This is a genomic window from Mycetocola saprophilus (assembly GCF_000718085.1).
Lineage (GTDB): Bacteria > Actinomycetota > Actinomycetes > Actinomycetales > Microbacteriaceae > Mycetocola > Mycetocola saprophilus.
In genome coordinates, this window is sequence record NZ_JOEC01000003.1 from 56,021 (window position 1) to 113,389 (window position 57,369).

51 protein-coding genes (2 of these 51 only partly in view) are annotated in these 57,369 nt (G+C 66.3%); 29 read left to right on the plus strand and 22 right to left on the minus strand.

Going from position 1 to position 57,369, the window contains the following annotated elements:
• Positions 1–177 carry the 3' portion of a bifunctional o-acetylhomoserine/o-acetylserine sulfhydrylase gene (locus tag IE92_RS0112770; protein WP_030148891.1) on the plus strand. It extends 1,152 nt beyond the left edge of the window, so the window shows 177 of its 1,329 coding nt (coding positions 1,153–1,329); the start codon falls outside the window, past its left edge; it ends in the stop codon at positions 175–177.
• A gap of 111 nt (positions 178–288) precedes the next feature.
• Here the strand turns inward: IE92_RS0112770 and IE92_RS0112775 are convergent, their stop codons facing one another.
• Complete coding sequence (locus IE92_RS0112775; RefSeq protein WP_030149852.1) at positions 289–1,158, minus strand: hypothetical protein; 870 nt, start codon at positions 1,156–1,158, stop codon at positions 289–291.
• Between the two features lie 173 nt (positions 1,159–1,331).
• Between IE92_RS0112775 and metX the strand changes: the two genes are divergently transcribed.
• From metX to IE92_RS0112795, 4 genes are all read left to right on the plus strand, one after another.
• Positions 1,332–2,543, plus strand: a complete 1,212-nt coding sequence (metX, locus tag IE92_RS0112780) for a homoserine O-acetyltransferase MetX (protein ID WP_030148893.1) — start codon at positions 1,332–1,334, stop codon at positions 2,541–2,543.
• A gap of 10 nt (positions 2,544–2,553) precedes the next feature.
• Positions 2,554–3,819 carry a sensor histidine kinase gene (locus IE92_RS0112785; protein ID WP_051701932.1) on the plus strand — a complete coding sequence of 422 codons (1,266 nt, stop codon included), beginning with the start codon at positions 2,554–2,556 and terminating at the stop codon, positions 3,817–3,819.
• A 64-nt stretch (positions 3,820–3,883) separates the two neighbouring features.
• Entirely contained in the window at positions 3,884–5,062 is a 1,179-nt protein-coding gene (locus IE92_RS0112790; protein WP_030148895.1) for a hypothetical protein, read from the plus strand.
• Positions 5,052–5,702: a response regulator transcription factor gene (locus tag IE92_RS0112795; RefSeq protein ID WP_030148896.1), complete on the plus strand. Its 651-nt coding sequence runs from the start codon at positions 5,052–5,054 to the stop codon at positions 5,700–5,702. Before IE92_RS0112790 ends, IE92_RS0112795 begins: the two co-directional genes overlap by 11 nt.
• A gap of 145 nt (positions 5,703–5,847) precedes the next feature.
• Here IE92_RS0112795 and IE92_RS0112800 read toward each other — a convergent pair whose 3' ends face one another.
• Both IE92_RS0112800 and IE92_RS17425 read right to left on the minus strand, forming a co-directional pair.
• Positions 5,848–7,083 carry an MFS transporter gene (locus IE92_RS0112800; RefSeq protein WP_030148897.1) on the minus strand — a complete coding sequence of 412 codons (1,236 nt, stop codon included), beginning with the start codon at positions 7,081–7,083 and terminating at the stop codon, positions 5,848–5,850.
• A gap of 210 nt (positions 7,084–7,293) precedes the next feature.
• Positions 7,294–7,899: a hypothetical protein gene (locus IE92_RS17425; RefSeq protein ID WP_030148898.1), complete on the minus strand. Its 606-nt coding sequence runs from the start codon at positions 7,897–7,899 to the stop codon at positions 7,294–7,296.
• 296 nt (positions 7,900–8,195) lie between these two features.
• Here IE92_RS17425 and IE92_RS17430 point away from each other — a divergent pair, with 296 nt between their 5' ends.
• The gene (locus IE92_RS17430) at positions 8,196–8,714 is read left to right on the plus strand and encodes a GNAT family N-acetyltransferase (RefSeq protein ID WP_030148899.1); all 519 of its coding nucleotides are present in this window, start codon (positions 8,196–8,198) and stop codon (positions 8,712–8,714) included.
• 79 nt (positions 8,715–8,793) lie between these two features.
• Here IE92_RS17430 and IE92_RS0112815 read toward each other — a convergent pair whose 3' ends face one another.
• Positions 8,794–9,096, minus strand: coding sequence for a thiamine-binding protein (locus IE92_RS0112815; protein ID WP_030148900.1), 303 nt, complete (start codon positions 9,094–9,096; stop codon positions 8,794–8,796).
• Position 9,097: 1 nt separating this feature from the next.
• Positions 9,098–10,351: a glycosyltransferase family 87 protein gene (locus tag IE92_RS0112820; protein WP_051701933.1), complete on the minus strand. Its 1,254-nt coding sequence runs from the start codon at positions 10,349–10,351 to the stop codon at positions 9,098–9,100.
• Positions 10,352–10,434: 83 nt separating this feature from the next.
• On the opposite strand from IE92_RS0112820, the gene IE92_RS0112825 reads away from it, so the two are divergent.
• The 4 genes from IE92_RS0112825 to IE92_RS18420 all read left to right on the plus strand — a co-directional run bounded on the left by IE92_RS0112825 (position 10,435) and on the right by IE92_RS18420 (position 14,222).
• Positions 10,435–11,049 carry an HAD family hydrolase gene (locus IE92_RS0112825; RefSeq protein ID WP_030148902.1) on the plus strand — a complete coding sequence of 205 codons (615 nt, stop codon included), beginning with the start codon at positions 10,435–10,437 and terminating at the stop codon, positions 11,047–11,049.
• Positions 11,050–11,072: 23 nt separating this feature from the next.
• On the plus strand, positions 11,073–12,155 hold the full coding sequence (locus IE92_RS0112830; RefSeq protein WP_030148903.1) for an NADH:flavin oxidoreductase/NADH oxidase: 1,083 nt from the start codon (positions 11,073–11,075) through the stop codon (positions 12,153–12,155).
• A gap of 224 nt (positions 12,156–12,379) precedes the next feature.
• The gene (locus tag IE92_RS17925; protein WP_081864122.1) at positions 12,380–13,546 is read left to right on the plus strand and encodes a DUF262 domain-containing protein; all 1,167 of its coding nucleotides are present in this window, start codon (positions 12,380–12,382) and stop codon (positions 13,544–13,546) included.
• Positions 13,536–14,222: an MAE_28990/MAE_18760 family HEPN-like nuclease gene (locus IE92_RS18420; protein ID WP_156027551.1), complete on the plus strand. Its 687-nt coding sequence runs from the start codon at positions 13,536–13,538 to the stop codon at positions 14,220–14,222. Before IE92_RS17925 ends, IE92_RS18420 begins: the two co-directional genes overlap by 11 nt.
• A gap of 73 nt (positions 14,223–14,295) precedes the next feature.
• Here the strand turns inward: IE92_RS18420 and IE92_RS0112835 are convergent, their stop codons facing one another.
• Together IE92_RS0112835 and IE92_RS0112840 are read right to left on the minus strand one after the other, a co-directional pair.
• A complete protein-coding gene (locus IE92_RS0112835) occupies positions 14,296–15,360 on the minus strand; it encodes a hemolysin family protein (RefSeq protein WP_030148904.1) in 1,065 nt (354 codons plus the stop codon).
• A complete protein-coding gene (locus IE92_RS0112840; protein ID WP_081864123.1) occupies positions 15,357–16,805 on the minus strand; it encodes a hemolysin family protein in 1,449 nt (482 codons plus the stop codon). Before IE92_RS0112840 ends, IE92_RS0112835 begins: the two co-directional genes overlap by 4 nt.
• A 283-nt stretch (positions 16,806–17,088) precedes the next feature.
• Here IE92_RS0112840 and IE92_RS0112845 point away from each other — a divergent pair, with 283 nt between their 5' ends.
• From IE92_RS0112845 to IE92_RS0112855, 3 genes are all read left to right on the plus strand, one after another.
• The gene (locus tag IE92_RS0112845) at positions 17,089–20,838 is read left to right on the plus strand and encodes a multifunctional oxoglutarate decarboxylase/oxoglutarate dehydrogenase thiamine pyrophosphate-binding subunit/dihydrolipoyllysine-residue succinyltransferase subunit (RefSeq protein WP_030148906.1); all 3,750 of its coding nucleotides are present in this window, start codon (positions 17,089–17,091) and stop codon (positions 20,836–20,838) included.
• Between the two features lie 214 nt (positions 20,839–21,052).
• The gene (locus IE92_RS0112850) at positions 21,053–21,838 is read left to right on the plus strand and encodes an alpha/beta fold hydrolase (protein WP_030148907.1); all 786 of its coding nucleotides are present in this window, start codon (positions 21,053–21,055) and stop codon (positions 21,836–21,838) included.
• A 180-nt stretch (positions 21,839–22,018) separates the two neighbouring features.
• A complete protein-coding gene (locus tag IE92_RS0112855; protein WP_030148908.1) occupies positions 22,019–22,387 on the plus strand; it encodes a hypothetical protein in 369 nt (122 codons plus the stop codon).
• 72 nt (positions 22,388–22,459) lie between these two features.
• Here the strand turns inward: IE92_RS0112855 and IE92_RS0112860 are convergent, their stop codons facing one another.
• The 8 genes from IE92_RS0112860 to IE92_RS0112895 all read right to left on the minus strand — a co-directional run bounded on the left by IE92_RS0112860 (position 22,460) and on the right by IE92_RS0112895 (position 32,891).
• A complete protein-coding gene (locus IE92_RS0112860) occupies positions 22,460–23,440 on the minus strand; it encodes an ROK family protein (RefSeq protein WP_211250795.1) in 981 nt (326 codons plus the stop codon).
• A complete protein-coding gene (locus IE92_RS19060) occupies positions 23,437–25,284 on the minus strand; it encodes a dipeptide ABC transporter ATP-binding protein (protein ID WP_030148910.1) in 1,848 nt (615 codons plus the stop codon). Before IE92_RS19060 ends, IE92_RS0112860 begins: the two co-directional genes overlap by 4 nt.
• The gene (locus IE92_RS0112870; RefSeq protein WP_030148911.1) at positions 25,281–26,183 is read right to left on the minus strand and encodes an ABC transporter permease; all 903 of its coding nucleotides are present in this window, start codon (positions 26,181–26,183) and stop codon (positions 25,281–25,283) included. Before IE92_RS0112870 ends, IE92_RS19060 begins: the two co-directional genes overlap by 4 nt.
• Positions 26,180–27,175, minus strand: coding sequence for an ABC transporter permease (locus tag IE92_RS0112875; RefSeq protein ID WP_051701935.1), 996 nt, complete (start codon positions 27,173–27,175; stop codon positions 26,180–26,182). Before IE92_RS0112875 ends, IE92_RS0112870 begins: the two co-directional genes overlap by 4 nt.
• Positions 27,176–27,204: 29 nt before the next feature.
• Positions 27,205–29,016 (minus strand): peptide ABC transporter substrate-binding protein, encoded by a 1,812-nt coding sequence (locus IE92_RS0112880; protein WP_030148913.1) that lies wholly within the window; start codon positions 29,014–29,016, stop codon positions 27,205–27,207.
• Positions 29,017–29,149: 133 nt separating this feature from the next.
• Positions 29,150–29,911: a copper homeostasis protein CutC gene (locus IE92_RS0112885; protein ID WP_051701937.1), complete on the minus strand. Its 762-nt coding sequence runs from the start codon at positions 29,909–29,911 to the stop codon at positions 29,150–29,152.
• 100 nt (positions 29,912–30,011) lie between these two features.
• The gene (locus tag IE92_RS0112890; RefSeq protein ID WP_030148915.1) at positions 30,012–31,502 is read right to left on the minus strand and encodes a M81 family metallopeptidase; all 1,491 of its coding nucleotides are present in this window, start codon (positions 31,500–31,502) and stop codon (positions 30,012–30,014) included.
• Between the two features lie 117 nt (positions 31,503–31,619).
• Positions 31,620–32,891, minus strand: coding sequence for an ROK family transcriptional regulator (locus IE92_RS0112895; RefSeq protein ID WP_245601292.1), 1,272 nt, complete (start codon positions 32,889–32,891; stop codon positions 31,620–31,622).
• 159 nt (positions 32,892–33,050) lie between these two features.
• Here IE92_RS0112895 and IE92_RS0112900 point away from each other — a divergent pair, with 159 nt between their 5' ends.
• From IE92_RS0112900 to IE92_RS0112910, 3 genes are read left to right on the plus strand one after another with little or no spacing between them, the layout of a single operon-like run.
• A complete protein-coding gene (locus IE92_RS0112900) occupies positions 33,051–34,520 on the plus strand; it encodes a 3' terminal RNA ribose 2'-O-methyltransferase Hen1 (RefSeq protein WP_030148917.1) in 1,470 nt (489 codons plus the stop codon).
• Positions 34,521–34,557: 37 nt separating this feature from the next.
• Entirely contained in the window at positions 34,558–37,326 is a 2,769-nt protein-coding gene (locus IE92_RS18990; protein ID WP_030148918.1) for an AAA family ATPase, read from the plus strand.
• A 59-nt stretch (positions 37,327–37,385) separates the two neighbouring features.
• Complete coding sequence (locus IE92_RS0112910) at positions 37,386–39,110, plus strand: cation:proton antiporter (RefSeq protein WP_030148919.1); 1,725 nt, start codon at positions 37,386–37,388, stop codon at positions 39,108–39,110.
• 80 nt (positions 39,111–39,190) lie between these two features.
• Here IE92_RS0112910 and rsrA read toward each other — a convergent pair whose 3' ends face one another.
• Positions 39,191–39,439 carry a mycothiol system anti-sigma-R factor gene (rsrA, locus tag IE92_RS0112915; RefSeq protein ID WP_030148920.1) on the minus strand — a complete coding sequence of 83 codons (249 nt, stop codon included), beginning with the start codon at positions 39,437–39,439 and terminating at the stop codon, positions 39,191–39,193.
• The gene (locus tag IE92_RS0112920; RefSeq protein WP_051701974.1) at positions 39,436–40,053 is read right to left on the minus strand and encodes a sigma-70 family RNA polymerase sigma factor; all 618 of its coding nucleotides are present in this window, start codon (positions 40,051–40,053) and stop codon (positions 39,436–39,438) included. The genes rsrA and IE92_RS0112920 overlap by 4 nt, the downstream gene beginning before the upstream one ends.
• Before the next feature lie 136 nt (positions 40,054–40,189).
• Here IE92_RS0112920 and aroA point away from each other — a divergent pair, with 136 nt between their 5' ends.
• The 3 genes from aroA to bcp all read left to right on the plus strand — a co-directional run bounded on the left by aroA (position 40,190) and on the right by bcp (position 43,258).
• Positions 40,190–41,578, plus strand: coding sequence for a 3-phosphoshikimate 1-carboxyvinyltransferase (gene aroA / locus IE92_RS0112925; RefSeq protein ID WP_051701938.1), 1,389 nt, complete (start codon positions 40,190–40,192; stop codon positions 41,576–41,578).
• A gap of 31 nt (positions 41,579–41,609) precedes the next feature.
• On the plus strand, positions 41,610–42,674 hold the full coding sequence (rsgA, locus tag IE92_RS0112930; protein WP_030148923.1) for a ribosome small subunit-dependent GTPase A: 1,065 nt from the start codon (positions 41,610–41,612) through the stop codon (positions 42,672–42,674).
• 104 nt (positions 42,675–42,778) lie between these two features.
• Positions 42,779–43,258 (plus strand): thioredoxin-dependent thiol peroxidase, encoded by a 480-nt coding sequence (gene bcp, locus IE92_RS0112935; RefSeq protein ID WP_030148924.1) that lies wholly within the window; start codon positions 42,779–42,781, stop codon positions 43,256–43,258.
• 150 nt (positions 43,259–43,408) lie between these two features.
• Here the strand turns inward: bcp and IE92_RS0112940 are convergent, their stop codons facing one another.
• Positions 43,409–43,948: a MarR family winged helix-turn-helix transcriptional regulator gene (locus IE92_RS0112940; RefSeq protein ID WP_030148925.1), complete on the minus strand. Its 540-nt coding sequence runs from the start codon at positions 43,946–43,948 to the stop codon at positions 43,409–43,411.
• 59 nt (positions 43,949–44,007) lie between these two features.
• Here IE92_RS0112940 and IE92_RS0112945 point away from each other — a divergent pair, with 59 nt between their 5' ends.
• Positions 44,008–44,913, plus strand: coding sequence for a DMT family transporter (locus IE92_RS0112945; protein ID WP_051701939.1), 906 nt, complete (start codon positions 44,008–44,010; stop codon positions 44,911–44,913).
• Positions 44,914–45,015: 102 nt separating this feature from the next.
• Here the strand turns inward: IE92_RS0112945 and IE92_RS17435 are convergent, their stop codons facing one another.
• A complete protein-coding gene (locus tag IE92_RS17435) occupies positions 45,016–45,480 on the minus strand; it encodes a hypothetical protein (protein ID WP_051701940.1) in 465 nt (154 codons plus the stop codon).
• Between the two features lie 185 nt (positions 45,481–45,665).
• Here IE92_RS17435 and IE92_RS0112955 point away from each other — a divergent pair, with 185 nt between their 5' ends.
• Both IE92_RS0112955 and IE92_RS0112960 read left to right on the plus strand, forming a co-directional pair.
• On the plus strand, positions 45,666–45,914 hold the full coding sequence (locus IE92_RS0112955; protein WP_030148928.1) for a WhiB family transcriptional regulator: 249 nt from the start codon (positions 45,666–45,668) through the stop codon (positions 45,912–45,914).
• 193 nt (positions 45,915–46,107) lie between these two features.
• Complete coding sequence (locus IE92_RS0112960) at positions 46,108–47,139, plus strand: NAD(P)-dependent alcohol dehydrogenase (RefSeq protein ID WP_030148929.1); 1,032 nt, start codon at positions 46,108–46,110, stop codon at positions 47,137–47,139.
• A 73-nt stretch (positions 47,140–47,212) separates the two neighbouring features.
• On the opposite strand, the gene IE92_RS0112965 is transcribed toward IE92_RS0112960, so the two are convergent.
• Positions 47,213–48,232 carry a LacI family DNA-binding transcriptional regulator gene (locus IE92_RS0112965; protein ID WP_030148930.1) on the minus strand — a complete coding sequence of 340 codons (1,020 nt, stop codon included), beginning with the start codon at positions 48,230–48,232 and terminating at the stop codon, positions 47,213–47,215.
• 296 nt (positions 48,233–48,528) lie between these two features.
• On the opposite strand from IE92_RS0112965, the gene IE92_RS0112970 reads away from it, so the two are divergent.
• The 6 genes from IE92_RS0112970 to IE92_RS0112995 are packed head-to-tail and all read left to right on the plus strand — an operon-like array spanning position 48,529 to position 54,647.
• Positions 48,529–49,833: an ABC transporter substrate-binding protein gene (locus tag IE92_RS0112970; RefSeq protein ID WP_030148931.1), complete on the plus strand. Its 1,305-nt coding sequence runs from the start codon at positions 48,529–48,531 to the stop codon at positions 49,831–49,833.
• 5 nt (positions 49,834–49,838) lie between these two features.
• Positions 49,839–50,744 carry a carbohydrate ABC transporter permease gene (locus tag IE92_RS0112975; RefSeq protein WP_030148932.1) on the plus strand — a complete coding sequence of 302 codons (906 nt, stop codon included), beginning with the start codon at positions 49,839–49,841 and terminating at the stop codon, positions 50,742–50,744.
• Positions 50,744–51,658, plus strand: coding sequence for a carbohydrate ABC transporter permease (locus tag IE92_RS0112980; RefSeq protein ID WP_030148933.1), 915 nt, complete (start codon positions 50,744–50,746; stop codon positions 51,656–51,658). The genes IE92_RS0112975 and IE92_RS0112980 overlap by 1 nt, the downstream gene beginning before the upstream one ends.
• Before the next feature lie 11 nt (positions 51,659–51,669).
• Positions 51,670–52,857, plus strand: coding sequence for a Gfo/Idh/MocA family protein (locus IE92_RS0112985; protein ID WP_030148934.1), 1,188 nt, complete (start codon positions 51,670–51,672; stop codon positions 52,855–52,857).
• Between the two features lie 21 nt (positions 52,858–52,878).
• Entirely contained in the window at positions 52,879–53,568 is a 690-nt protein-coding gene (locus IE92_RS0112990) for a ThuA domain-containing protein (RefSeq protein ID WP_030148935.1), read from the plus strand.
• Complete coding sequence (locus IE92_RS0112995) at positions 53,553–54,647, plus strand: Gfo/Idh/MocA family protein (protein ID WP_030148936.1); 1,095 nt, start codon at positions 53,553–53,555, stop codon at positions 54,645–54,647. Before IE92_RS0112990 ends, IE92_RS0112995 begins: the two co-directional genes overlap by 16 nt.
• 74 nt (positions 54,648–54,721) lie before the next feature.
• Here the strand turns inward: IE92_RS0112995 and IE92_RS0113000 are convergent, their stop codons facing one another.
• Complete coding sequence (locus tag IE92_RS0113000; protein ID WP_030148937.1) at positions 54,722–56,212, minus strand: sensor histidine kinase; 1,491 nt, start codon at positions 56,210–56,212, stop codon at positions 54,722–54,724.
• Positions 56,213–56,739: 527 nt separating this feature from the next.
• Here IE92_RS0113000 and IE92_RS0113005 point away from each other — a divergent pair.
• Entirely contained in the window at positions 56,740–57,084 is a 345-nt protein-coding gene (locus IE92_RS0113005; RefSeq protein WP_051701941.1) for an Rv3235 family protein, read from the plus strand.
• Positions 57,085–57,173: 89 nt separating this feature from the next.
• On the opposite strand, the gene secA is transcribed toward IE92_RS0113005, so the two are convergent.
• Positions 57,174–57,369, minus strand: the 3' portion of a protein-coding gene (gene secA, locus IE92_RS0113010; protein ID WP_030148939.1) for a preprotein translocase subunit SecA. It continues 2,588 nt past the right edge of the window; only the last 196 of its 2,784 coding nucleotides appear in the window; its start codon lies off the right edge, out of view — the gene reads right to left on this strand; its stop codon occupies positions 57,174–57,176.

Below are 57,369 nucleotides of genomic sequence, written 5' to 3' on the forward strand. Positions count from 1 at the left end.
GTGATCCACCCGGCCTCGACCACCCACGCCCAGCTGAGCCCCGAGGCTCAGCTCGCCGCCGGGGTGACCCCGGGTCTCGTGCGTCTCTCGCTCGGCCTGGAAAACATCGAGGACATCAAGGCCGACCTCGAGGTGGGTCTGGCCGCGGCTCGCGCGCTGGTGCTCTCGCGCGCCTAGTCCGCACACACGAAACCGGCCGGATGCTGATGCATCCGGCCGGTTTTGTCTTGCGGGAAACTGGGCGCGGCTCGGTCCCGGGACCGGCTGGGTTTCGAAGACTCGTGCGGGCTAGGCGTGGCTCGGTGCTGGGGTCAGCGGCGCCGGTGCGGGCTCGGCCGAGTCCAGCACGAAGGAGATGTCGGCACGGGCGGGCCACTCGGGCTCACCCAGCATCGGCTCCTCGTGCATGCCGTTGGGGTCATCGATCAGCTCGGTGACCAGGCGGCGCATGCGGCCGTCCTCGATCTCCAGGCTCGCCTCCACCGGGATCCCGAAGGAGCGGAAGCGCGCCTTGACCGGGAACACGAAGGTGTGCGGGACCGCGCGCGGGGCGCTCTCGTCCACGCTCAGGATGACGGTGTCCCCGCCATCCACGCCGAGCAGCGGGATGGTTTCGCGGGCCACGGTGAGCTGGGAACGCAGGGACTTGGAGGAGTGGTCGGCGGTGAACTCCAGCATGCCGGCGATCACATCGTAGGCACCGGCCTCAAGTTCCACCGTGTGTTCGGGGTGCTCGTCGTGCGCGGTGATGGTCATGGTGTCGCGCATGTCCACGGCGCTGGCCGCGAGCGAGAGGGCACCGGTGGCACCCGCCAGCAGGAGGCGCGGATTGCGCACCCGACGGGTCACCAGCGTGCGCATGAGCGCGGCGTCCATTCTTTCGCCGACCTCGGCGAAGGCCATGGTGGCGCCGGCGGCACCGACGGAGACGCCGAGCCGGGCCAGCGGGTTACGGGCGAGGCCGTCTTCACGGCCGAGGCTCACCCAGGTGAGCACACCGGTGGTGACGCCGAGTCCGGCGCGAAGGGCAAGTCGGCCTGCTGGGGAGCGCTTGGCCGGGTCGATCAGGGTCAGGGCACCAAGAATTCCGGCCGCCGCGAGCGCGTGCTGGGGCGAGGTGGGATCCATCAGTCGACGAAGGAATCGGGGCTGCTGCATGCGCTTAGTCTAGCCCCGGTTGCACAATCGGTCGTGCGCGCGGAGGGAACGCCCAGTTCTGACCGCTGGTCGGTGCGTCATATCCCCCGGGCACGTCCGGTTATTTTCTCAGTTCCGCCGGGATGCGTCGTCACAATGTCGCATTGAGTGGGGGAAGCGGCCACAATGGGGGCATGGACTGGCAGACACCCGAAGAATCCGTGCCCTCGAGTATGATCACCGAGGATCTGGCACGGGCGCTCATGGGGAAGCCCCCGGCAACGGGGGCGTGGCGTGACGGGGATAAGCCCGGCAACCGTCAGTTCGCGGGCCTCGGAGCCTTCGAGCCCGAGCGCGGCGGACGGCTGCCGTTTGTGCGCATCGCCTACGAAACCTTTGGGGAGCTCTCCCCCGAGCGCGATAACGCGATCCTGATTATCCACGCCTTCACCGGCGACAGCCACGTGCGCGGCGAGGCCGGCCCCGGCCACTACACCGCCGGCTGGTGGTCGGAGCTGGTGGGTCCGGGCCTCGCCATCGACACCGACCGCTATCACGTGGTGGTGCCCAATATCCTCGGCGGCTGCCAGGGGTCCACCGGTCCCGCCTCCTTCGCCCCCGACGGACGCGAGTGGGGCGAGCGCTTCCCCTATCTGACCGTGCGCGATCAGGTGCGCGCGCAGGCGCTGCTCGCCGACCACCTGGGCATCGATCGCTGGAACGCGGTGATCGGTGGTTCGATGGGCGGGATGCACGCGATCGAGTGGGGTGTCACCCATCCCGAACGCGTGGCCCGACTCGCAGTGCTCGCGGCGCCCGCGGCGATCAGCGCCGACCAGATCGGCTCAAACCTCACCCAGCTGCAGGCGATCACGATGGATCCGGGCTGGGCGCAGGGCCGCTACTACGATGCCGATGATGGCGAGGGTCCGCACGCGGGCCTCGCGCTGGCCCGGCGCATCGCGATGCTCAGCTATCGCGCCCCGGACGAGCTCAACGCGCGCTTCGACCGCATCTGGCAGTCCTCGATCAGCCCGCTGGGCGATGGCGGCCGCTTCGCACTGGAGTCCTACCTGGATTTCCACGGCAATAAATTCACCCGCCGATTCGACGCCAACTCCTACCTGACCCTGCTCCAGGCGATGAACTCCCACGACGTGGGCCGGGACCGCGGCGGCGTGGAGGCGGCGCTGGCGCGAGTCACCGCGCCCACGCTGGTTCTGGGCATCGACTCGGACCGGCTGTTCCCGGTGGAAACCCAGCACCGGATTGCCGCCGGGGTACCGCGGGCGCTGGATGGGGATACCGCCACGGTGATCAACTCGATCTACGGCCACGACGGCTTCCTGATCGAGTTTCCCGCGGTGGGCGCGGCCATCACACGTCTGTTATCCACGGAGCCCTAAACTGCCAGGTATGGACCCCGAGGACGCGACCACCCCCGAGCTGCCCGGTCGGCATCTGGGACGGGCACCGCGCCGCTCCCCCGCCCTGGGGCTGAGCGAGGCGGACCACTCACGCTTCCTCTGGCAGCGAGCCCGCCTGCTCTCGGGCACCACCCTGTCCTTCGCGATCGCCGCCGAGCTCACCGTGCTGCTCGCGGTGTTTGCCCCCGGCGCGATGACCACCACCGGGCTCGGGATCACCCTGTCGCTGATCCTGATGCACCTCGCCGCGCACGTCATGCTCGCCGGGCGTCCCAGCATGTTCCGGGTGCTCACCGCCTATGGGCTGGGGCAGGCGGTGATGCTCGTGCTGTGGAATGATCCGGCGGGAAAATCCGCGGTGGCAACCATCACCGCGGTGATCGCCATTGCCGGATGGGGGCTGGGGTCGGTGGCCACGATCCTGGTATCCACCCGCGGGGAAACCCTGATCCTCGCCGGACTGTTCGCCGGAACGCTGGTCCACCTGATGATCGCCCTGCACGCGATGCAAACCAGCGTGTTTGCGCCGCTCGTGCTGGTCCTGGGATCCTGGGCGGTATCGCTAGCCTTCGGCATCTGGCTCAATCAGACCTTCCCACGCATCATGCGCCGCATCTCGGGCATCGGCGGGGCCTACCTGGCCGAGCGTCAGGGCAGCGAGCGGGAGGCCCAGCGTCACCGCGATGCCCGGCTGTTGCACGACACGGTCCTGGCCACGCTCACCCTGCTCGCGCACTCGGGACGCGGCGTGGATGAAAACGCCCTGCGTGCCCAGGCGGCCTCGGACGGCAAGCTGCTGGAGAGGCTGCGCACCGGCGAGGAGGTGCACCCGCAGGCCTCGGGCGACTATCTGCTGACCACCACCGAAACCTCCGTCCCCGACTATGAACTCAAGCTGATGCGCGAACGCTTCGAGCGCGCCGGGCTCACCGTGGCCATCCACGGCAGCGCGAGCATCTCCGCCTACACCCACAGCGGCCAGGCGATCCTGCTGGCGCTGGCCGAGGCACTGGAAAACGTGCGCCGTCATGCGGGGGTGTCCGCCGCCGATGTGACCCTGAGCGAGACCGATACCGTGGTGCGGGCGGTGGTCACCGACAGCGGCGTCGGATTTGACCCCAACGCCGAGCGGGATCCGAACCGGCTGGGCATGTCCGAATCGATCATCGGTCGAGTGGGCGAGGTGGGTGGGACGGCCCGCGTGTTCAGCGCACCGGGAGCTGGCACCACCATCATGCTGGAGGTCCCGCGATGAAACTGTGCCACCAGCGCAGCCGCCACAACACGCACGGCAACACCACCACGCCGGGGGTTTCGCGATGAATCAGCGTGAGAATCACCCCCGCGCGCCGCGCTCAACCGCGCGCCTCAGCACCGTGCACCTGGGGACCGGCCTGGCCCTTGCCGGGACGATCGTGGTCGCGGTTTCCTACCTCCGTCTGATCGAATACTGGTCGCGGTATATGGTGTCCCTGCCCACCCGCTTCGCCTGGATCCTGCTGGGCTGCGTGGTGGTGGGCACCGTGCTACACCTGCGCAAAACCTCGGCCCGGTTGGGGCCGGTGGCCTTCCGCGTCATCGTCACGCTGCTGCTAACCGCGGCCACCCTGGACTTCGCCGGGGTGTGGGACATCGCCGAAAACCCCGTCTACCCCACCGCAGCGGTGGCCGTGGGTGGGGTGCTGGTGGCGATGACCACGCTGCGTCCCACCGGCGAGATGATTCTGCCCGGGGCGCTACTCACCGCGGGATTCGCGTTTTTGCTGATCGTCCAAACCGCCTATGAACCCCACCGCAGCCCACCCGAGGGCGTGATGATGGTGTTTGCGCTGGTCCCACTGGCCATCGCCATCACCATCGTGGGGACGTATCGCCGGATGGTGACCCAGGCCCTGGACCGGGTGCTCCTGCAGGCCACGATCGAGCTGCCCACCTACGGCCCCGGCTCGGGTACCTCGGCCGGGCTGACCGCGCTGGACCGCGAGGTCGAGGAGATGTTTGCGCGGATCGCCGATGGCACGCTGACCCTCCCGCTTGATCCCGAACATGCCAAGCGCGCGGGAGAATTGGCCACCGAGCTGCGGGCCCACCTCATCGCCGGACACCAGCAAACCTGGCTCGCCCATGCGATCTCCGAGTCGGCAGTTCTGGCCGGTCGCCTAAACGTTATCGATCCGCAACGTTTGGCCGCCAAGCTCAATCGAGAACAGCGCGACGGGCTGCTGTCGGCGCTCTGGTTGCTGGCCGTGACCGATGGTGACACCGATCCACGGGCCACGATCGAGTTCCGCGACGGGGCACCCGACGAGCCGCAGATCACGTTTGTAATCATTATTGTTGTGGATGGATTGACACGTTTGGAAATTGAACCGGCGACGTGGCCCGGTTTGGACCGTGTCGGACGCTATGGTGTTAGCAATACCGTTACGGGAGTCCAGATATCCGTGCGGGTGGCACACCCTGTCTTGGGGACGACGAGAGGAAGCTATGAGCCGTGAAGACGCTCACATTCGGTTGGCGATCATTGACGATCACCGGATGCTCTTATCGGCCCTGACCGAGTGGATTCGCGCCGCCGCCGAAGACATCGTCCCGGTGGCCGCCGTGGCCACCTGGCCCGACCTGCTGGGTCACCCCGAATTCCCGGTTGACGTGGTCCTGCTGGACCTGGACCTCAAGGACAACATCCCGATCTCGCTGAAGATCGCGACCCTCAACACCACCGGTGTCCGCACCGTGCTGATGAGCACCTACTCGGAGCCCGCCGTGGTGCGCGAGGCCCTCGCCGCCGGTGCCATGGGTTACCTGGCCAAGAGCGAGGACGCGACGATGATCGTCGAGGCGATCCGCGCGGCCAACCGCGGCGAAAACTTCGTGTCCGCCGAGCTCGAGGGTGCCCTGAACAACACCGCCCAGGGTGGTGCCCCCAAGCTCAGCGCACAGGAGCGCCGCGTGATGGCGCTGTACGCCTCCGGCGAGCCGGTTAAGTCCGTCGCCTTCGAGCTGAGCATCTCCGAGGAGACCGCCAAGAGCTACCTCAAGCGCATCCGCGAGAAGTACCGCGGTGCCGGCCACGATGTGGGCACGAAGGTGGCGCTGCGCAAGCGCGCAATCATCGACGGCATCATCGTCGACTAGGACACAAAAATGGCCCCGTCCGTGGACGGGGCCATTTTGCTGCCTCACGAGTGTGAGACGTGCGCATGCGAGGCATCAGAGCGCCGCCTAACGGGCGTGAGGCTTACTCCGGCAGAAGCCGACTCACTCGGCTGCCTAACGAGCGTTAGAGGCGCTCGTGCGGGGCCAGATGCCGCTGGGCTCGGTAGGAGGCCATCACGATCAGAATGCCGGCGATGGTGAGCGCGAGGCCCACCCAGATCGGGGCGCGGTAGCCCAGCTGGGCGCCGATGACCAGGCCGCCGAGGAAGGCACCCACGGCGTTACCTACGTTCATGGCCGAGTGGTTCAGGGCCGCGGCGATGGACTGGGCGTCGCCGGCCACATCCATCAGGCGGGTCTGCACGGCCGGGCCGATCCCGCTGGAGGCAAAGCCCACCAGGAAGATGAAGATAAACAGGCTCGGTGCCCATCCGGCGGCGAAGTAGAGCCCGATCAGGACCACCACCATCATCAGGAAGTAGCCGTAGAGGGTGCGGCGCACGCTGCGGTCCACAAAGTGTCCGGCGGCGAGGGTACCGATGGTCATGCCCAGACCCATCGTGGCCAACAGCCAGGGGATGTGGGCGGGATCGATGCCGGCCACGTCTGTGCCGAGTGGTGCCAGATAGGAGTAGACGGCGAAGAATCCGCCGAATCCGATGGCCCCGATCCCGATCGCGAACCACACCTGCGGACGCTTGAACACGGTCAGCTCACGGCGCAGGGTCTGCTCGGCGTTGCCCTTGACCCGCGGGATCACCAGGGCCACGGCCACCGCGGTGAGGGCAAAGATGCCGGCCACCAGGAGGAAGGCCGCACGCCAGCCCATGCTCTGACCGATCGAGGTGGCCAGGGGCACCCCGATCACGTTGGAGACGGTGAGGCCGGTCATCACCAGGGTAATGCCGCGGCCGCGCTTCTCGGGGCCCATCAGGCGCGCGGCCACCAGGGCGGCGATCCCGAAGTAGGCACCGTGCGGGAGGCCGGCGAGGAAACGGGCGGCGAGGATCCAGCCGAAGCTCGGCAGGACCGCGGTCGCCAGGGTTCCCACGGTGAACGCCACGGCGAGCCAGAACAGCACGGTTTTCCGGGAGAACCGGGCGACACCGGCGGCGATGGTGGGCGCGCCGATCACCACGCCCAGGGCGTAGAGGGTGATCATCCAGCCCGCATGGGAGTTGGCCAGCTCGGGATTGGTCGCGTACACGTCGGGCAGCAGATCGCGGGCGATATCGGGCAGCAGGCCCATCGCGACGAACTCGGTGGTACCGATGCCGAAGGCCCCGATGGCCAGGGCGAAGAGGGAGAGACGGACCCGGGCCGGAGTGATACTCGCCGGGTCGACATAGGTGCGGGACATTACACCCATTTTACGGCATTACTCAAATCGATTCGACCGTATTACCAAAGGTTCATTGAGCCGGCTTGATGCGGCGTTCACGCTGATGTGACCCTTCCGACGGGTCCCAACGGTCACCACCGTGCCGAGCCGCCCCGCGAGCCGAAATACCGGACCGCGTCCGAGTGACGGGCGTCGTCACGGCGCAGCCCACGGGACCACCAAATCGCCCTAGAGAATATCCAGTTCCGTATGGACCAGTGTGCGATAGACCTCGGGGTTGTTTTTGTGTTTCGCCGCGGCGGCCCCGGAGTAGTGGGTCACCCGGCGCAGAGAATCCTTGGTGACGCCTTCCAACTCCGCCAGCTCAGACAGGTTCTTCAGGATGGTGTCGTAGGTTTTCGACCCCAGACAGATGATGACTTCCACACCGCCGAGCAGCTTTGCCTGTTCAACCAATAACCGAACGCCCGCTTTGGCCACATCGTCCGCGGCACGCACCTTGCCCGAATCAGATTCCCTGATCTCGGGATAGAGGTCGGCCATATAGGCGCCCCAGTACGGCGTACCTTCGAATGCGCGTGCCAGGAAATGATCGTTATGTTTGCGCGCAGTATGAAAGTTTCCCCACTTATTCTGGGACGCGGCATCCTGCGGGGAAATCTCCGATTCCCGAGCCGGATTCAACGCCACAATCATTACCCTCGGGTTGAGCTGGTGGGACGAAACCGTTACGGGAAAGTCCAGTTTATCGATAACACCACCCTCCGGTTTTGTCTCCCAGATCGCCCACGAGGCTACCGCAGAATACGGGTCCATTGTCTTGAGTAAGTCCATAGCTACACCCTGGCAGAGCGGCTCAGAAGGGGAAGCACGACACCACGTTAATCGCGGGTCTGCCCGCCGATCTGGGGCCCCAAAACAGGGGCAACAATGGTTTCGTCTCCCTCCACGTGGGCCAGGGTATGGGGCGTCAGCGCCGAGGGTAAACCTCGGCTGAATGAGGGGTCCGCTTGAGGATAGAGCCCCGTCTACTGCCCTGCGTGCGTCACTATCCGGGAAGAATGGCACACGCCATAGGATTGTGGCAATCATCGACTTTTCAGAGCCCCACAACGCAGGAGCGCCACCTCATGGATCAGCCGGAGTCCCCGCCGCCAATCGTCTGGCTTGACCGCACTCGCCGCCGCGCCGCGCTCCAACTGCTGGTGCACGTGTTTGACCGGGATCCGGCCTGGCGACGCATCATTCGCTGGGCCCCTGCCCGTGCACTCGTGCTGCGGGTGTACTACCGCCGTGCGATGCGGGTGGCCCTCGCCGAGGGTCGGGTCGATCTGATCGCCGGCCCCACCGGCACCCCGCTCGCCCTCGCACTCTGGTTCCATCCGCGACCGGCCATCAGTGCCGCGGATGTCTGGCATCTGGAGGCAGTCGTGGTGGACGAGGTTGCCCGCGGGCGCGGCCTCGGCGGGCACCTCATCCGGCATGCCCTCACCGATATCGATGCCCGGGGTGCCACCGCCACCCTGGACGCCAGCACCCCCGCCAGCCAGCGACTCTACGAGCGACTGGGCTTCACCCCGACCGGCCCGGTGCCGCCCTGGCCCTGGCCGCGGGATCTCAGGATGCGGCGTGAGGCGCGCGCGAACTGAGCCGTCCTTCGGCCTAGCGGTTCCGATAAGACCGCCCCGTCCGCCCGCGAAAACGTTAGACCGCGCACCGAGCCCGCGACTATTCCGCGAGCGCCTCTTCCAGGCGATCCAGCTTGGCGGTCAGCTCGCCGCTGTAGCCCGGGCGAATGTCCGCCTTGAGCACCAGCGAAACCCGGGACCCGAAGGCGCCCACGGCCTCGGTCGCGGCCTTGATCACCGCGAAGACCTCGTCCCACTCGCCCTCGATGGTGGTGAACATCGAGTCGGTGTGGTTGGGCAGGCCCGAGTCGCGCACGATCTTGACCGCGGCGGCTACCGCGTCGTGAACCGAGGCGTCGGCGTTATCGCTGCCACTGGGTGAAACCGAAAATGCAACCAGCATGTTAGCTCTCCTTGATGATGGGGGTGGCCGCCGCCTGGGCGGCCGCGGCACGGGTCTCGGCGCTGGGCAGCACGTGCGGCGCCCCCAGGCGCCACAGCTCGCGCACACACCAGACCAGTAGAACCAGCGTACCGATGTTGCGCAGGGTGATCGTGATGACCGCCCACAGCTCGGTCCGCAGCAGCGATCCGTACAGGTACGGATAGAACAGCTGGGTCAGCAGGCCCAGCACCAGCGCGAGCACCGCCGGGAAACGGAACCGCTCGGCCGAAACCACCAGCCCAAACACAATCGGGGCAATAAACCACACCATGAACTGCGGCGATCCCACCTTGTTCACGGCGATCATCGCGGTGACCAGGGCCAGCACCAGCACCGGAAGGATCCGCAGCGCGCTGGTGCGGCTGCGCTGGGCACGCCAGGCCAGCACCGCGATCAGCGCGACCACCAGCACCAACAGCGGCGTCATCACGGCCGTCAGCACGTCCACCCCGTCACCACGCACCTGGTAGGTGAGGATGTTGCGATCATAGTAAACCTTGGCATTGCCACCCAGCGAGGCGATCCACAGATACGGCACGGCCACCGGGGCCTCAACCTGAATGCCGCGCCCGGTCTGCTGGGTAATAAAGGACAGCACGTTGGGGAACCCGCCGATAAACAGCGCGGCAACCAGCACGACCAGGGTTGTGTAGATGCCGCCCACCAGAATCTTGACCCGCTGACGCAGCACCAGAATCGCCGCGCCGATGGCCGCGGCCGGCCAGATCTTCATCCAGGTCGCGATGCTCAGGATGATCGAGGCGACCATCGGATGGCGCGAGATGATCAGCAGCGCCACGATCGCCATCGGCACGGTCACCGCGTCGATCCGGCCCATCACGATCGGCCCCAGCACCACGATAAAGGCCATCCACCAGACGGCCGCGCGCTTACGCCCGATTGAGCGTCCATTGCCCAGCAGCACCGCGTAGGCAATCGCGTTGAGCACCGAACACATCACCAGCCAGCCCACCGCATACAGCTCGTGGCCGAAGGCCAGCGGCGGGATCATCGGCAGCAGCGCCAGGATCGGATAGACCCAGGGCTGGTTGATCCCAACGATCGATCCGCCGTTCATGGCCTGTTCGGACCACGGGAGGTACACGATCGTGACGTCTCCCAGCGGGTACCCCGAGGAGGTCAGTGCGAGCCAGAATGCCCAGAGGTGGACAAGGACAAAGATGACCCAGTACGGGGTAAGTCGGGAATTCACATCCTCATCCTAGGTGGCGCGCGTAACGATTCCATGAGTTTGGCAGGCAAACGGATACGCTGGGCCCCAAAGAAGGGACACCCATGAGCCTCAACCTGAACCCCCGCACCGTCGTCTTTGACTACGGGGATGTCATCTCGCTCCCCCAGAACGCCGAGGATTTCGCCCGCACCGTCGAGCTGACCGGCGTGGATGCCGAAACCCTGCTGCCGCCGTACTGGAAGCACCGCGCACCGCTGGATCAGGGCACCATCAGCGTTCTGGAGTACTGGCGACTCATCGCCGACGAGCTGGGCACCCACTGGGACGACGCCCGGATTCAGGAGATCTGGATCAGCGACTTCCGCAGCTGGCTCTCGGTGGACCCTGCGGTGTTTGCGATCATCCGCGAACTCTCCGAGGGCGGCACCCGCCTCGCCCTGCTCTCCAACGCCGGGGCCGATTTTGGTGGCTACTTCCGTCACGGTCCGCTCGCTGGCTACTTCGATGAGTTTGTTGTGAGCGGCGAAATCGACATGATCAAGCCCAATCACGACATCTACGTTCACACACTGAACCTGCTGGGAATCGACGCCGACCGGATGGTGTTTATCGATAACAAGGAGGAGAACATCTCCGCCGCACGCGAGCTCGGCATCACCGGCCACGTGTACACCTCCCCCGGCAGCCTGCGCGCGTTCCTGACCGAACTCGCCTAGCGCCGGCCAGTCAAAAGGTTTCCATGTCATCACCCTTTAGCCCGCTGACCCTGGGCTCTGTCACCGCCCGCAACCGCATCTGGATCGCCCCGATGTGTCAGTATGCGGTGGAACGTCAGGACGGTGTCCCCACCGCCTGGCATGCCGTCCATCTGGGGCAGTTCGCGATCGGCGGCGCCGGCATCGTGCTGACCGAGGCCACCGCGGTTTCCCCCGAGGGCCGGATCTCCCCGCAGGACACCGGGATCTGGAACGACCAGCAGGCCGCAGCCTGGGCACCGATCACCGCGTTTATTGCCTCGCAGGGTGCCCTGCCGGGTATCCAGCTGGCCCATGCCGGACGCAAGGCCTCGATCTACCGCCCCTGGGGCACCGATCGGACCGGCAGCGTGCCCGAATCCGAGGGCGGCTGGGCCACCGTCGCGCCTTCGGCGATCGCGTTTGAGGGATACGCCGCCCCGCGCGAAATGACCACCGCCGATATCGCCGGGGTCGTGCGAGACTTCGGTGCCGCCGCGCGGCGGGCGGTGGATGCCGGGTTCAAGGTGATCGAGATTCACGCGGCCCACGGCTACCTGCTGCACTCGTTCCTCTCCCCGTTGTCCAACACCCGCACCGACTCGTTTGGGGGCAGCCCGGAGAACCGGGCCAAGCTGCTGGAGCTGGTGATTCGTGAGGTGCGCACCCGGGTTGGCGACCTGCCGATCTTTGTGCGCCTGTCGGCCACCGACTGGGCCGAGGGTGGCCTCACCGAGGAGCTCATCACCGATATCGGTCGCCGCGCCGAGGCGGCCGGAGCCGATCTGCTGGATGTCTCCACCGGCGGGCTCGTGGCCCACCAGCACGTCCCGGCAGCCCCCGGCTATCAGGTTCCCTTCGCCGCGAGCCTGCGCGCCGCTACCGGCATCCCGGTCGCCGCGGTGGGCCTGTTCACCACACCCGAGCAGGTGGCCGAAACGCTGGCAGCCGCGCAGGCGGATGCCATCCTGATCGGACGCGAGGCCCTGCGCGATCCACACTTCCCGCTGCGGGCGGCGCACGTCCTGGGTGCCGAGATCGACTACGTCCCGGGCCCGTATGGACGAGCCCCCTACCGAACCCACTAGGGATCAACACCGCAGCTCCCCCGCCGAGAATTCTCGGCGGGGGAGCTGCGGTGTTGGGAACTAGTAGTCGCGGCGGGTGGCGTCGTGCACCTCACCCACCAGCTCCTCAAACTCGATTCATCATCGTGAATGTCAAGCATCATGTCCCCCTTTTTGGCGGCTGCAAACAAGTACGTCTTAGCAATACGTTTGAGAATCGAGATTCAACTTGAGGAGACAGCCCGTTGCCAATCACTAATCAATTGCCTGAAACCGAACTAACGGAAATACAATCAGATTCAGACGAATCCGACGATTTCGAAAGTGGCGAGTCAGAGCAATCCTCGCCGCTCGACATAGAGCCCTCAGAACGCAAACTCGTAACTCAACCTTACGATTTAGGCGTAAGAGCAATTCGCGAAGATATTAAAACCGGTCGTATCAGCCTCAACATTGAATACCAACGTAAATATGTATGGGACAACGGAAAAGCGTCGCGCCTAATTGAATCACTCCTGCTAAACGTTCCGATTCCGGTTTGCTATTTCGCAGAAGACGACCAAGGAGTGTATGAGGTTATTGATGGCCTTCAGCGTTTAAAGACAATTCGGAAATTCTTGGATGACGAATTTGCCTTGAACGGAGTTTCCGTCCTCAGCGAACTAAACGGGGCCAAGTTTTCCGATCTTTCACCAAAAGACCAGCGGAGGCTTGAGGGTCGAACTATCCGCTGTATTGTCATCACTGCTGATAGCCACCCGGATATCAAGTTTGATGTGTTCGAACGTCTGAATACTGGGGCAGCCAGTCTTGTGGCCCAAGAACTCAGAAACTCCGTTTACCGCGGACCATACAATTCTTCATTGAAGAATCTCGCGGGAAATGCGGAATTCAAAAGAATTCTCGGTAACTACACAAACAAACGAATGGGACACGAAGAGCTTGTACTCCGTTTCTTTGCGTTGGTAAGCGAGCTAACAGATTACAGGCCCCCGCTCCGACAGTTACTGAATGAACATATGCGGTCGAACATGAAAGCCCCGTGCTCGGACAAAGACCGTAGCCTCTTCATCGATACCTGTGCGACAGTTTTCGATACTTTTGGTGAAACTCCTTTTAAAGCTCCAGGATCTCAGAATCCTGTGAACAAAGCTCTTTTCGATGCAGTTATGGTCTCAGTGGCACATTGCGATCAGGCTGACCTAGTCTCCAAAAAAGAATCCGCGAGTGCAGCACTTGCAGAATTATCCGTCGAAGAGCGGTTTCAAGTTTCAATCGGTCGTGCCACCGCGGATCGTGCTCGAGTTCTATATCGGATCGCAGCGTTTACTGACCGGCTTCAGCAGCTCGGGATTTCAAGTTCCCTACCCGCAGAAGTTGTTGCCGAAGGGCTTAATGGACGTGGCAATTGACACATTTGAAGAAGGTATCTCAGAAGTCCTTCTTCTACAAAAACTAGCCGTCGCAGCTGAAGCCAGAGAAGAGATCACTGCAGCAAACACACTATGTCGCGCTGCAATTGTTCTGATGGTCAGTCATTTTGAAGCCTTTTTAAAGTCGCTCGCACTCGAATTCATCGATTCGATCGGGACTGGTGAACTCGAAGCTCGACGAATTCCATTGGGAGTACGAGAACACCAGACATTACCCAGGTTGAAGGAAGTCATCTCCTCTCAAAACGATCCTCAACGTCAGGCTTTACTTCGGAAATCTCTACTTCCGCTTGCCAATCTTTGGAATGACAATGCAAAGCCGGCGAAAGGGACGCTGGATGCGGATAAATTTGCACGGATCGTAACGAGCGCAAAATCCGACGTGATTGATAATCTATTCAAATGCATGGGAAGCGTAACGGCGGTTTGCGACGGCGAAATTGAAGTTACTGACCATCTGGGCGACATTCATACTGCAAACATTCGGTTCAGTATTCGCGATGTGGTTGATTGCCGAAATGACATAGCCCACGGCACCAAGAGTCGCACTCCCACGCCTGCTGACGTGACAAGATATTTGCTATTTGTCCATCCATTTGCCGAGCGACTTGATCGAAAAGCGGAGCAGTTGAGCTCATCAGTTTTGGCCGATTAGAAATCGTCTTCTCATTGGTAAGACGCAACGCCCCCGCCGAGGATTCTCGGCGGGGGCGCAGATGTGTGGTGGACTAGGTGTCGCGGCGGGTGGCGTCGTGCACCTCACCCACCAGCTCCTCGATGATGTCCTCGAGGAAGAGCACACCGGTGGTCTGCCCCTCGGTGTCGATCGCGCGGGCCAGGTGCGAGCCCGAGCGACGCATCGTCGCCAGGGCGTCCTCCAGGTCCTCGGTTTCGGGCAGCGAGATCAACCGGCGGATCCGACGCAGCGGAATCGGCTGATCCGGGGAGTCCTCGTCCCCACCGGTGTCAAAGCGCAGCACGTCCTTGAGGTGCAGGTAACCGAGGAGGTCGTGTTCCTCCCCCTCGCCCGACCCGGTGATCACGTAGCGCGAGAAGCCCTTCTTGGCGACCGCCCGCTCCAGCTGAGAGGTGGTCACGCCCGCGGGCAGGGTCACCAACTCGGCGGTGGGGATCGCCACATCGGATACCTTCTTACCGGTGAACTCAAACGCCGCAGTCAGCGCGCCCGAGTTATCGGTCAGCACACCCTCGCGGGTGGACTGGGACACGATCGTGGCGACCTCGTCCAGGGTGAAGGTCGAGTTGGCCTCGTTCTTGGGCACCACCCGCATCGCGTGCAGGACCAGGTTCGCGAACCAGTTCAGACCCCAGATGATCGGCTTGAACACGCGGGCGATAAACACCAGCGGCGGGGCCAGGATCAGCACCGCGCGGTCGGGCACCGAGAAGGAGAGGTTCTTGGGAACCATCTCACCAAACACCACGTGCAGGTAGGACACCAGCAGCAGGGTGATGATGAACGCGATCGTGCTCACCACACCATCCGGCAGCCCGGTCAGCGCCAGCGGATACCCCAGCAGGTGGTGAATCGCCGGCTCGGACACGTTCAGGATCAGCAGCGAACACACGGTGATACCCAGCTGGCTGGTGGCCAGCATCAGAGTCGCGTGTTCCATCGCCCAGAGCGCGGTGATCGCGCTGCGCTTGCCCTTTTCGGCCAGCGGCTCGATCTGCGAGCGGCGTGCGGAGATCACCGCAAACTCGGCACCCACGAAGAAGGCGTTTCCCAGCAGCAGCACAAACAGCCAGGCAATTCCGGCCCAGTCACTCATCGCTGCACCTCCTTATTCTTCGGGTCCTCATTCGGGCGGGTGATGGCCTCCGGGATCAGCGTGACGCCGGTGCGCGGGGCGCTGTTTTCGGCGTCGGAGACCGCGGGGGCCGGGGTGTCGGCCGCGCCGGTGGCGGCGGCATCGGATGCCAGGCGCTCGGTGCTGCGGAAGCGAATCCGGTCGATCCGGTGTCCGTCCATCCGCTCGACCCGGAAGGTGCCGTGCTCGGCGGCGTACTCGTCGCCGATCGCCGGGACGCGTCCCAGCATCGCCATCAGGTAACCGGCGACGGTCTCATAGGGGCCCTCTTCGGGCACCAGAATGCCGGTGCGCTCGCGCAGCTCATCGGGGCGCAGGCTGCCCGGGAAGAGCACGCCCTCCACCGAGTTCACCACGCCCGCGCTGGTGCGGTCGTGTTCATCGGATACCTCGCCGACGATTTCCTCGACCAGGTCTTCCAGGGTCGCGACGCCGGCGGTTCCGCCGTACTCGTCTACCACCACGGCCATCTGCAGGCCACGGCCGCGCAGTTCGCCCAGCAGGAAGTCCAGGGGCATCGTCTCGGGGACACGCAGCACGTCGACCTGCAGGGCCGACACCGGAACGTCCGCGCGACGCTCGCGTGGCACGCCCACCGCATGCTTGAGGTGCACGATCCCGACGATGTCATCGATATCGGTGTCGATCACCGGGAAGCGGGAGAATCCGGTCTCGCGGGCGAGGTCCAGGACCGCCTGGGCGGGATCGGTGCGGGACGCGGCGACCACGCGCAGGCGCGGGGTCATCACATCCGAGGCGTCGTGAGCGGAGAAGCGCAGGGTGCGATCCAGCAGCGTCGCGGTGTCCTCCTCCAGGGTTCCCGCCCCCGCCGAACGGCGCAGCAGGCTGGAGAGTTCCTCGGCGGTTCGGGCCCCGGAGAGTTCCTCCTTGGGTTCGATGCCCACCGAACGCAACACGCCGTTGGCGCTTCCGTTCAGGACTTGTACAGCGGGTCGAAAGATTGCGGTGAAGGCGGTCTGGAACGGCACCACGACCTTCGCGGTTGCCAGCGGCAACGCGAGGGCGAAGTTCTTGGGCACCAGTTCGCCGATCACCATCGAGATCAGGGTGGCGATCACGATGGCCACCACGCTCGAGATTGGCCCGATCGCGTCCTCGCTCACGCCCCAACTAATAAAGGGGTCGGCGAGCAGCCGCGAGATTCCGGGCTCCAGGGTGTAACCCGCGAGCAGCGTGGTGAGCGTGATGCCCAGCTGCGCGCTGGAGAGGTGTGTGGAGGTATGGCGCAGCGCGCCAATCGTGCGGGTGAGCTTTTGCTCACCACGGTCGCGCCGGGCCTCAAGATCGGAACGATCGAGGTTCACCAGGGCGAATTCGGAGGCAACGAAGAATCCGGTACCTACCGTCAGCAACAAACCGATGCCCAGCAGCACCCATTCCGACATTTAGATCACCGCCGTGTGAGCGTGTCTATGTCGAAGGTGGCCGGGCATGAGAGATCGAGGAGGGTCATCCATTGTGCCAAATAGCATAACAAACCGCGTCGAAAGCCGCATCAGAAAGTCCACAAAATGTCTGCGTGACAAGACCTGCGACGGATTTCACACCTCACCGGGCCCGAACATTCCTGGAACCTAAAAAAAGGTCTAGGCTTGTGCAGTAGATATGCAGCGTCGCAACCTACGGCGTTGAATTCGCAAATGTCACGGAGAGAGTGGTGGTCTGGCGGTGTCAAGCCAGTTGACCGGAGTCGGAGCCGGGGACGGTTCGTCCGGAGAGTTCGGGGCCAACGAGTGGTTGGTCGAAGAGCTTTACGAGAAATTTTTAGCGGATAAGAACTCGGTGGACGAGTCGTGGTGGCCCACGCTTGAGGCCTTCCACACGAGCCAACAGGCCGGGCAGACCGGGGCGATCGGCGGTGGTGTCCCCGCGACATCGACCCCGTCGACATCGGCCCCCGCGGCATCCACTGAGCCGACCGCCGCGCAGCCGGCGCCCCCGGCTCCCACCACCGGCGCGCAGCCGGTGGCACGCACCACCGCGCATCAGCCCAATGCGAACCCGATCCCCGCGCAGGCCCCGCGTCCGGCAAAGAAGCCCGACGCCGATGCCGCGGCCCCCGCGGTGGAGCCCGCGGAGGATGTGGTCACCCCGCTCAAGGGTCTGGCCAAGACCCTCGCCAAGAACATGGATGCCTCGGTAGCGGTCCCCACCGCCACCAGCGTGCGCACCATTCCGGCGAAGCTGATGATCGACAACCGCATCGTCATCAACAACCACCTGGCCCGCGCTCGCGGTGGCAAGGTGTCCTTCACCCACCTGATCGGCTGGGCGCTGATTCAGGCGATCAAGGAGACCCCGAGCCAGAACGTCTACTACGCCGAGATCGACGGCAAGCCGAGCGTGGTGGCCCCGGCGCACATCAACCTCGGTATCGCGATCGACGTACCCAAGCCCGATGGAACCCGCTCGCTCGTGGTGCCCTCGATCAAGGCCGCCGACATGATGAGCTTCAGCGAGTATCTCTCCGCGTATGAAGACCTCATCAAGCGTGGACGCAATAACAAGCTCACCATGGCCGACTATGCCGGCACCACCATCTCGCTGACCAACCCCGGCGGAATCGGCACCGTGCACTCGGTGCCGCGTCTGATGTCGGGACAGGGCTGCATCATCGGTGCCGGTGCGCTGGACTACCCGGCCGAGTTCCAGGGTTCCAGCCCCAAGACGCTGGTGGACCTGGGCATCGGCAAGACCATCACCCTGACCTCCACCTATGACCACCGCGTCATCCAGGGTGCGGGTTCGGGTGAGTTCCTCAAGCGTGTGCACGAGCTGCTGCTCGGTCAGCGTAACTTCTACGAGGACATCTTCGCCGCCCTGCGCATCCCCTATGACCCCATTCACTGGGCACCGGATATCTCGGTGGATGTCAGCGGCTTCCTGAACAAGACCTCCCGGGTCCAGGAACTCGTCAACGCCTTCCGCGTGCGCGGCCACCTGATGGCCGATGTGGACCCGCTGGAATACGTCCAGCGTCGCCACCCCGACCTCGACATTTCCAGCCACGGCCTCACCTTCTGGGACCTGGACCGCGAGTTTGTCACCGGCGGCCTCGGCGGCACCCAGACCGCCAAGCTGCGCGACATCCTGGGCATCCTGCGCGACTCCTACTGCCGCACCATCGGCCTGGAGTACATGCACATCCAGGACCCGGCCCAGCGTCAGTGGATGCAGGACAAGGTCGAGCGCCCCTACGCCAAGCCGACGCGCGATGAGCAGCTGCGCATCCTCGGCAAGCTCAACGAGGCCGAGGCCTTCGAGACCTTCCTGCAGACCAAGTACGTGGGCCAGAAGCGCTTCAGCCTCGAGGGTGGCGAGTCGGTTATTCCGCTGCTCGATGCCATCCTGCAGGGCGCGGCCGAGGCGAACCTCGACGGCGCGGCTATCGGTATGGCCCACCGTGGACGCCTGAACGTCCTCACCAACATCGCCGGCAAGACCTACGGTCAGATTTTCCGCGAGTTTGAGGGACGCACCAACGAGAACATCTCCGGTTCCGGAGACGTGAAGTACCACCTGGGCACCGAGGGCACCTTCCACGGTGCCGGCGGGGAGCAGCTGCCGGTTTACCTGGCCGCGAACCCCTCGCACCTCGAGGCCGTCAACGGTGTCCTGGAGGGCATCGTGCGCGCCAAGCAGGACCGTCAGCCCATCGGCACGTTCACCACGCTGCCGATCCTGGTGCACGGAGACGCGGCGATGGCCGGACAGGGCGTGGTTCTGGAGACCATGCAGATGTCCCAGCTGCGCGGATACCGCACCGGTGGAACCATCCACGTCATCGTCAACAACCAGGTGGGCTTCACCACCACGCCGGGCGAGGGACGTACCTCGACCTACTCGAGCGATGTGGCCAAGACCATCCAGGCACCGATCTGGCACGTCAACGGGGATGACCCCGAGGCCGTGGTTCGGGTGGCCGAGCTCGCCTTCGAGTTCCGTCAGAAGTTCCACAAGGACGTCGTGATCGACCTGATCTGCTACCGTCGTCGCGGTCACAACGAGGGTGATGACCCCTCGATGACCCAGCCGCTGATGTACAACCTGATCGAGGCCAAGCGCAGCGTTCGTAAGCTCTACACCGAGGGCCTGGTTGGCCGTGGGGACATCACCCAGGAGGAGTACGAGGCCGCCCACCGCGACTTCCAGGACCGCCTGGAACGCGCGTTCATGGAGACCCATGCGGCGCAGACCTCCTCCAACGTGCTGGTGCTGCCTGCCGCGGAGGGTGAGGACGACGGCTACACCGGCGAGCCCGCCTCGACCGGTGTCAGCGAGGCGCTGGTCCACCAGATCGGCGACGCGTTCAACAACAAGCCCGAGGGCTTCACCGTGCACCCCAAGCTGCAGCAGCTGCTGCAGAAGCGCCTGGACATGAGCCGCAACGGCAGCGTGGACTGGGGCTTCGGCGAGCTGCTCGCCCTGGGTTCGCTGCTCATGGAGGGCACCCCGGTGCGCATGAGTGGTCAGGACAGCCGCCGCGGCACCTTCGTGCAGCGTCACGCGGTCCTGCACGACCGGGTGAGCGGCCAGGAGTGGCTGCCGCTGGCGAACCTCTCCGAGTCGCAGGCTCGATTCTGGATCTACGACTCGCTGCTCAGCGAGTACGCGGTCATGGGCTTCGAGTACGGCTACTCGGTCGAGCGTCCCGACGCCCTGGTGCTGTGGGAGGCACAGTTTGGTGACTTCGCCAACGGTGCGCAGACCATCATCGACGAGTTCATCTCCTCGGCCGAGCAGAAGTGGGGCCAGCGCTCGAGCGTTGTGCTGCTGCTGCCGCACGGTTTCGAGGGTCAGGGCCCGGACCACTCCTCCGCCCGGATCGAGCGCTTCCTGCAGCTCGCCGCCGAGAACAACATGACCGTGGCCCGTCCGTCGACCCCGGCCAGCTACTTCCACCTGCTGCGCCGTCAGGCCTACGCACGTCCGCGTCGTCCGCTGGTGGTCTTCACCCCGAAGGCCATGCTGCGTCTGCGCGGAGCGACCAGCGAGATCGGCGACTTCACCTCGGGCAAGTTCGAGCCGGTTATCGACGACGCACGGATCACCGATCCCGCCGCCGTCACCCGGGTCCTGCTGCACGCCGGCAAGATTCACTGGGATCTGGCCGCCGAGCTGGCCAAGAACCCGGACGAGAAGATCGCCCTGGTTCGCCTGGAGCAGTACTACCCGCTGCCCGGCCACGAGCTGACCGCGGTCGCCGAGCGCTACCCCAACGCCGAGCTGGTCTGGGTGCAGGATGAGCCGGAGAACCAGGGTGCGTGGCCGTTCATCGCCCTGGAGACCCGCAAGCTGCTGCCCGAGCGTCGCGTTCGCGTGATCTCGCGTCGCGCCTCGGCCTCCCCCGCCACCGGGTCGGCCAAGCGTCACGCCGCCGAGCAGACGGCAATCATCACCCGCGCACTCGAGCAGTAGGCTCGCGCACACTCACGGTCCGTCGGTTTCCGGCGGGCCGTTTGTGTTGCACGGTTTGTGTTGTGCCGTGCGGAATTGAGGGGCTGCGTGTGAACGTCGCGGCCTGCGGCATTCTGCATCGACGAATGAGGGCGCATGGCGGTGAGCGGCGGCACATCTCGGTGAACGACGGAGCGCGGTCGTGGCGAGCGGTGCCCGCGGCTAGGCTGGGCGCATGCATGTGATCGAACGTGGTGCGGGCACCCCGCTGATTCTGCTGCACGGATTCGGGGTGGATCACCGCAGCCTGCTGCCGCTGGACGCGGTATTTGAGCGGGCGGGAGGATGGCGTCGCCTCTACCTGGATCTACCCGGCACCGCCGACACCCCGGTGGGCGAGGTGCACAGCACCGCGGACATGGTGGACGCCGTGGCCGCCGAGATCACCGCGCTGGTCGGTTCCGAGCCATTTGCGCTGCTGGGGTACTCGTTTGGCGGGATGATCGCCCGCGCGATCGCGCACCGCTTCCGCGATCGGGTGATCGGCCTGGCCACGGTGGTGGGCGTGGTGGTCTCCCGACATGAGGTGCGCAACGTGCCCGAACCCATGGTTCTCCATCGCGATCCCGAAGCTCTCGCCCTCGCCGGGGATGCGGCCTCCGCCTACGCCGAGCTGGCGGTGGTGCAGAGCCCCGAAAACGTGCGCGCCTTCCTCGAGCACGTCCAGCCGGGCCTCGCCTCGGTCGATCCGATCGGCCTGGGGCGAATCGCCGCCCGCTACACCCTGCCGATCGAGCCCGAGGCTGCCTCCCCCGAGCCCTGGACGCGGCCGGCGCTGTTCCTCACCGCCCGGCAGGACAACGTGGTGGGCTACCGGGACACCTGGGCAACCCTCGACCACTATCCCCGCGCGACCTTCGTCGCCCTGGACGCCGCGGGCCACAACGTCCACATCGACCGGCCGGAGGTCACCGCGGCCCTGCTCGGCGACTGGGCGGCACGGGTGCGCGCCGAGCGCTAGTGAGACATTAAGGACAGAGGCACGGCTGCCCACCTGTGCGATTGCTGAACTTCCAAGGCGGTGCTTGTCGGGGCGCGATGGGCGGCGTAGCGTGCCCTCAACGGTCACTCACTAGGAATCGGGGGATTCTCTCATGACCATTCACCTCCCTTCTCTCCACCCAGGTCTGGGTCCTCGGCGATGAGGGAAACGAGCTGGCGCTCGATCGATGCACCGCCCGAGATCCCCGCGCCTCCGCGCCCTCCGGGTTCGATCACCGCTGGTTTTCTCACCGGGCTCGGCGGTCTCCTCGGTTTCCGCAGTCCCATCCTGCCGACCGTGGTGTACGCGCTCATCATGCTCTCGAGCACCCTGGTCTCGCTGTGGCTGACCGGTAACGGCGTCCCGGGCATTCCGATCGGTCTGGTGCTCGCCTGGGGATTCCTGGCGCTGTACCCGCGCATCAGAAAACGGGATCAGGCGCTCATCGACCGCCGAGACCGCGAACGAGAACAAACCGACCGATTGGACCGAGACGCGGTCGATCCGGTGCCTCCCTCCGCCCCCTAACCACCAAATAGCAGCAACGCGCCGGACCCCGCATCGGGTCCGGCGCGTTCTTGTATGTGGAGAGAGGTGAGGCTAGCCGGCGACGGGCACGGCCACGAGGGCGCGGGCGCTACTGGCCGCCCCCAGCGCGACCGCGTGTGAGCCCAGCTCGGCGCGGCTGATCACCAGGGTGCGGCCGCTGACCGGCGGGTGCTCGGCGAGGTAGGTGCGGATGCCCGGTTCGATCAGGTCCCAGGCGCCGCTCACCCCGCCGCCCACGACGAGGTGACCGAGATCGAGGGTGGCCGCCAGGGTGACCGCGGCCTGGCCGATCATCAGCCCGGCCTCGGCAAACACGTTGGCTGCCGCGCCATCGCCCGCACGGGCACGGGCGGCCAGGGCCGCACCGTCGCCCTCCGGCAGATCCGCGGCGCTCTGGCCGGCCCGGGCTCGGTAGCGGCGCTCGATCGAGCGTCCCGAGGCGATGGATTCCAGGTGCGCCGACTGCCCACACGTGCACGGCTCCTCACCGTGCCCGGGCACCACGTAGCTCGGGCTGTGCCCCAGCTCACCGGCGGCGCCCTCGGGGCCCTCCCAGAGCGCCCCGTCGAGGTAGATCGCGCCACCCACGCCGGTGCCCAGGGTGATCCCGGCCACGTTAGTGAGCCCGCGAGCGGCCCCGAAGGACAGCTCGCCCAGCAGGAACGCGTTCACGTCGTTGACCAGCGAGTTGGGGATGCCCAGCTCGCGGTCCAGGTGCGCGCCCACGCTGTAGCCCGCCCAGCCCACAAACGAGGCGCTGGCCGCCACGATGCGTCGGGTCTGAGGATCCACAACCCCGGCCGCACCGATGCCCACCGACACCGGGGACAACCCGGTTTCGGCGCTCAGCTCGGCAATCAGATCCACCGCGAGCTGCACCATCGCCTCGCCGCTCACCAGCGCGGGGGTAGCCCCGCCACGCTCGGCAACCACGCGGCCGTGCTCATCCACAAAAACCACCAGGGTGGAGGTGCCGCCAATGTCGACACCCGCAACCACGTTCTCCCCCGAGGCGGTTAGAGCAGCGCTCACGCGACGCTCTCGGCGAGAATCGCGCGGGCCGCTCGGCGACGCGCCTGCTCGACCGGATCCGGCGAGGGTGCCGAGGCCAGCAGTCGTTTGCTGTACTCATGCTGCGGCCGGACCAGAACCTCGGAGCTCAGGCCCTCCTCAACGATGCCGCCGCGATACATCACCGCCACGCGGTGCGCGATATCGTGCACTACCGCGAGGTCGTGGCTGATGAACAGGCACGCAAAACCGTAGCGCTCCTGAAGTTCACGCAGCACCGCGAGCACGCTCGCCTGGACCGAAACGTCCAGGGCCGAGGTCGGCTCATCGGCGATGATCAGTCCCGGTTCAAGCGCGATCGAACGCGCCAGGCCCACCCGCTGCCGCTGTCCACCGGAGAGCTCATGCGGATATCGGTCGGCGAAGTCCGTGGGCAGCTCGACCGCATCCAGCAGCTCGGCCACACGCTTGCGACGCAGGGCCGAGGAGGCCCGCTTACCCTGCCAGCCGTGCACCACGAGGGGTTCGGCGATGCAGTCGGCGATGGTCATCCGCGGATCCAGCGAGGAACCCGGATCCTGGAAGATCACCCCCACCCGGGCACGGGCCGCACGCTCGCGGCGGTTGAGCAGCGCGCGGTCGCGGACCGGCTGCCCGAAAATGTTGACGTGTCCGCCGGCCAGCGGGGCAAGGCCCAGGGCCGCGCGACCCAGGGTCGACTTGCCCGAACCCGACTCCCCCACCAGGCCGACGATCTCGCCGCGGGCGATGGTCAGGCTCACGGCGTCCAGCGCGGTGAAGGTGGCACCCTTGCGGGTGTACTGCACGGTGGCTTCCACCAGTTCCAGGGCCGCCTCGGTCCCGCTCTCGCGGGCAAATTCGGCCTCGGTTACCGGCGTTGCGCCATCGTGGCGCACGGACGTCTGGCCGAGCGCGGCTTCGGACCCTGGGCCCGGCGTTGCCCCGTCCACGGCGGGCTCACTGACCACACCATCAATCTGAACGATCTGCCCAGGCACGCCCTCGGCGATCCCGGCGATCTCGCTCCAGGCAGCCTCGGGCAGCTTGGGCACGGCATCCAGCAGGCGACGCGAGTAGTCGGCCTCGGGGGCCAGCAGCACACGCTCGGCCGGGCCCTCCTCGACCAGGTTGCCGCGGAACATCACGGCGACCCGGTCGGCCACATCCGCCACCACACCCATGTTGTGGGTAACCAGCAGGAACGCGGTGTTGGACTCGGCGGCCAGTCCGCGAATCAGGTCGAGGATTTCGGCCTGCACGGTCACATCCAGCGCGGTCGTGGGCTCGTCGGCGATGATGATTCGCGGATTGCAGGCCAGCGCGATCGCGATGACCACGCGCTGGCGCTGTCCACCCGAAAGCTCATGCGGGAAGCCCTTGGCGCGGCGCTCGGGCTCGGGAATACCGACCCGGCCCAGCAGCTCAACCGCGCGCTCCCACGCCTGATCCTTGGGACACATGTCGTGGTTCAGCAGCACCTCGGTGATCTGCTCGCCGATACGCATGGTGGGGTTCAGGGCCGTCATCGGCTCCTGGAACACCATCGCGATGTCCTTCCCGCGGACCCCGTTCATCTTGGCCTCGCTGAGCGTGGCCAGGTCGTTGCCGGCGAAGCGGATGGTGCCGCCCACCTTGGCGGTGCCGGGCAGCAGGCGCAGCACGGCCATCGAGGTGACCGACTTGCCCGAGCCCGACTCGCCCACCAGGGCCAGCACCTCGCCCGGATAGAGGTTCAGCGAGATGCCCTTCACCGCGGGGATCACACCGTTATCGGTGTGGAAGTCGACGGTGAGGTCGGTGATTTCCAGCACGGGCTCGCGTGCGGTGGTGGTTTCGGAACTCACTTGAGTCGTCCCTTCACGTCGAAGTAGTCGCGCAGGCCGTCACCGATGCAGTTGAACGCAACCACAACCAGGACGATGCAGAATCCGGCGGGCAGGATCAGCCACCAGGCGCCGCCGTAGGTGTAGGAAATACCGCTGGTGAGCATCGCACCCCAGTCGGTCGCGGGCTTTTGCACACCCATGCCCAGGAAGGAGATGTAGGCAACCAGCAGGATCGCATCGGCCACCTGGAAGGTCGCATTGACGATGATGGTGCCCACCGAGTTGGGGATGATGTGGCGGGAGATCGCGCGGGAGTGGGTGCCACCCATCGCGCGGATCGCGAGCACATACTCGCGGGACTTCAGCGAGATCGACTCGGCCCGCACCAGACGGGCGGGTACCAGCCAGGAGACCAGGCCGATGACCAGGATCATCAGCGGGACACTCGGCCGGGCGATGGTCGAGATGATCAGCAGCAGGAAGGTCGCGGGGATCGCGATACCGGCGTCGACGATCCGCATCATGACCGAGTCGACCCAGCCGCCGACGTATCCGGCGATGGCACCCCAGAAGGAACCGATCAGGGTGGCCAGCACACCGGCGGCCAGACCGATGATGATCGAGGTCTGACCGGCGATCATCAGCCGGCCCAGCACGTCATATCCCACGTCATCGGTGCCGAGCAGGTGACCCCGCTCACCGGGACGCAGCGAGGCCTCGGAGAGGTTCGTGTGCACCTGGTCGGTCTGATAGAACAGCGGACCGAGGAAGCAGAAGATCAGGAACAGCACCAGGACGATCAGCCCAAAGACGGCCAACCGGTTCGAGGTAAAGCGGGCGAGGGCCCGGCGTCCGGGCTTCGCGGTGCGCGGCTGCGGCGCGGGGGTCGCGGCCGGGGTTGCGGTGACGTCGCTCATGCGAGTTCCCCTCTGGTTCGTGGGTCAAGCAGTGCCTGGATGAGGTCGGCGAGCAGCGAGCCCACCACGGTGGCGATCGCGATGATCAGCACACAACCCAGCAGCACGGGGTAGTCCGAGGTCTGGGCGGCGGTCCAGAACAGCAGGCCCATTCCCGGATAGTTGAAGAGGGATTCGACCACGATCATGCCACCGAACATCACCGGCAGGTAGTAGCCGAGCATCGCGATGACCGGGGTCAGCGAGTTGCGGACCACGTGCCGGGTCACCACCACGGTGACCGAGGTGCCCTTGGCGCGGGCGGTGCGGACGTAGTCCTCGGAGAGGTTGTCGATCGTGGCCGAGCGCATGTAGCGCGAGAAGGTCGCGATGATACCGAGCGCCATGGTCAGCACCGGCAGCACGAGTCCCGCCGGGTTGGCGAGCACCTCGCCGACGGTCGAGCCCTGCGGGGCCTGGGCCGGGAACCAGCGCAGCCACTGGCTGAACACGATCACCAGGATCAGGCCCAGGAAGAAGGAGGGCGTGGAGTAGATCACAAAGTTCCACGCGGTGAGGGCCACATCGCCGATCTTGCCGCGGCGGGTGGCCTGGTAGATCCCCATCGGGATGGCCACGATCAGCGCGACGATCATGCCGATCAGGGCGAGGGCCATGGTCTTGGGCAGGCGCTGACCGATCGCCACCGATACCGGCTTATTCAGGGTGAACGAGGCCCCCAGATCCCCGTGCAGGAGCTGCCACAGGAAGTTCAGGTACTGCTGCCACAGGGGCAGATCGAAACCGTTTTTGTGATTGAAGGCGTCGATCTGCTCCTGTGTGGCCTGCATACCCAGGACCCCGAGTGCGGGGCCCTGGGGCAGCGCCAGGTGTAACAGTGAAAACACGATGAGCGTGACGATCAGAATCACGATCACGGATTGGAATATCCGTCGCGCGAGGAACGTACCGATGTTTCCCCGTGGTCGCTTGGTTTTTGTCAGTGTGCTCATGGTGCTTCCGTTAGAGGGGTGTTATCCGATTACTTCCAGGACCAACGCTGCGGGTAGAACGAGGCTCCCGGGTCCTGCTGTCCGCCGATGTCCAGGCCCTTCTTGATGACCGAGACCTGGTATACCGGGTTCGGCATCCACATCACGGGCAGGTCCTTGGCCAGCAGCGCCGAGTACTTCTTGGCGATGTCCTTGTCGGTCGAGAAGGTCAGATCGGTGATCAGCTGCTCGGCCTCGGGGTTGTCGTACTGCCCGGCGTTCCACTTGGTGTCCTTGGCGAACACGCGCTCACCGTTGGGGTAGGCGGAGAAGTACCAGCTGCCGGCGGTGCCGAAGAAGACCAGCTCCCACTTGCAGTCGCCACCGGTCTTGCAGCTCTGAGCCTCGGTGAGGACCGAGTCCAGCGGGATCGCGTCGATGGTCATGTTCACGCCGACCTTCTGCAGCGAGGACTTGATCTCGGCCATCATGTTGTCGGTCTCCTGCGAGCCGTTCTGAGTGGTGACCACGATGTTCATGGCCTGGCCGGCGGCGATTCCGTCACCACACTGGTCGGCGCCGGAACCGGCGTTTTCACAGGTGAGGACGCCCTGGGCGTTCTTCTTCCAGCCGTGGTCGGTGAAGAGCTTCTCCGAGGCCTTGAGGTCGAACGGGTACGGGTTGTTCTTCTGCTCGTCGGACAGGTAATCGGTCGCGGGGTCCTGCGGGATCGGGCCGTAACCCGGGGTCGCGGCACCCTTCCAGATGACATCCGAGATCGACTTCTGGTCGATCGCGTGCTGCAGAGCCTGACGCACGTAGAGCTGCTTGTAGACCGGGCCCATGGTGGGGTTGGCGAAGTTGTACGGCATGTAGGTGATCGACCAGCCCTTCCAGGGGTCAATCTTGTATCCGAGGTTCTCGAACTGAGCCTTGGAACTCAGCTGAGCCGAGGTGATGTAGCCGTAGTCCAGATCTCCCGAGCGCACCACGTTCATCTCGGCGTCGGCCGAGGTGAAGGGCATGAAGGTCACGTTCTTGATCTTGGCCTTGTCCACGCCGGTGTACTTCTCGTTGGCGGTCAGCTCAACCTGTCCGGCATCGGTCCACTTGGCCACGGTGTAGGGGCCCGAGACGGTCTTCCACAGCGGGTTGGTGGCGTAGGTGGACATGTCCTCGGCCTGCTTGAACAGGTAGTCGAGGACCTTCTGGGCACCGGCCTCGTCGCGGTCCAGGTCGCCCACGGCCTCGCCGTCGGCCGACTTGTCCCAGACGTGCTGAGGCATCGGGTAGATCAGGGTCAGCTGGTTGGCCAGCAGGAAGTCCTGGTTGTACACCTTGTCGAAGGTCAGGGTGAAGTTCTTGTCGTCATTGATCTCGAACTTCGTGACGTTATCGGGCATGTTGCCCTTGGAGTAGCCACCGATCTTGGTGTTGTTGTAGCGGGCCAGGTTGTACCAGAACTCCACGTCGCGGGAGGTGACGGGCTTGCCGTCGCTCCAGTCGAGGTCGTTCAGGGTGATCTTGACCGAGGTGCCATCGGCTGAGAACTCGTAGGACTTGGCGGCCGAAGCCTTCTTGTCCCAGTCCATCGCGCCGCCGGTGCCGTCGTATTCGAACAGCGGAACCCACATGGTGGACTTCAGGGCCTTGTTGTGGGTGGCCATCTTGTCCGGCGGGGACATCGGCAGCAGCCAGTTGGGGCCGGTGCCCGCGGGCAGGGCGTAGGTCACGTTGTCCTTGTTCGAGGCCCCGCTGTCGCCGCCATTGTCGGCACCGCCGGCACAACCGGCGAGGATCAGTGTTGCCGCGGCCGCGGCGGCCACGGTGGCCACCCAGCGACGGGTCGATAATGTACGCATCAAACCTCCTTGTTTTGGCATTGCCAAATTTACTCAAAAGTTGCTTCGAAAATTGGCGTAAGTAAACTGTTACACGAATTAAGCCCCCTCCGATAGTCGGAGCAGGTTACGTTCGGATAACTACGCCTGAGGGTTAGTCCCGGGTGCGCAGAAGGCGCACAAAGGTTTCGGCCCGGGCACGGTCGGTTGCCCACACCATGCCGGGTCCGGATCCGGTCGCCGAGCCCAGGGAAACCCCGGCCTCGGCGGGCTTCGCCGAGCGTGCCGAGAAGTGCAGGGCACCCACCCCGGTCGCCGCCACGGCCTCGCAGTTTTCGGGGCTGAGCCCGCCACCGGCCATCAGGGTGATGTCCCCGGCCAACGGCACCAGCTCCCGCAATCGTGGGAGGGCATCCCCCACGCTGCTTTCCCCACCCGAGGTGAGGATGCGCCCGATCCCCGAGCCCCGCAGGGACTCCAGGGTGCGCGCCTGATCACGGACATAGTCGAAGGCGCGGTGCAGGGTCACAAAGACCCCGTCCGCCGCCTCGATCAGCCGATCGAGGGTGTCCCGGTCCAGCTCGCCGTCGCGCAGCGCACCGATCACCACCCCGTCCACGCCGCGGCGCGCATAGGAGCGCACCTCGGCCACCATCACGGCCACCTCATCCTCGGTGAAGTCGAATCCACCGGGGCGGGGCCGCACCAGCACGTGCACCTGAGCGGGGGTAACCGCGGTGTGTGCCAGTTCGAGGGCGGTCTCCACGAGACCGTCCGAGGGCGAGAGCCCGCCGAGCTCCAGCCCGGCGCACAGCTCGATTCGATCCAGACCCAGATCCGTGGCGATGCGGATGCCGGCGAGGTCGCCGACGGCCATTTCCAGGGTCTGGTTGGTCGCATTTGCATTCGCACTCATGGCAGGATCACTCATCTCTCGGGTCGGGTCGGGGTCGTTTTTCGCGCTTAGGGCAGAATCACCGGAATTCGGTGTCTGCCGAGCTCGATTTTATGTGCGCTCACGGCAGGATCACTGCCTCGAGCGCGGGGTCCTGAGCGAACGTATCGAAGGGGAACATCGGCCGGTCGATCCGGTGATGGCCGAGACGTTCGAGGTCTTGGTCGACGCCGCCCGGGGTCAGGGCGAGGGTCCATCCGCGCTGCACATCGTAGAGTTCGGGTTCCAGGTACCCGATCTTGGTGACCACAATCTGGGCGTCGGCGGGCGAGAGCCCGATCGCCGTAAAGTCGGTCACCGCGTGATATGCCTTGCGGAATTCGGTCACGATCACGTGCAGCCCACCCACCCGGATGACGGCGATGCGGCCGGCGGCCGGATCACCCTCGTGAAGCGAGTGCAGGATGCCCACCACGCGGGCGGGGCCGGCGGGACCGGAGTCCACGCGGGCACCCACGGCGATATCGACGGGGGCACCGATCGGGGTCTGGGCGAGCACATCCAGGGCCTCGCGGTCAAAGACCGAGGCGCACAGGGTGATCGGGGAGTCTTCGGCGGTCAGCCGCTCGTCGGCGAGCAGCTGGGTCAGGGTCCAGGTCACGTCGCCGGTGCCGCCGGCGCCTGGATTGTCGCCCGAGTCGCTGATCAGGTAGGGGTGAGTGGCACTGGCCAGGCCCGCGTCCACACCCTCGGCGAGGGTTCCGGGGGGACCCACAAATTCGAACTCGTCGCGCACGTCCCAGAAGGCGCGAGCCAGCTCGTGGGCGCGGGCGGCGATGACCTCGCGGTCATAGCCGGTGACCACGACGGTCGCGTTGCAGCGGGGCTCATCGGCCCAGGCGTAACCGACCCAGATGGCCGCGTCCACAACCTCGGGCAGCGCCTCGATTGCCGGGATCCGCTCATACAGGCTCTTGGCGGGCTCGACCCGGGTGCTGGTCTTTTCCCCGGGCAGCAGGATCGGCACGCGCACCCAGGCCTTGAGCGGGGTACGACCCTCGCGCAGCGCGTCCACCAGGTTGATGATCGCGCGGTCGCGGGTCTCCCAGGCGTCCTCATGCGGGGCCAGGCGGAAGCAGGTAATCAGGTTGACGGCGTCCAGCAGCGGCTGGGTCACGTTGCCGTGCAGGTCCATGGCCGCCGAGATCACGGTGTCGGGTCCCACCAGGGCACGCACGGCCGAGACAAAGTCACCCTCTGCGTCATCCATACCGTCCACGCTCATGGCACCGTGGATGTCGAGGAAGACGCCGTCCAGCGGCCCCTCGGCCAGCAGTGCGGCGAGGCCGTCGAGGATCTGGGTGCGGATGCTGGCGTACACGTGCGCCAGGACCGGACCGCCGGGAATCGCGCGGGCACCGAGTACCGGCAGCCACTGGGCGGCGTCGCGCAGTTCGGTGCCGGGGGCGATCGAGGCGTAGCGGTTCACGAGGGCGTCGCCGGTGACGATCGGGAAGTCGCGGAAGTCGGCGCGGTGCGGCGAGAAGGTGCTCGATTCGATGGCGAAACCGGCGATCGCGATGCGCGGAAGAGTTGGGGCGGAAGTGCTCATATCCCCAGCATCGGTTCACTTGGGCGATCGAGCAAGCCCGGACGGGCAAATCTCCAAAAACGTAACAAGCACGTAATATATCTCCAATTAATTGGATTAAGTTTCTACGAAATCAAATTAACTTGCGTTGGCGCGCAGCTCCGCATCGATCCGAGCCGGGTCCACAATCTCCTCCAGCAGTGCCCAGCCGATCCCCTGCACACCGCCGGTCCAGCCAATTTCACTCACCGAGACATCGAGGAAGTCCGTGGCCATCGGCAGACACTGCGTGTAGATCGCCTGGCGCACCCCGGCCACAAACGCCTCGGACTGGGAGAGCTTGCCGCCGAGCACCAGGGCCTCGGGATTGAAGAAGTTGACAATCGTCGCCAGCACCTCGCCGGTGCGTCGTCCGGCATCACGCAGGTAGCGGGTGGCCAGGGGGTGGGCGTCGCAGGCGATCGCGATCAGCTCGTTCATCGACTCAACTTCAACCCCCTCCTCGCGCAGTGAATCGAGGATCGCCGATCCGCTGGCGATCACATCGAGGCACCCCAGGCGTCCACAGGAACACGGGATCGGCTCGGCATCGCTCAGCGAGACGTGGCTGATATCCCCGGCAATCCCGCGGAACCCGCGGTGCAGGGCACCCGAGGCGATCACGCCGCAGCCGATTCCGGTTCCGGCTTTGACAAACACCAGGTTGTCAATGTTTTGGCCGCGGTAGACGTACTCCCCCAGCGCCATAATGTTGGCGTCGTTGTCCACCCGGGCGGGCAGTCCCGAGTAGGACTCCAGCAGCTCGCGCACGGCGACACCGTTCCAGCCGGGCATCCGCGAGGGCGCCACCAGCTTGCCGGTGCGGGAGTCCACCGGGCCCGGCAGTCCCATCGCGATACCGGCGAGTTCCAGGCCCTCCCCGGCCTCAGCCACCAGCGCCCGACTGCGCTCGACCAGCTGGCGCACCACGGCCTCGGGTCCGTCAATCAGCGAGACGGTTTCCAGGGACTGGGCGATCAGCCGGGCGCGACGATCCATGACCCCGAGGGACGCATGATGCTCCCCCAAGTCGATGCCGACAACCACCTGATTGCCCACCTTGAGCGACAGCGAGCGCGGCTTGCGTCCACCGGTGGATTCCCCCTTGCCGGTTTCCTCGAGGTAGCCGGCGGCGATCAGTTCCTCCACCCGCATCGCGACGGTGGAGGCCGAGACGCCGGACAGGCGCGCGAGTTCGGCACGGGAGGAGGCCTGCCCGGTCCGGATCAGGTGGAACAGGGACCCGGCGCTCGCCCCGGCGTTCTGCGCAGCGGCGGCCTTGCCGCCCCCGCGACGCCCGGGCACCACCGGTTCCGCGGGCACCGCCTGGCGTGGTTCGACCGATGCGGTGGGGACGGGATTCGCGGTCACGGGGCCTCCTGAAAGCGTGGGTTCTCGCACATTACCGCACTTAGTCCGTGATTGGAGAAAGGTTCTTCGAAACTCGCGGTAATATCGCCCCGAAGGTCGAAATATGACATTTTCGGCGGGCATCCCCGAGCTCCGAACACCGCGTGCAAGAATGGCCGCATGTACCTGTCGATCACCCTCACCGGCTCCCACGCCTCGGGGCTGAACCACCTCCTGCACAAGCACCCCGATCGGGTGCATCGGCGCGAAAAGAATGGCAGCACGGCCACCGTGTTTACCCCGGTCTTCGAGCCCGATCGCGTCACCGTCGGGCTGCTGCTTGAGGTCGACCCGATCGGGCTGGTGCGCGGGCAGGGGGCCGCGCGGGATTCGTTTACTCTCGGCCAGTATGTAAACGACCGGCCCTACGCCGCCAACTCGCTGCTCGCGGTCGCGCTGCGGCAGAGCTTCTCCACCGCGTTTGCCGGGAACTCCACGGCGCGTGCGGACATCGTGGACATCCCGCTTCCGCTGCGCTTCGAGATTCCCGCGCTGCCGGGCGACACCCTGATTCGTGAGCTGTTTGAGCCGCTGGGATGGCGGGTGAGCGAGACCGAGGTGCCGCTTGATCCCGAGATCCCCGCCTGGGGCTCGGCCGCGGTGCGCCGGGTGGTCCTGGAACAGGACATCGTGCTGGCCCGCGCCCTCAGCCAGCTCTACGTCCTGTTGCCGGTACTCGATGGGGCCAAGCACTACTGGGTGGATCAGAGCGAAACCCAGACCCTGCTGCGTCACGGCGGCGACTGGCTCGCGAGCCACCCCCGGCGCGAGCTGATCCTGCGCCGCGCGCTCATCCATCAGGGTGAGTATGTGGACGAGGCGATCGCGGCCCTGGATGGGGTGGCGGACGCACCGGGCGTACCGGGGGCACCGGCCACGTCGGCCATCGGTGTCGTGGCGAGCGCGACCGGTTCCGCGGCTAACAAGACCGGTCCCGCAGCAAGCGCGACCGACCCCGCGGCGAGTGCCACCCCGCGCGTCTCCCTCGCCCGCGAGCGGCGCGACGGCATCCTGGCCCGGCTGCGCGAACTGCCGGTGTCCACCGTGGTCGACATGGGCTGTGGCCAGGGGGCGCTGCTGAACGTCCTGCTGCGTGATGCCCGCTTCACCCGCGTGATCGGCGCCGACGTGTCCCCGAGCGTGCTCGCCCAGGCCGAACGCGCGCTGGGCCTGGACCGGATGCCCGAGACGCAGCGTGCGCGGCTGGAACTCGTCCAGTCCTCGCTCACCTACCGGGATGACCGCCTGGCCGGGGCCGACGCGATGGTGCTGATGGAGGTCATCGAACACCTGGACGCCGAGCGCCTGCCCCGGCTCGAACTCGCCGTCTTTGCCCATGCCCGGCCCGCCCACGTGCTGGTGAGTACCCCGAATGCCGAGTACAACGTGCACTATCCGGGCCTGGCCCCCGGGTCCTTCCGGCACACCGATCACCGCTTCGAGTGGACCCGCGCCGAGTTTGCCAACTGGGCCGAACGGGTGGCCGCCGAACACGGCTACCGGGTGGCCTATTCGGGCCTGGGCCCCGAGGATCCCGCCACGGGTGCCCCGACCCAGCTCGCAACCTTCACCCGGGCGGGCACCGTATGAGCGCCGTTACCCCCACCGAATTCCGAGGAGCATCCGCATGAGCGAGTCCATCACGCCGATCGAGGTACGCATCCCCGAGGTGTCGCTGGTCCTGCTGGTCGGGGCCTCCGGCTCGGGAAAGTCGACGTTCGGGCGGGAGAAGTTTGCCCCGTTCGAGGTGGTGTCCAGCGACTTCTGTCGCGGCCTGGTCGCCGGGGACGAAAACGATCAGTCGGCCAGTAAGGACGCCTTCGACGTACTCGAGTACATCGTGGGCAAGCGCCTGGCCGCCGGCCGGCTCACCGTGGTGGATGCCACCAACGTGCAGCCGGGCTCGCGCGCCTCGCTGATCAACCTGGCCCGCGCTCACGATGTGCTCCCGGTCGCGATTGTCCTGGACATGCCCGAGCAGGTCTGCCGCGAACGCAATCGCCTTCGCCCCGACCGCCAAAACTCCGACGCTGTCATCACCCGACAGCGCGATGCCCTCCGCCGCTCCCGTAAGTCGATGGGCCGTGAGGGTCTGCGCGGCGTTCACGTGCTCTCCTCCCCCGAGGAGGCGGATGCCGCTGTCATTGTGCGCGAGAAACTGCGCACCGATCTGACCGATCAGCACGGACCCTTCGACGCGATCGGCGACGTGCACGGCTGCCTGAGCGAGCTGGAAACCCTGCTCACCACCCTGGGCTATACCCTCACCAGAGATAATGCCGGTCGCCCCATCGACGCCGAGCATCCCCAGGGACGCCGGGTGATCCTGCTGGGCGACCTGGTGGATCGCGGCCCCGATTCGGTGGGCGTGCTGCGCCTGGCGATGGGCATGCACGCCGCCGGCCATGCGCTGGTGGTGCCCGGAAACCACGAGCAGGCGCTGATCAACGCGCTGGGTGGCAAGAAGGTCAACCTGTCACACGGGCTGGGCGACACCCTGGCCCAGCTCGCCGCCGAACCGAAGGAGTTCACCGACGCTGTGCGCGCCTGGCTGTACTCGCTGGTCTCGCACCTGGTGCTGGATGACGGCAACCTGGTGGTGGCCCACGCGGGGCTCAAGGAGGCCTATCACGGCCGCAGCTCGGGCCGGGTGCGCAGCTTCGCGCTGTACGGGGACACCACCGGGGAGGTGGATGAGTATGACCTGCCGATCCGTCTGCCCTGGCAGCGTGACTACCGCGGATCCGCCGTGGTGCTCTACGGCCACACCCCGATGCTCACCCCGCGCTGGGTCAACAACACGCTGTGCCTGGACACCGGCTGCGCCTTCGGTAACGCCCTGAGCGCGCTGCGCTATCCCGAGCGGGAGATCGTCCAGGTGCCGGCCGAGCGCGTCTATGCCGAATCGCGGCGTCCGCTGGGCGATCCCGAGGACGTGCCGGTGCCCGCGGGGCGGGGACCGGCCACGGCATCCGTGCCCGAACAGGCCACGGTGCCCGCGACCTCAATCGCACCGGCCACGGGATCCGAACCCGCATCCTCCGACGGCACGGCACCCGCACACCCCGAGGCGGGAACCCTGGATCGGTCCGCTTTGGGGAACGCATCGCTGCTCGGTGGGCCCCGGGCCGCCCGTCCTCCCCGCGAGCGCGCCGCCGATGAGCTGCGCCTCGACGACGTCCTGGGCCGCCGCTCGATCGAGACCGGACTACACGGCCGGGTCGCGATCCGCTCGGACAACGCCGCCGGTGCCCTGGAGGTCATGAGCCGCTTTGCGCTCTCCCCCAACCTGCTGCCCACCCTGCCCGCGACCATGGCCCCCGTGGAGACCAGCCGCGAGGAGGGCTACCTGGAGTATCCGACCGAGGCGTTTGCCGGATACCGGGCCGCCGGGATCACCGATCTGATCGCCGAGGAGAAGCACATGGGCTCCCGCGCCCACGTGCTGGTGTGCCGGGACGCGGAAGCGGCCGCCCGCGTGCTGGGCACCACCGCGGATACCACCGGCGCAATCTATACCCGCACCGGCCGCGCATTCTTCGACCCGGCCACCACCGAGGTGTTGCTGGGCCGGATCCGCGCCGCCGCCGACACCGCCGGCCTCTGGGACACCCTCGACACCGACTGGCTGCTGCTGGATGGCGAGCTGCTGCCCTGGTCGCTCAAGGCCGAGGACCTTCTGCGCGGCACCTACGCGGCCACCGCCGCCGCGGGTCGGGCGAGCCTCGGTGCCGCCGGGGCCGACCTGGCCCGGGCCCTCGCCCGCGGGGTCGAGGTCGAGCAGGAGGCCGAGCGAACCGCGTCCCGGCTCGGTCACATCGAGGACTTCGCCGACGCCTACCGCCGTTATGTCTGGCCGGTGGAGGGCCTGGACGGGGTGGAATTTGCCCCGTTCCAGCTGCTCGCCTCCCGCGGCGCCGTGCACCATGAACGCGATCACGGCTGGCACCTGGACATCGCCGACGCCCTGATCGCCGCCGACCCGACAACGTTCCGCACCACCCGGCGGCTGCGCATCAACGCGGCCGACCCCAACGAGGTTTCCGCCGCCACCACCTGGTGGCTCGATCTGACCGCGGCCGGCGGGGAAGGCATGGTGGTCAAGCCGTTTGCGGGCACCAGCTTCGATAAGCACGGACTCGTGCAGCCCGGGCTCAAGGTGCGCGGACGCGAGTATCTGCGCCTGATCTACGGTCCCGACTACACAGATCCGGGCCAGCTTTCCCGGCTGCGCGATCGCCACCTGGGGCAGAAGCGCTCCCTCGCGCTGCGCGAGCACGCGCTGGGCGTCGAGGCGCTCACCCGGTTTGTCCAGGGCGAGCCGCTGTGGCGAGTACACGAGGCGGTTTTTGGCATTCTCGCATTGGAATCCGAGCCGGTGGATCCGCGACTCTGATTCGCGCCGGGCGGCCCCAACGCTACCGTTCGTTTACCCACGAAGCGTAAACTAACCAAATGGAATTTGCGCTCATGCTCGTGGTTGGTGTGTTCATTCTCGTGCTGGTGAGCGTCTTCGCAAACCGGCTGGGAGTGGCGGCACCGCTGATCCTGGTGGTGGTGGGTGTGGGGATGAGCTTCCTGCCCTGGCTGCCGCCGGACTTCCACATCGACCCGTGGATCATCCTGGTGGTGGTGCTTCCCCCGCTGCTGTACTCCTCGGCGGTGAACGTCCCGCTGATGGACTTTAGGCGGAACCTGCGCCCGATCGGCTGGCTGTCCATCGTGCAGGTCATCGTGACCGCGCTGCTGGTGGGTCTGATCATGAACGCGCTGATCCCCGACCTCGGCTTTGCCCTGGGTGTGGCCCTCGGCGCCGTGGTGAGCCCAACCGATGCTGTGGCGGCCACCTCGATCGCCAAGCGGCTGGGTCTGCCCACCCGCCTGGTCACCCTCCTCGAAGGCGAGAGCCTGGTCAACGACGCATCGGCCCTGGTGCTGCTGCGCACGGCCGTGGCCGCGACCGCCGGCGCCGTCTCGATCTGGGGCGCGCTGGGCGACTTCCTCTACGCGGCGGCCCTGGCCATCGTGATCGGTGTGATCGCCGGATACGTCACCGTGTGGATCCGCTCGAAGATCAACGATCCGGTACTCAACACCGCGCTGTCCTTTGTGGTCCCGTTCGTGGCCTATATTCCGGCCGAGGAATTCCACGCGTCGGGTGTGCTGGCGGTGGTGGTCGCGGGTCTGATCACCGGCCATCGAGGCGCCCGCTACTTCCGCGCTCAGGACCGGGTGAGCGAGCGATTGAACTGGCGTACGGTGCAGTTCCTGCTGGAAAACGGCGTGTTCCTGGTCATGGGAATGCAGCTCAACAGCCTGCTCGGCGACGCCCGAGCCGGGGTCACCGGTACCTGGTGGACCATCGCGATCGGCCTGATCATCACCGCGACCCTGATCCTCCTGCGCTTCCTGTTTGTCACCCCGATGATCTGGGGCCTGCGCTCCGAGGAACGCCGCGCGGCGGCGATGCAACCACGGATCGAGAGCGTGAGATCAAAGATCGAGGAGGTGGACAGCGAACGCTGGGATGATGCCCGCAAGGATCGTGCCCGCCGCCTGCTTGCCCGCCGCAGCGCCGATATTAACTTCCTCACGAACGAGGGTCTGGGGTGGCGGGGTGGCACGGTGATCGCGTGGTCCGGGATGCGCGGCGTGGTCACCCTGGCCGCCGCCCAGTCGCTGGATCTCAATACCCCACACCGGGCCGAGCTTGTGCTGATCGCCTTCACGGTGGCATTTGTCACCCTGATGCTGCAGGGCGGAACCCTGCCCTGGGTGATCCGCAAGCTGGGTGTCTCGGGCCCCACCGCCGAGGCCGAACAGCGCGAACTCCAGTCGCTGATGGCCGAGATCAACCAGGCCAGCGAGGCCGCCCTCGCCAGCCCCGAGCTGCGCCGCCCCGACGGCAAGAAGTTCTCCCCCGAGCTGCTCGAACGCACCCGCAAGCAGACGGCCGTGCGTGCCGAGTGGACCGCCAAGGTGGAGCAGGAGGATGCCGAGAACGGCATGAGTATCAGCGATGAGTTCCGGGCCCTGCGCCGGGTCATCCTCGATGCCCAGCGCAACGCCCTGCTGGATGCCCGCTCGACCGGAAACTACAGCTCCCCGCGCCTGGCGGCCGTGCAGCACCTGCTCGACAACGAGGACATCCGGCTCTCCCCCGGGGAGCAGGGCCACTAGGCTCCGCCTCCCGCACACAACAAAACGTCCGCCCCGGCAACGGGACGGACGTTTTGTTATTGGCGTGGGGTGCCGGGCTTCTAGCCGTGCGAGGCCTGGATGCTGCGCAGGCGCTCGAGCACCTGGTCGCGCAGATCCTGCGGGGCCGATTCCTTGCAGGCACGCTGGATGACCTCGGTCAGGGTGCGGGACAGATCCGCCTCTCCCTGGCAGGACGGGCAGGTTTCCAGGTGCGCCCGAATGTCCGCGGCGTCGGTCTTGCAGACCTCGTTACGCAGATACTCTTCCAAATTGGTTTTGGCCGCTTCGCAGCCGCAGTCTCCACTCATTGACCGCTCCTTGCCTCTGAGGGGATCGAAATCCCACGTTCGATTGCATAGTCCGCGAGTAACTCGCGCAGGAGGCGACGCCCCCGATGTAGTCGGCTCATGACGGTCCCGACCGGGGTCTTCATGATGTCGGCGATTTCCTGGTAGGCAAAGCCCTCCACGTCTGCCAGGTACACGGCGAGACGGAAGTCCTCGGGAATCGCCTGCAGCGCTTCCTTCACCGCGCTGTCGGGCATCCGGTCGATGGCCTCGGCCTCGGCCGAACGCGAGGCGCGCGCGGTGGTGGACTCGGCCCCGCCGAGCTGCCAGTCCTCAAGATCATCGATCGTGCCCTGATAGGGCTCGCGCTGCTTCTTGCGGTACTGGTTGATGTAGGTGTTGGTGAGAATCCGGTACAGCCAGGCCTTGAGGTTGGTCCCCTGGCGGAACTGACCAAACGCCGCATAGGCCTTCACGAAGGTTTCCTGCACGAGGTCCTGGGCGTCCGGTGGATTCTTTGTCATCCGCATCGCGGCACCATAGAGTTGGTCAAGGAAGGGCAGTGCCTGTTCCTCGAACAACGCCCGGGGGTCGTCGCCCGCGGGGGGATTCTGGGATACTTCGTCTTCTGACATCGCAACCCAGTCTACGTCGAGTGCGGTCCCGGGGTCTGGAAGGTCGCCAATTACCTCCGCAAACTGGTCCCGCACCGGGGTCTGAACTACCACCCGTCCACCTTTCCTCGCTTAGTGCCGCTAGATTAGGTAAACAATGCTTGAGTCACAGTATTCCGCGCCCGAGTTCGATATTTACGGTGTCAACCGCCCCGGAGGCGAGCCCGGAGACTGGCCCGCGCCGGTCGCATCCGCGCCAATCCGGGCCACGGTGCCCCTGCCGGGGTCCAAATCCCTCACCAATCGCGAGCTGATTATTGCCGCGTTGGCAAACGGCCCGACCCTGCTGCGGGCGCCCCTGCACTCCCAGGACAGCGACAATATGGTCGCGGCGCTGCGCGCCCTGGGCGTGACCATCACCGAGGTAGCCCCGGCCACCGAGGGCGGCTTTGGCAACGACCTCAAGATTGTGCCCGCCGAGGAGCTGCTGGGCTCGACCACGGTGGACTGCGGCCAGGCCGGCACCGTGATGCGCTTCCTGCCGCCGGTGGCCGCGCTCGCACTTGGACCGACCACGATCGACGCCGATGCCTCCGCGCGTCGCCGCCCGATGAACACGCTGATCCAGGCGCTGCGCGCGCTCGGGGTCGACATCAACGACGACGCTCGCGGCACCCTGCCCTTCACCGTGCACGGCACCGGCGAGGTGCGCGGCGGTCGGATCGAGATCGACGCCTCCAGCTCCAGCCAGTTTGTCTCGGCCCTGCTGCTGGCGGGTTCGGCATTCACCGAGGGTGTGCACGTGGTGCACACCGGCGAGCGCCTGCCGAGCATCCCGCACATCGACATGACCATCAAGGTGCTCGCCGAGCACGGCGTCGAGGTCACCTCCCCGGCCACCGGCGAGTGGATCGTGGCCCCGCAGACCATCCGCGCCCAGGACGTCACGATCGAGCCCGACCTCTCCAACGCCGCCCCCTTCCTGGTGGCCGCGGTCGCGACCGGTGGAACCGTGTCGGTGCCGAACTGGCCCGCCGAGACCACCCAGGTGGGTGCGCACCTGGCCGAGCTGCTGCCGCAGTTTGGTGCCACCGTGACCTATGCCGACGGCGTGCTGACCGTCACCGGCCCCGACACGATCGTGGGTGCCGACATCGACCTGACCACCGGCGGCGAGCTCGCTCCCCCGCTGGCCGCCCTGGCCGCGCTGGCCACCACCCCGACCACCCTCACCGGCATCGGTCACATTCGCCACCACGAGACCGACCGTCTGGCGGCCCTGCGCACCGAGATCGAACGCCTCGGCGGACAGGTTGAGGAGCTCGAGGACGGCCTGCGGATCACCCCGCAGCCGCTGCACGGCGGCCAGTGGCTGAGCTATGAGGACCACCGGATGTCCACCGCCGGCGCGATCATCGGCCTGGTGACCCCGGGTGTGGAGATCGAGAACATCGGTGCCACCGCCAAGACCATGCCCGACTTCCCGCAGATGTGGGCGCGCATGCTCGCCGGAACCGTGGACCCGACCCGGGCGGTCCAGGCATGATCCGGATCGGCCGCACCACCAAGGCACGCGCATGAGCTGGTGGGATGAGGTTTCCGGGCCCGATGAGGACGATGACTACATCGATGAGTCCTCGATCCGCACCCGACCCAACCGCAAGGGCACGCGTCCGCGCACCAAGGTGCGGCCGAGCCACAGCGACGCCCAGACCGGGCGGATCGTCGCGGTAGACCGCGGCCGCTACCAGGTCATGGTGGACGAGAACGGTGCCGATGAGCGCACCATCACCGCCTCGCGCGCCTCCGAGCTGCGCAAGCAGGGCATCGTCGCCGGCGACCGGGTGGACCTCGTGGGTGACCTCTCCGGGGACGACGGAACCCTGGCCCGGATCGTCCGCATCCAGGAGCGCAGCACGCTGCTGCGCCGCTCGGCGGATGACACCGACGAGGTCGAGCGGATCATCGTGGCCAACGCCGATCAGATGCTGATCGTTGTCGCCGCCGCCAATCCCGAGCCGCGCGCCCGCCTGGTGGATCGCTACCTGATCGCCGCCTACGATGCCGGGGTCACCCCGATGCTCGTGGTCACCAAGACCGACCTGGCCGACCCGGCGGAGTTCCTGGCGAACTTTGTGGGCCTGGACATCCCGGTCTTCACCAGCCGCACCGACTCGATGCCGCTCGAGGAGATCCATGCGGCCCTGCGCGGCCACTCAACCGTGTTTGTGGGCCACTCCGGTGTGGGTAAGTCCACGCTGGTCAACGCACTGGTTCCCAGCGCTCAGCGCGCCACCGGGCACGTCAACGCGGTGACCGGGCGCGGTCGACACACCTCCTCCTCCACGGTGTCCTACCGGATCTCCGATTCCGAGGGTGCGGGCTGGGTCATCGACACCCCGGGTGTGCGCTCCTTCGGGCTCGGCCACATCAACACCGATAACATCCTCAAAGCCTTCGGCGACTTCGCCCAGGTGGCCGACACCTGTCCGCGCGGATGCACGCACCTCGAGGATGCCCCCGACTGCGCGATCGCCGCGGCCGCCGCCTCGGGCGAGCTGGGTGAGGCGGGTCCCGCCCGCCTGGACTCGCTGCAGCGCCTGCTGAAAACCTTCGCCAAGCGCGCCGAGCCCGAGAGCTAGGACGCACACGGGGCGGGGCCGGGGAGCACAGACTCCCCGGCCCCGTTTCGTGTCTGCGACACCCCACGCTCGAATCCGTCGGCCGTGCTGGGTAGGCTTATGACATGACCGATTATCCTCGTCTCGCACTCGGCGACACCGCACCCGATTTCACCCTGCTCGACCAGGACGGCCAGCCCGTTCACCTCGCCGATCTGCGCGGCAAGAAGGTCATCCTCTACTTCTACCCCGCCGCAATGACCCCGGGCTGCACCACCCAGGCCTGCGACTTCCGCGACAACATCGCCTCGCTCGGGGCCGCAGGCTACACGGTCATCGGCATCTCCAAGGATGCGCCCGGCAAGCTCAAGACCTTCCAGGAGCGCGACCACCTGCCCTTCCCGCTGCTGAGCGATGAGAACCTCGCGGTGCACCAGGCCTACGGCGCCTACGGCGAGAAGAACAACTACGGCAAGATCATCCTCGGCACCATCCGCTCCACCGTGGTGCTGGATGAAAACGGCGTGGTCACCCTGCCCTGGTACAACGTCAAGGCCACCGGCCACGTGGCCAGCCTGCGCAAGAAGCTCGGCATCGACGCCTAAGTGCCGCACACACAAAACCGGGCCGATCTGAATGATCGGCCCGGTTTTTGTTGCGTCTAGCAGGCTGCGGCGACAAGGTTTTGCTGTGCCGGCAGGTTCCGGCGACGAGGTTTTGTTATTCGGGCGGTTACCGGGCGGCGACGATTTTTGTTATTCGGGCTCGGTACTGCCCGCGTCCGGCGTCCGTTCGGCCTCGATCCGGCGCAGCCAGCCGCTCAGGATGCGCTCCAGATCCGCGCGATCCTGCGCATCCAGTCCAGCCAGGAGACGCTGCTCCTCGGCCACATGCGCGGTGTAGGCCGCATCGATCAGCTCCTTGCCCGCGAGGGTGAGCGCGATGACCCGTCCGCGGGCATCGCCCTCGGCCGTCCGCCGGGTGATCAGGCCCGCACGCTCCAACCGGTCCACCCGCTTGGTCATCGCACCGGTGGTCACCATGGTGTTGTGGGCGAGATCCGAGGGCGAACGCTCAAATGGGGTGCCGGCGCGGCGCAGCGTGGCGAGCACGTCGAAGTCACCCTCGCCGAGACCAAAGCGCGCGTAGTTGGCCAGGATGTCCACCATCAGGAAGCTGCCCACGCGGTGCAGTCTTCCGATGACGCCGAGCGGGGAGACATCGAGGTCCGGGCGCTCGGCGGCCCAGGCTGCCTGAATCCGGTCGACGTGATCCGGGGTCTCGGGAAAAGTCATGTCTCCAGCCTAACCCAGAACCGGAGATAGTTTCCATGGAAAGTGTTACAGTATCTTCCATGGAAACTAATTTGCGCTGGATCCTGATCACGGCGATCGCGCCGATCCTCTGGGGATCCACCTACTACGTCACCGCGCACCTGCTACCCGCCGATTCCCCGCTCTGGGGATCGGCCATTCGCGCGCTGCCCGCGGGCCTGATCCTGCTGGCAATCAGCCGGAAGCTGCCGCGCGGATCCTGGTGGTGGCGCTCGCTCGTGCTGGGCACGATCAATATGGGGGCGTTCTTCGCCCTGGTCTACGTCGCCGCCCAGCTCCTGCCCACCAGCATCGCCTCCACGATCATGGCGACCGGCCCGATCGTGATGATGCTGGTCGCCTGGGCACTGATCCGCGAGCGCCCGAAGATCATCGCGGTGGTCGGGGCCATTCTCGGGCTCGCCGGCGTCGCGATCATGCTGGGTGGGGGCGGCGGCGCGATCAGCCCGCTCGGCGTCCTGGCCTCGGTGGCCGCCATGGTCCTCAGCGCGTTCGGCTTTGTCCTCGCCAAGCGCTGGGCCGGGCAGGTGGATCCGCTCTCGCTCTCCGCCTGGCAACTGATCGCCGCGGGCCTGGTCCTGCTGGTTGCGGCGGCCCTGTTCGAGGGCGCGCCCCCGACTCTCACCCCGAACATGCTGTGGGGATTCGGCTACGTCTCGATCCTCGCCACCGCACTCGCCTACACCGCCTGGTTCACCGGACTCAAGCACCTCAGCGCGGGGAGCGTGGGCCTGATCGGCCTGCTCAACCCGGTGGTTGGCGTCCTCCTGGGCACCGTTCTGGCGGGCGAATCACTCACCCCACAGCAGATCCTCGGGCTGGTCCTGATTCTGGTGGGCATCGTGCTGGGGCAGCCGATCGTCGACCGCCTCCGGGCACGCCGGAACAATACCCGGCACGAGCGACTACCCGGCACCACGCGCTAATCAGGCGGGCACAAACCGGTCCGCACCGATCATGACCATGACCACACCATCGACGGAGCAACGAGACGGGGCATCCGCCGATTCGGCGATCACAGGGACGCGCTAGCGGCGCTGGCTGCGGTAGCGGGCCTCTTCGTCGGGATCCTCATGCCGCAGCACCGCCGTGACGGGCTTGGAGAGCAGTAGCGCGATCGCGATGACCGAGGGGATCAGGATCGCGATGCCCGCGAGCGGCTGCGCGGTCTCGCCCTGGAAGGCCCCCACGGCAATCGCCAGCTGCAGGACCTGCCAGATCAGCGCACCCGCCCGCACCCAGCGCGCCAGACGCAGCGAGGCAATAAAGAGGGACACCACCCAGAGCGCACCGGCGGCCACCAGCACGGTGAGCGCGATCGCGGTGGGCATCGAGGTGGCGCGCTGGGTGAACAGGTCCACCACCAGCCAGCCGGTCACCAGGATCATCGCCAGCGCCTCGAGTCCGAGGATCACACTGAGCCAGCGCAGGTTGGGGTGCACGCCGGAGGGGGCGGGGACGGATGAACGATCGGTATCGTCGGACTGAGACATGGACAAACCCTTAGAAAACTCTTGCGCTGTGGTGACCAATATGCGACCATATTTGAGGCCGAGTCGCCGCTCACAGGGTCGTGGGCACCAACGCGTTTATTGTTTCGCGACCTCTGAGACTCGGTACGATCCCCTCACACCGACCTTAGCTGGTTGGGAACCGTATTCAAAAAAGGAGCACCCCCATGGACTGGCGCGATAAAGCTGCCTGCCTGACAGCCGACCCGGAACTCTTCTTCCCGGTAGGAAACACCGGACCGGCGGTTGACCAGATCGAGAAGGCCAAGACGGTCTGCGGTCGTTGCAACGTCACCGAGCTGTGCCTGCAGTACGCGCTGGAGACCGGTCAGGACTCGGGCGTTTGGGGTGGCCTCTCCGAGGATGAGCGCCGCGCACTGAAGCGTCGTGCCGCTCGCGCACGCCGCGCCTCCTAATCCGCAAGGATCTCCCCGCACCAGATTTTTCACAAAAACGCCCAGGATTTCTCCCCACATAATCCTGGGCGTTTTTGCGTGCCCGGAATCGAATAATCGGGGCTATCGCTGAGCGCCTCGGCGGGGTATCGTACCCAGTAACGATATTTACCGTTTGACACAACAAATGTGTCCCGTCCCGTCAGGATCCTCAATGTCGACGACCCAGCTTCCCAACTCCATGCGCGCCAGCGTGCTCCAGGCAGCCCGCCAGATCACCCTGGAGGAGCGCCCGCTCCCCCACCTCGACCCCGACCAGGTGCTGGTCAAGATCTCCGCCGTGGGCATCTGCGGCTCGGACGTGCACTACTACCACGAGGGGCGCATCGGCGACTTCGTGGTGGATGCCCCGATGATCCTCGGTCACGAATCCGCCGGCGTGATCGCCGCGGTGGGTGCGGGCGTGGATCCCGCCCGGATCGGATCGCGGGTCTCGATCGAGCCTCAGCGACCCAGCGCCACCTCCCGCGAAACCCTCGAGGGGAACTACAACCTCGACCCGCACATGGAGTTCTACGCCACCCCGCCGATCGACGGGGCCTTTGCCGAGTACGCGGTGATCCAGTCCCACTTCGCCCACGACGTCCCCGACTCGGTGAGCGATGAGGCCGCCGCGCTGATCGAACCCCTCTCGGTGGGGATCGCCACCGCCCGCAAGGCCGGATTCACCGCGGGCTCCCGGGTACTGATCGCCGGTGCCGGACCGATCGGCGTCATCATCGCCCAGGTCGCCCGTGCCTATGGGGCCCTCGAGGTCATCGTGAGCGACCTCAGCCAGAGCCGCCGCGAACAGGCCCTGCGTTTTGGGGCGACCCGGGTGCTCGATCCGCGCGAGGAGGATGTCAGCACCCTCGGGGTCGATGCCTTCGTGGATGCCTCGGGTGCCACCGCCGCCGTCACCTCGGGCATTCGCGCCGTGCGCCCCTCGGGCCGCGTGGTCCTGGTGGGCCTGGGCACGCCGGAAATGACGCTGCCGGTGTCGGTTATTCAGAACAACGAGCTGATCGTCACCGGGATCTTCCGCTACACCAACACCTGGCCGCTGGGCATCGACCTGGTTGCCGCGGGCAAGGTGGATCTCGATGGTCTGGTCACCGGAAAGTACGGCCTCGCCGAGGTTGAAACCGCACTGGATGCCAGCACCCGGGAATCCGCGCTCAAGACCGTGGTCTACCCGGGACGCTAGGACGCGGGCCGGGGTGCTGTCCGACGGGAGGCCTCGCCACCGAGCCAAACGGGGCGAGGCCGCGCGGGCCGGGCTACCCCCGCGCGGGCTCGGCCGTGGACGCGCGGGGAATCAGCGTGGTCGCGAGTTCCATATGGTGCGAATCCAGCAACCCATCGCGGGATTGTTCGAGCACCAGGCGCAGGGCCGCGTGACCAATATCGCGCAGCGGCTGGGCGACGGTGGTCAGCGGCGGGATCGTGCGCAGCCCAAGCGCGGTCCCATCAAACCCGATCACACTGACGTCCTCGGGAATGCGCAGCCCGCGCCGGGCAGCCTCCTCGAAGACCCCCACGGCGATGCTGTCGCTGGCGGCGAAGATCGCCGTGGGAGGCTCCGCCAAATCCATCAGGGCGGCCATACCAGCCACCCCGGATTCGGGGTGGAAGGTTCCGGGGATCACATAGTCGGCGCGCGGTTCGATGCCGTGGGCGCGCAGGGAGGCGAGGTAGCCGTGCAACCGGGCCACGTGACACTCGGCGACCTCGGGGCCGCCGATGTAGGCGATGCACCGATGCCCGAGGTCGGCCAGGTGATCGGTTGCCGCGCGGCCGCCGGCCCAGTTGGTCGAGCCCACGCTCACAAAACCCTCATCGATCGGGCTGAAGGGATCCACCACCACCACGGGCATCCCCAGGCGACGAAACTCCGCCAGCTCGGCCACGGTCATCCGCGAGGTGATCAGGACCATGCCGGTGCGCCCGGCGTCGGCGAGGCGGCGCGCCCATGCGCCGCTGTCCACCCGGTCCGTGCGCGCCTGGGACACCACGATATCCACGTCGATCTCGCTCGCCGCCTCGACCACCCCGCGCAGCACCTCGAGGGCGTAGTCGCTATCGAGCTCCTCGCAGACAAAGTCGATCAGGCGCGGACCCGCGGGGGCCTCTCGGCGACGACCGGGGGCCTCATATCCCACCTCATCAATGACCGCTTGAACGCGGCTCCGGGTGGCGGCCGCCACGTCGTCGCGGCCATTGAGGACCTTGGACACCGTGGCCATCGAGACGCCGGCCTGCGCCGCTACCTGCGCGAGCGTTGCGCGTTTATGAGTCATGGGCCTCCTCGATCCGATCGTCGAAAATCTTTCGGTGCCTCGCAGCTTAGCGTCCCCGACCCTCGAAACGGAACGCCACGCATTAATTTCGCGAATTATCCAACAAATACCCTTGACCTTCTCCGCAGCGTCTGGCTAAAGTACCTGTATTCCACCTAAATAATTGCGAAAAGTTTTCGAAGATGGTGGTGGAACACCCTTCAGGTTCGACCTCAGCCGTTTTGCCTCGGCAAAACCGCAAAGTCCGAGTTTCGAGATCCCGGCACTGGCGCCGCGGAGAAAGCAATGGAGCACTCATGAAGCGACGTACCCTGACGAGCGTGGTGGCGGGAGCCGCCATCCTCGCCCTCACCCTGACCGGCTGCGGTTCAGCCGGAAACGCCGTCCCCGAGGGATCGGCCACCATGTGGACGATCTCGGGGGCCACCGAACCCATCATCAAGGAATCGGTTTCCCGTTGGAACGCCGCCCACGAAGACGAGAGCATCAAGATCGACTCGTTTGCCGACGACGCCTTCAAGACCAAGGTCCGCACCGCAATCGGTGCGGGTGAGGGTCCCACATTCATCTACGGATGGGGCGGCGGAGTCTTGCGAGACTACGTCGAGGCGGGCGAGGTTGAAGACCTGACCGACTTCCTGAAGGAGAACCCCGAGGTCTCCGAACGCTATCTGCAGTCGGTGCTCGCCACCGGGCAGGTGGACGGCAAAACCTACGGTTTGCCCAATGGGGCCAACACCCCGGTGATGATCTACTTCAATAAGAAGGTCTTCGACGATGCCGGAGTGACTCCGCCCAAAACCTGGGATGATCTGCTGAAGCTGGTCAAGGTGTTCAACGATAAGGGCATCGCCCCGTTCTCCCTCGGCGGTCAGTCCAAGTGGCCCAACCTGATGTGGTTGCAGTACCTCACCGACCGCATCGGCGGCCCCGAGGTCTTCCAGGCAGTGATCGATGGCAAGCCCGGCGCCTGGTCGAATCCGGCCATCATCAAGGCACTCAGCATGATCCAGGAACTCGTGGACGCCGGCGGATTTGTGAACGGCTTCTCCTCGATCGCCGCCGATTCCGGAGCCGACCGCGCCCTGCTGCACACCGGAAAGGCCGCGATGCTGATGCAGGGTGCCTGGGCGTACCCGACCTTCAAGACCGACGCCCCGCAGTTCGTGAAAGATGACAACCTCGGCTTCGCCCCGTTCCCGACCGTGGCGGGTGGAACGGGCGACCCCAAGAACATCGTGGGGAACCCCTCGAACTTCTGGTCGATCTCCTCCAAGGCCACCCCCGAGCAGAAGAAGGCGGCCCTGGCGTACCTCAAGGACGGCATGTTTGACGCCGAGTACACCAAGCAGCTGATCGACACCGGCTCGGTCCCCGTGGTCACCGGCGTCGAGGACCAGCTCAAGAAGAGCGAGGACGCCGACTTCCTCACCTTCACCTACAACCTGGCCTCCAACGCGCCGCACTTCCAGCTCTCCTGGGACCAGGCACTGCCGTCGGTGCAGGGCGACGCGATGCTGACCCACCTGGACCAGATCTTCCTGAAGAAGATCACCCCCGAGGAGTTCGCCACCAACATGAACAAGACCCTGGGTAAGTAACCATCATGACGCTCATCACTTCCAAGCGTCACCGAGGGGCCCACGACGCGGGCCCCTCGGGGTGGTTCGTGGCCCCGGCCCTGGTCTTTTTTGTCATTTTTGCGGTGGTGCCGCTGGTCGGCGTGATCGCGCTGAGCCTGGCCAACTGGAACGGCATCGGGGCGATCACCTGGGCGGGCTTTGCCAACTGGGCCAAGGTCCTGGTAGACCCGGTCACTGGCAACGCGCTGGTGGTCACCGCCAAGATCATGGTGTTCTCCTATATTGTGCAGGCCCCGATCAGCATCCTGCTGGGCGCCTTCGTGGCCGGCAAGCAGCGCTACCGCGCGCTACTCGCGGTGTTCTACTTCATCCCGCTGCTGCTGAGTTCGGCGGCCGTGGCCATCGCCTTCAAGGCGCTGCTCGACCCCAACTTCGGTCTGGGTGCGGGCCTGGGCATCCCCGCCCTCGCGCAGGACTGGCTCGGCAACCCCGACCTGGTGCTGTTTGTGGTGATCTTCGTGATCGCCTGGCAGTTTGTCCCCTTCCACACGCTGATCTATCAGGGTGCAGTGCGGCAGATTCCCGCCAGCATGTACGAGGCCGCGCGTCTGGATGGGGCGGGCACCATCGCCCAGTTCTTCCACATCACCCTGCCCCAGCTCAAGTACACGATCATCACCTCCTCCACGCTGATGGTCGTGGGCTCGCTGACCTACTTTGACCTGATCTTCATCCTCACCGCCGGCGGTCCCGGATACTCCACCCGCCTGCTGCCGCTGCACATGTACCTCACCGGATTCCGCTCCAACGACATGGGGGCGGCCGCCGCACTCGGCGTGATCCTGGTGGTCATCGGATTGCTGCTGGCACTCATGCTGCAGCGTCTGGGTGGCAAGGATCGCAGCGCCAACCAGACCGAGGGAGCATAATGACCGCCACCCAAACCCGCGCCGAACCTCGCACCGCGGCGAGCGCCCCAACCCCGCGCGCCGCCTCGGCCGGCCGGTCCCCCGAGGCCTCCCGCGGGGTGGGCCGGCCCAACTTCCTGGCCGGACTCGGTGGCTGGGTGTGGCTGGCCATCATCATCCTGCCGGTCTACTACGTGGTCATCACGAGCCTCAAGAAGCAGTCGGACTATTTCTCCACCAACCCGTTGCTCCCCCCGACCAACCCGACCTTTGAGAACTACGCGCTGGTCCTGGAAAACCAGTTTGTGCGCTACCTGATCAACTCGGCCGTGGTCACGGTGGGCTCGGTGATCCCGATCCTGCTGGTGTCGTTTATGGCCTCCTATGCGCTGGTGCGCGGTAAGGGCAGGTTCATCAACGGGGCGAACACGCTGTTCCTGCTGGGGCTGGCGATTCCGATCCAGGCGACCATCGTGCCGATCTACTTCATGATCTCCAAGGCCGGTCTCTACGATTCGCTGCTCGCGCTGATCCTGCCCTCGATCGCGTTTGCGATTCCACTCTCGGTCATCATCCTCAACACGTTCATGCGCAACGTCCCCACCGAGCTGTTCGAGTCGATGCGGCTGGATGGCTGCTCGCACTGGCAGATGCTGTGGCGGCTCGCCCTCCCGCTCACCAAGCCCGCGCTGATGACCGTCGGTATCTACCAGGGGCTGCAGGTGTGGAACGGATTCCTATTCCCCCTGGTGCTGACCCAGAGCCCGGACAACCGGGTGCTGCCGCTCTCGCTCTGGGCGTTCCAGGGCGAGTTCACCATCAACATCCCGGCGATCCTGGCCAGCGTCATTCTCTCGACGCTGCCGCTGCTGGCGCTCTACCTCGTCGGTCGCCGCCAGCTGCTCAGCGGCCTCACCGCCGGATTCGGAAAATAGGAAGGGACACCATGACCACCACTCCCCCGCCCGCCCTGCGGGTCGGCATGATCGGGCACGCATTTATGGGTGCCATGCACTCGCACGCCTGGCGCACGGCCCCCCGGTTCTTTGATCTGCCGCTCACCCCCGAGCTCGCGGTGATCGCCGGTCGAAATCCCGCATCCACCGAGGCCGCCGCGGCCAAGTACGGCTGGGCCGAGTCGACCACGAACTGGCGCGAGCTGATCGAGCGTGACGATATCGACCTGATCGACATCTGCACCCCCGGGGACACCCACCGCGAGATCGCCTTGGCAGCCCTCGCCGCCGGTAAGCACGTGCTGTGTGAAAAGCCGCTGGCCAACACCGTGGCCGAGGCCGAGGAGATGACCGCGGCCGCCGAAGACGCCGCATCCCGCGGGGTCTTTTCGATGTGTGGGTTTACCTACCGTCGAACCCCGGCGCTGACCCTGGCCCGCCAGCTGGTGGCCGAGGGACGCCTGGGGACCGTGCGCCAGGTGCGCGCCCAGTACCTCCAGGACTGGCTGAGCGATGAGAACGCCCCGATGACCTGGCGGCTGGACAAAACCAAGTCGGGGTCGGGGTCGCTCGGGGACATCGGTGCCCACATCATCGATGCAGCCCAGTATGTAACCGGCACCGATATCGCCGGGGTCTCGGCGATGCTGGAAACCTTTGTGACCCGTCGCCCGGTGGGCGGCGAACACGTGGGCCTCGGAGGCTCCGGCGCGACCGACGGCGAGTACGCCGAGGTGACCGTGGATGATGCGGCCCTGTTTACGGCCCGCTTCACCGACAACACGGTGGGCATCTTCGAGGCCACCCGCTTCGCGCTGGGGCGGAAGAACGCCGTGCGCCTGGAGATCAACGGCACGCTGGGCTCGCTCGCCTTCGACTTCGAGGACATGAACGTACTGGAATTCTTCGACGGCACGGCACCCGCCCACACCCAGGGATTCCAGCGCATCATCGTGACCGAGCCGGTCCACCCCTACACCGCCAACTGGTGGCCCGCCGGACACGGCCTGGGCTACGAGCACGGCTTCACCCACCAGGTGGTGGACCTGGTCACCGCGATCGGTGCCAGCACGTCCCCCACCCCCTCCTTCCGCGACGCCCTCGGCGTGCAGCGGGTGCTGGACGCGGTCGAACGCAGCTCGGCCGATCACAGCATCTATACCCCGGTTTCCCGGTAACCCCCAAAGGAAAGTACACCCATGAAAAACGCCCTCGTGGTGCGCGGCGGCTGGGACGGACACCAGCCCGTCGAGGCCACCAACCTCTTTATCCCCTTCCTCGAAGACAACGGCTATACCGTGCGGATCGAGGAATCCACGGCCGTCTATGCCGATGCCGACTACCTCGCCACCGTGGATCTGATTGTGCAGTGCAACACCATGACCACCATCGAGAAGGAGGAGTTTGAGGGTCTGCGCGCCGCGGTGGAGGCCGGCACCGGACTCGCCGGCTGGCACGGCGGCATCGCCGACTCCTACCGCAACAACTCCGACTATCTGCAGCTGATCGGCGGCCAGTTCGCCTGCCACCCGGGTAACCATCCCGATACCCTGACCGGTGAGCAGTCCGACAACTATGTGCCGCACACCATCAACATCGTGCCCGAGGCCGCGGATCACCCGATCGTTGCCGGGATTACCGACTTCGACCTGGTGACCGAGCAGTACTGGGTTCTCGCCGATGACTACAACGACGTGCTGGCAACGACCACGCAGGCGGTGCGCGAGTGGGATGCCTGGACCCGTCCGGTCACCTCCCCCGCCATCTGGACCCGCCAGTGGGGCCGGGGGCGCATCTTTGTCAGCACCCCCGGTCACCGGGTGGAAATCCTGCAGGATGACAATGTGAAGACGATCATCGAACGGGGGCTGCTGTGGGCCAGCCGGTAATCTCCCCCACCCGCGTGGGGATCGTCGGGGTCGGCGCGATTGCCGGCCAGTACCTGGCGAGCTTCCCCACGCTGGAACACCTGCGCCTGGTCGCGGTAGCCGATCTCGACATGGATCGTGCACGCAGCGTCGCCGAATCCGCCCCGGTTCCCGGGGTGCGTGCTCTCACGGTGAATGAGCTGCTGGCCGACCCCGAGGTGGACGTGGTGCTCAACCTCACCATCCCGCGGGCACACGCCGACATCGCGCTGCGGGCGATTGCCGCGGGTAAGGATGTCTACGGGGAGAAGCCGCTGACCGCGACCGTCGCCGAGGGCGTCGAGGTTCTGGCCGCCGCCCAGGCCGCCGGCGTCCGGGTCGCCTGCGCGCCGGATACGGTGCTGGGCACCGGCGTGCAGACCGCTCGCGCCGCGGTGGATGCGGGCCTGATCGGGAGGCCGATTTCGGCGAGCGCCACGATGGTCACCCCGGGGCACGAGCGCTGGCACCCGAACCCGGACTTCTACTATGCGCCCGGCGGCGGCCCGCTGCTGGACATGGGACCGTACTATGTGACCGCGCTGGTCAGCCTGCTCGGGCCGGTCACCCGGGTGATCGGGGCCGCAAGCCACACCCGCGCCGAGCGCACCATCGGCTCGGGACCGCGCGCGGGCGAGGTGATCCCGGTCACCACCGACTCGCATGTGACCGGGATCCTAACCCACGCCTCGGGTGCCCTCTCGACCCTGTTCATGAGCTTCGATGCGGTGGCCACCCGGTCCTCGAACATCGAGATCCACGGCGAAACCGCCTCGCTGATCGTCCCCGACCCCAACGGATTCGAGGGCGACGTGCGGATCCGCCGCCTGGGCGAGGACGACTGGGAGACCCTGCCGGTGTCGGCTGGCTACCCCGGAGCCTCCCGCGGCATCGGCCTGGACGACTTCGCCGCGACCCCCGCCGACCAGACCCCGCGCGCCAGCGGCGACCTGGCCCTGCACGTGCTGGAGATCATGGAATCGGTGCTGACCTCGGCCCACTCGGGCAGTGCGGTCACCATCGCTTCTACGGTAGAGCGCCCGGCGGCGGTCACCGCCTAACCGACGCAGGATACGGAACAACGGTCGCCTCCGTTCGGAGGCGACCGTTGTTCTGTATCCCGAAACCGGTACGGCTAGCCGCGGATGAAGCGCATGGGCACCTCGATGGTCACCTCGGTGCCGGCTCCCATCACCGTGTGCCAGTCGATCCGGCCCGAGAGCTCACCCTGGATCAGGGTGCGCACGATCTGGGTTCCCAGGCCCGCGCCCACGCGTCCCTCGGGCAGGCCCACGCCGTTGTCGCGCACCAGGACGGTGAGGTTTTCGGCGTCGCGCTGGGCCACGATCTCGACCTTGCCCTCGCGTCCGGCCAGGCCGTGCTCCACCGCGTTGGTCACCAGCTCGGTGAGCGCCAGGGCGAGCGGGGTCGCATACTCGCTCGGGAGCACCCCGAAGGTGCCGGTCTTGATCGGGTGAACCTTGGTGTTGTGTGAGGAGGCGACCTCGGCGATCAGCATCAGCACACGCTCAAACACGTCGTCGAAGTCCACCGCCTGGTTCAGGCCCTCGGAAAGGGTATCGTGCACCACGGCAATGGCGGACACGCGACGCATGGCCTGGGTCAGCGCCTCGGCCCCCTCCTCGGTGCGTGCACGACGCGCCTGAATGCGCAGCAGCGAGGCCACGGTCTGCAGGTTGTTTTTCACCCGGTGGTGGATCTCGCGGATGGTCGCATCCTTGGTGATCAGCTCGCGCTCCTGGTGGCGCAGCTCGGAGACGTCGCGGCACAGCACGATCGCGCCGGCCCGCTCCCCACGGTGGCGCAGCGGGATGGTGCGCAGCGAGACGGTCACCCCGCGCGCCTCGATGTCGGTGCGCCACGGCGCGCGACCGGTCACCACCAGCGGCAACGACTCGTCGATGTCCTGCTTTCCGGGCAGGATCTGCGTGGTGACCTCGGCGAGGGACTCCCCCTCCAGCTCATCCACGAAACCCATCCGGTTGAACGCCGACAGCGCATTGGGGCTCGCGAAGGTCGTGATGCCCTCCACATCCAGACGGATCAGGCCGTCGTTCGCACGCGGGGCACCGCGGCGCGGACCGCTCGGGGCACCCAGGTCGGGGAAGTCACCGGCGGCGATCATGCCAAACAGGTCATCCGCGCACTCGTTGAACGTTAACTCCTGACGGCTCGGAGTGCGCGTCTCGGACAGGTTGGTGTGCCGGGTCAGCACGGCGATCGGGCGCGGCGCGTTCTCGGCCGAGGTCGGATTCAGCCGGCGCATGACCGGGACCGCGAGCACGCGGGTCGGGGTCTCCTCGTACCAGTCAGGCGAGGAGGAATCCACGATCTTGCCCTCCTCGAAGGCCCCGGACACCTGGGCCGACCACTGCGGCTTGATCCGCTGGCCCACCACATCGCGGTAGAACAGCGTCGCGGCGCTCGAGGGGCGGTGATGCGACACGGACACGAACGATCCGTCCGCGGTCGGTGCCCAAATCACGATGTCCGCAAACGCCAGGTCGGCGAGCAGCTGGGCGTCACCGATCAGCATATGGAGCCAGTCAATGTCCTCTTCGCTGGCGAGGCCCTGACGGTGGATGAGGTCACTGAGAGTCGACATTCCCCCAGTTTAGAATGCCGCGCCTTGTCTGATGTGACGGCCCGCGGTTTCCACGCGTCGGAATACTGCTCGGCGTCCTCCACCGTGGGGTTTTTGGATGGGTTATACACAGTGTGCACCGGGTGTGCGCGAGGTATGACGGCCGCCTGTTTGGATGGGAACCCCATGCCGCCAGTTCCGGGCTAACCAGCTCGAGCTCCCCGGCATCCGGGCGGCATCGGTACCCATCGGAGACGTCTATGCCCGTTCACCACCACCCATCACACCCGTTCGTTCCGCTCGGCTCCGCGTTCGGTGCCCCCGTGCGTGCAGCCCGGCGCGCGGAGGATCCGCCCGGCCCTCCCCGGCTCACGGAAGATACGAACGGGTCGACCCAGCCCCGGCTCACCGAGGACTCACCCGGCCCTCCTCGACTCACGAAGGATGCGCACGGGTCGACCCAGCCCCGACTCTCCGAGGACCCACCCGTCCCTCCTCGACTCACGAAGGATGCGCACGGGCCGAACCTGCCCCTGCGGCCGGCGCGGATGCTGCGGCCCGGGGTCGAGGTCGAGATCGCCCGCATCGCCCTCGCCGCACTCGAGGCCCTGGCGGGCATGCGGGACGTGAGCCAACTCGCTCGCTGGCTCACCCCCGAGGTGTACACCGGGCTCGAACGGCAGGCCACGCTGGCGCGGCGGGGACGGGTTGCCCATGGTCAGTCCGAGCGACATGTGGCCTACCGGCTCGGTCCCCCGCACTATTGCCGCCCGACCGTGGACAGCGTGGAGGCCACGATCATCGCACACGGACCGGTCACCTCGGTGGCCGTGGTCCTTCGCTTGGAAACACACGGCGCCCACTGGCGGGCAAGTGTCCTGCATGTCCTGTAACGTGCCCCGATCGAGCCGGTCGTTCGGCACAACGCGGAATGCCGCCCACCCCGAGGGGTGAGCGGCATTCCGAAACCGGGAAACCCGGACTACTTCTTCTTGCGACGATCCGCGCGGTTGCCGCCGGTCTGCTGACCAAACGCACCGCGGTCACCGCCGGTGGCGCTGGCGGCGGAGGGACCGGCCGGGCCGGCCTCACGCTGAGCCTTGGCGGTGGCGCTCTGGTTGACCTGGCCGCCGGCACCACGCACCTCAACCTCGCCATCCTCGCTGGGGGCGATGTAG

Excerpts from the sequence above, each read along its gene's own strand:
- IE92_RS0112775 (WP_030149852.1), bottom strand. The coding sequence starts at position 1,158 with ATGCAGCAGCCCCGATTCCTTCGTCGACTGATGGATCCCACCTCGCCC.
- metX (WP_030148893.1), top strand. The coding sequence starts at position 1,332 with ATGGACTGGCAGACACCCGAAGAATCCGTGCCCTCGAGTATGATCACC.
- IE92_RS0112785 (WP_051701932.1), top strand. The coding sequence starts at position 2,554 with ATGGACCCCGAGGACGCGACCACCCCCGAGCTGCCCGGTCGGCATCTG.
- IE92_RS0112790 (WP_030148895.1), top strand. The coding sequence starts at position 3,884 with ATGAATCAGCGTGAGAATCACCCCCGCGCGCCGCGCTCAACCGCGCGC.
- IE92_RS0112795 (WP_030148896.1), top strand. The coding sequence starts at position 5,052 with ATGAGCCGTGAAGACGCTCACATTCGGTTGGCGATCATTGACGATCAC.
- IE92_RS0112800 (WP_030148897.1), bottom strand. The coding sequence starts at position 7,083 with ATGTCCCGCACCTATGTCGACCCGGCGAGTATCACTCCGGCCCGGGTC.
- IE92_RS17425 (WP_030148898.1), bottom strand. The coding sequence starts at position 7,899 with ATGGACTTACTCAAGACAATGGACCCGTATTCTGCGGTAGCCTCGTGG.
- IE92_RS17430 (WP_030148899.1), top strand. The coding sequence starts at position 8,196 with ATGGATCAGCCGGAGTCCCCGCCGCCAATCGTCTGGCTTGACCGCACT.
- IE92_RS0112815 (WP_030148900.1), bottom strand. The coding sequence starts at position 9,096 with ATGCTGGTTGCATTTTCGGTTTCACCCAGTGGCAGCGATAACGCCGAC.
- IE92_RS0112825 (WP_030148902.1), top strand. The coding sequence starts at position 10,435 with ATGAGCCTCAACCTGAACCCCCGCACCGTCGTCTTTGACTACGGGGAT.
- IE92_RS0112830 (WP_030148903.1), top strand. The coding sequence starts at position 11,073 with ATGTCATCACCCTTTAGCCCGCTGACCCTGGGCTCTGTCACCGCCCGC.
- IE92_RS0112835 (WP_030148904.1), bottom strand. The coding sequence starts at position 15,360 with ATGAGTGACTGGGCCGGAATTGCCTGGCTGTTTGTGCTGCTGCTGGGA.
- IE92_RS0112840 (WP_081864123.1), bottom strand. The coding sequence starts at position 16,805 with ATGTCGGAATGGGTGCTGCTGGGCATCGGTTTGTTGCTGACGGTAGGT.
- IE92_RS0112850 (WP_030148907.1), top strand. The coding sequence starts at position 21,053 with ATGCATGTGATCGAACGTGGTGCGGGCACCCCGCTGATTCTGCTGCAC.
- IE92_RS0112855 (WP_030148908.1), top strand. The coding sequence starts at position 22,019 with ATGAGGGAAACGAGCTGGCGCTCGATCGATGCACCGCCCGAGATCCCC.
- IE92_RS0112870 (WP_030148911.1), bottom strand. The coding sequence starts at position 26,183 with ATGAGCGACGTCACCGCAACCCCGGCCGCGACCCCCGCGCCGCAGCCG.
- IE92_RS0112875 (WP_051701935.1), bottom strand. The coding sequence starts at position 27,175 with ATGAGCACACTGACAAAAACCAAGCGACCACGGGGAAACATCGGTACG.
- IE92_RS0112880 (WP_030148913.1), bottom strand. The coding sequence starts at position 29,016 with ATGCGTACATTATCGACCCGTCGCTGGGTGGCCACCGTGGCCGCCGCG.
- IE92_RS0112885 (WP_051701937.1), bottom strand. The coding sequence starts at position 29,911 with ATGAGTGCGAATGCAAATGCGACCAACCAGACCCTGGAAATGGCCGTC.
- IE92_RS0112890 (WP_030148915.1), bottom strand. The coding sequence starts at position 31,502 with ATGAGCACTTCCGCCCCAACTCTTCCGCGCATCGCGATCGCCGGTTTC.
- IE92_RS0112900 (WP_030148917.1), top strand. The coding sequence starts at position 33,051 with ATGTACCTGTCGATCACCCTCACCGGCTCCCACGCCTCGGGGCTGAAC.
- IE92_RS18990 (WP_030148918.1), top strand. The coding sequence starts at position 34,558 with ATGAGCGAGTCCATCACGCCGATCGAGGTACGCATCCCCGAGGTGTCG.
- IE92_RS0112910 (WP_030148919.1), top strand. The coding sequence starts at position 37,386 with ATGGAATTTGCGCTCATGCTCGTGGTTGGTGTGTTCATTCTCGTGCTG.
- rsrA (WP_030148920.1), bottom strand. The coding sequence starts at position 39,439 with ATGAGTGGAGACTGCGGCTGCGAAGCGGCCAAAACCAATTTGGAAGAG.
- IE92_RS0112920 (WP_051701974.1), bottom strand. The coding sequence starts at position 40,053 with ATGTCAGAAGACGAAGTATCCCAGAATCCCCCCGCGGGCGACGACCCC.
- aroA (WP_051701938.1), top strand. The coding sequence starts at position 40,190 with ATGCTTGAGTCACAGTATTCCGCGCCCGAGTTCGATATTTACGGTGTC.
- rsgA (WP_030148923.1), top strand. The coding sequence starts at position 41,610 with ATGAGCTGGTGGGATGAGGTTTCCGGGCCCGATGAGGACGATGACTAC.
- bcp (WP_030148924.1), top strand. The coding sequence starts at position 42,779 with ATGACCGATTATCCTCGTCTCGCACTCGGCGACACCGCACCCGATTTC.
- IE92_RS0112940 (WP_030148925.1), bottom strand. The coding sequence starts at position 43,948 with ATGACTTTTCCCGAGACCCCGGATCACGTCGACCGGATTCAGGCAGCC.
- IE92_RS0112945 (WP_051701939.1), top strand. The coding sequence starts at position 44,008 with ATGGAAACTAATTTGCGCTGGATCCTGATCACGGCGATCGCGCCGATC.
- IE92_RS17435 (WP_051701940.1), bottom strand. The coding sequence starts at position 45,480 with ATGTCTCAGTCCGACGATACCGATCGTTCATCCGTCCCCGCCCCCTCC.
- IE92_RS0112955 (WP_030148928.1), top strand. The coding sequence starts at position 45,666 with ATGGACTGGCGCGATAAAGCTGCCTGCCTGACAGCCGACCCGGAACTC.
- IE92_RS0112960 (WP_030148929.1), top strand. The coding sequence starts at position 46,108 with ATGTCGACGACCCAGCTTCCCAACTCCATGCGCGCCAGCGTGCTCCAG.
- IE92_RS0112965 (WP_030148930.1), bottom strand. The coding sequence starts at position 48,232 with ATGACTCATAAACGCGCAACGCTCGCGCAGGTAGCGGCGCAGGCCGGC.
- IE92_RS0112970 (WP_030148931.1), top strand. The coding sequence starts at position 48,529 with ATGAAGCGACGTACCCTGACGAGCGTGGTGGCGGGAGCCGCCATCCTC.
- IE92_RS0112975 (WP_030148932.1), top strand. The coding sequence starts at position 49,839 with ATGACGCTCATCACTTCCAAGCGTCACCGAGGGGCCCACGACGCGGGC.
- IE92_RS0112980 (WP_030148933.1), top strand. The coding sequence starts at position 50,744 with ATGACCGCCACCCAAACCCGCGCCGAACCTCGCACCGCGGCGAGCGCC.
- IE92_RS0112985 (WP_030148934.1), top strand. The coding sequence starts at position 51,670 with ATGACCACCACTCCCCCGCCCGCCCTGCGGGTCGGCATGATCGGGCAC.
- IE92_RS0112990 (WP_030148935.1), top strand. The coding sequence starts at position 52,879 with ATGAAAAACGCCCTCGTGGTGCGCGGCGGCTGGGACGGACACCAGCCC.
- IE92_RS0113000 (WP_030148937.1), bottom strand. The coding sequence starts at position 56,212 with ATGTCGACTCTCAGTGACCTCATCCACCGTCAGGGCCTCGCCAGCGAA.
- IE92_RS0113005 (WP_051701941.1), top strand. The coding sequence starts at position 56,740 with ATGCTGCGGCCCGGGGTCGAGGTCGAGATCGCCCGCATCGCCCTCGCC.